Genomic DNA, 44,312 nt, shown 5'->3' on the forward strand with positions numbered 1-44,312 from the left:
TGGTTTTGAAACCATTACCTATATGATTGCCGGGCGCATGAAACACCGTGACAGCGCCGGAAACGAAGGCTTGCTGGAGAATGGCGGCGTTCAATGGATGGTAGCGGGCAAAGGCGTCATCCACTCTGAAATCCCTCAACAGGAAGAAGGTCTCATGGAAGGCTTTCAACTTTGGCTAAACCTGCCTGCCCGGGACAAGATGATCCAACCCTGGTACAAAGATATTAAAGCCGGAGAACTGCCCAAATTCAGGTCGCCGGAAGGTGTTGACGTAACCGTGATTTCCGGCAGCAGCCATGGTGTCGCCGGTGCGGTCACCCGTGAAGTAACCGAGCCGCTTTATCTTGACCTGAATATGCCGGCCGGCAGCCGTTTCGTGCAACCCCTGCCCGCCACTCACAATGCCTTTGTCTATGTTTACCGTGGTGAAGTGTCGATTGAAGGAAAAGCTGTGCCGGTACAGCGCATGGCAATCCTTGAAAATCAGGCTCAGGCCGATGGGGTAGTGATTCAAGCCAGTGCCGATGCCCGGGTACTGCTAATTTCAGGCCAGCCACTGAATGAACCCATTGCCCAGTATGGGCCTTTTGTCATGAATACCCAGGAAGAGCTTTATCAGGCCCTGCAGGATTTTCGTGACGGCAATTTTGGCGAAACGGTACCCTAAGACATAGGGCGAACCAGCGACTTTGCCATAACCGGATGGCAGACAACACATCGGCCTGACCATGGAAAGAAGTTACATTTTCAATGCTATGATAGGCAAAGTCGCAAATCCTTCGCCCTATAACAATTCCAGAGCAATCAAAGCACGATGAAAAACGGCAACAATTCTTCTTCAGGCAATTCATTTAACAATACGCCGGGCCGCCCCGGCACGCCCAGGCTGCCACAGCGTAAGTTCTGGCTCATCATCCTGCTGGTCCTGGCCGTCAATTATCTGGCAACGCAATGGTTTTTACCTGGTGCCGATCAGGCGGTTCCTGTCCCCTACACCACGTTCAAAGAACAGGTTACCAAGGGCAATGTCCAGTCCATTCACAGCCAGGGCCAACTCATACAGGGGCAATTCAACAGTCCGGTCAGTCTGCCTTCTGACGAAAGCACTACCCGGCAAACCACGGCAGAGCCGCCACGTAATGTCACTGCATTTTCCACCGTAGTGCCAGACTTCGCCGATCCGGGGCTTGAGTCCTTTCTGGCCAACCATAATGTCACCATCAGCGCGTCGCCAATCCAGACCGGCAGCTCCCTGACAAACCTGCTGTTTGGCTTTGGCCCGGTACTGCTTATTATCTTCTTTTACGTATGGCTTTACCGGCGTGCCTCAAAACAGGCCGGCGGCGCACTGGGCGGTGGCATGTTTGGCCTGGGTAAAAGCAAGGCCCGCCGCTATGACCACGAGCAAGATAAAAAAATCACGTTTGAGGATGTGGCCGGTATTGATGAGGCCGAAAACGAACTGGTTGAAATTGTTGATTTCCTGAAAAACCCCAAGAAATACACGGCGTTGGGTGCCACTGCCCCAAGGGGTATATTACTGGTGGGCGCACCGGGTACCGGTAAAACACTGCTGGCCAAAGCCGTTGCCGGCGAGGCCCAGGTTCCCTTTTTCTCCATGAGCGGTTCTGAATTTGTTGAAATGATTGTCGGTGTGGGCGCGGCCCGTGTACGGGATTTATTCAAACAGGCCCGCGAACATGCGCCCTCCATCATTTTCATTGACGAAATCGACTCTATCGGCCGTGCCCGGGGCCAGGCCGTGCTGGGTGGCGCCAGCGAACAGGAACAAACGCTTAACCAGATCCTGACAGAAATGGACGGGTTTTCCGGCAAGGAAGAAGTCATTGTACTTGCCGCCACCAACCAGCCGGAAATTCTGGACAAGGCCCTGTTAAGAGCCGGCCGCTTTGATCGCCGGGTGGTGGTGAACCTGCCCGATAAAATCGGCCGGGAAGCCATTTTGCAAGTGCATACCCGTAACAAACCCCTGGCGCAAGATGCAGATTTAATGGAAGTGGCCGCCACCACGCCAGGACTGTCAGGCGCCGATATTAAAAACCTGTGCAATGAAGCCGCCCTGCTGGCGGCCAAACGCGGGCAACAAGAAGTCCATCTGAAAGACTTTATTGACTCTCTTGAAAAAATCATTCTGGGCCCCGAGCGACCCATTGTCCTGAGCCCGGCCGACCGTGAACGGATTGCCTATCATGAAAGCGGACACGCCATTCTTGGCCTGGTCGTGCCCGGTGCCGATCCTGTCAACCGCGTAAGTATCGTGCCACGTGGCCAGGCCCTGGGCGTTACCTACCAGCGACCACCGGCAGACCGCTATAACTACCCCGAAGCCTACCTGCGGGCACGTATTATTGGCATGCTGGGCGGACGGGCTGCCGAAGAAATTGTTTACGGCACTAAAACCACCGGTGCTGAAAATGACATTGAACAGGCGACCGACCTGGCTCACAACATGGTGACCCGCTGGGGCATGAGCGAAAAACTGGGCATGGTAAAACTGGCTGCCCGCCAGAACCAATACCTGGGAATGGGCCAGCGACAGCTTGATGCCGTCAGCGAACAAACCGCCGCTTTGGTAGATGAAGAAGTCCATAAAATCATCAATGACAGCCACGAGCAGGCCAAACAATTGCTACGCGATCATCGCCAACAACTGGATGCCCTGGTCACTGCACTATTAGAGCGCGAAACCCTGGATGAGCATGAAATCCTGGATGTGACCGGCCTGCCCCCTGCACCTGCCCTGAAAGACCTGCCTAACCAGGCCAAGCTGTAGTTAACAAACAACGTCAAGTATGATATAATAGTGCACTGTCGTCGTTATGATGGCGTAATATTCAACGGGTATCATTAACCTAACCGTTTATTCAAAAATATTAATTGTTTAATATTTAAAGAATTCACCCCTGAACCTGGTTAACGCCAGGCAGCTATACGCTATACCTCTTTTCCCATTGCGGAAAAACGCTACATCCCGATATCCGCCAGCGCCACAGCGCCTATCTACGCATACCGCTTTTTTTTAAGCTTACGGCCAAGGCCGCATATGCATGTTATTTTCAATCACACAGGAGATTAATCTATGGCCAAAGAAGCATTAATAGAAATGAATGGCTTGGTAACCGAAGTACTACCTGACTCCCGTTTTCGCGTCACCCTGGAAAACGGCCACCCGCTAATTGCATACACCGGTGGAAAAATGCGCAAACACCATATCCGCATTCTGGCTGGTGACAAAGTATCCCTTGAAATGTCACCTTACGACATGAATAAAGGCCGTATTACCTTTAGACACTTGCCTGGCCGCCCTGCAAACGGTGCCGCTGCAACCCGCAATAACAACAAACCACGCAACCGTCGCTAAAACCCGCTCAACATGCCAAACCCACATGTCTTTAAACCGGTTTTTAAACCAACAACAAACCTCCGTTAAAAAACGGAGTTTGTTTGTTATTCAGGCTGTCTGACCAAATCGGTTTTGCGTACCATCTGGCATTAACAACCAAACACCAACACCCGGCAATTGGTTCACGACGGCTTTAATATTATCCAATGACATAACAGAAAATGCGGTTGACAAAGCATCTGCCGTTGTCGCATTGGGTGCCCGTACTGAAACACTGCGATATGCCGGCTGGCAGGCACCGCTTAGCGGATTGAACAGATGGGTAAATTTACCCGCTTCATCAAGCGTTGTGCCATAGCCCCCCGAGGTAGAAAGCGCCTCATTTTTCAGGGGGATGGTTGCCAGGATCCGCCCTGCCTGTTCAGGGTCACGAATACCGGCCTTCCAGTCTGGCCCACTCTCGTTCACATCCAGCCCACGTATTTCCCCCATGTCCACCAGCGCCCGATCCAGTCCGGCCTGGCGCAGCAGCTGCGTGACACGGTCGGTAATGTAACCCTGTGCAATGCCATTCAGGGTCAAGGCCATTCCCGGCATCAGGAATCCGGCACGCCGGTCTTCAATATAAATCTGGCGATGATTAACCAGGCCCAGCACACGCCTGATTTCTGCCGCATCGGGTTCATGGGTTGCACCCGGATTCCGGGTAAAATGCTCGGCATACAGCTTCCATAAAGACTGTACGCTAGGGTCAAACGCACCCGAAGTCAGTGTGCTGAAATATTTGCTGTCACTAAGCAAACGTATAAAATCGGCCGGTGGGTTATCAATAAACCCGTCCCGGTTAAGCTGGCTTAAAACGCTGTCTTCCTGATATAAACTGAATATATTTTCCAGCCGGCGCACCTCGGCCACCGCCAGCTCTATTAGCTGCCGGGCTTTTTTTGCACTGGCATGATAAATATGCAACTCGGCATCCGCACCCAATGCAATTCCACGCCAAACGGCCGGCTCAAGTGTTAGGGCCGATGCCTTGCGCACCATCCAGGGCATCATGCCCAAACCGGCTGAAGCGGCAAATATGCCAATAAAACGACGACGTGATGGTGTAAATGTTTTCATTTGTTTGCTCCATTTGGAAGAGGAGAACCGGTAACAGGCGCCCGAATCACTCCGTCGTAATTCAAAATATAATCTTCGGGCATAGTGGAAAATGTCACAATGCGGCCACCATGTTTTTCAACAAAATTCCGGGCTTTGGCTTCATCACTGAAAGGCATGGCATCTTCCACACCCATGCCCCCCACAAAGCGGCTTTCTATAACATAAAACGCCTTGCGGGCATCTATCCAATGCTCATTGGCTCCCGGCTGGTTCCAGTCGCTAACGGCCCCTGCATCATTCACATAAAGTGCACTCAGGCCTTTGGGCTCTTCTGGCAGCAGGGTATAGGCAAACACCTGCTGGATGGTTGAAAACCAAACAGGTTTGTCTGAACCCCTGACAAAAATCTGGCCTTTGGGCCCCGCATGCTCCAGCATGCCCATCGAACAATAATGCCCAATGGCGTCTGAAGTAACAGCTAACGGTGCAGGGGGATTCTCTGACTGGCCGCTATCGTTGCCACAACCGGCAAGCAAGGCCGAAACCAGCAATATTCCGGAAAAAAGCAATCGTTTCATATCTGTTTCTTCTTGAAAAAGAAAATGGCAAAACAAAATGGCACCACAATCCACAACAGCTGGGCCAGTATCAGAACCGGACGTCCCAAACTAACCTGGTCACTTAACCCGGCCATACCAGCATACATGGCAATATTTTCATACCCTGTCAAATTCAGCAAACGATAAACATCGGATGGGTTGAACAATAAAATGGTATTAACCATTGAAGCCGTAATATTCTGTTGAGTATCGGCCACCAGGGCCCCCAGCAGCGCCATATCAAAAATAACAACAAAAAACAGCCACACGCCAATCGCAATACCGGCTGCCGTGGCCCGCTCACGAACCAGGGTGCTAATCAAGTAACCCATTGACAAAAACGCGGCACCCAATAACACACTGGCAATAATCAAAAATAAAAACGGTTCCCATGCGCTGATATCTACCGTACCATGCGCCAATTGCAATGCAATGCCAGCCATGCCATAACCAACTGAAGTGGCCAGGGTCAAGATAAGCAGATGTCCGATAAACTTGCCGATTACAATCTGCCAGCGGCTTACCGGGTAACTCAGCAGCAAAGCCATAGTGCCACGGTCAACCTCTCCAACAATGGCATCATACGAAAGCAACATGGCAATAAGGGGGATCAGGAAAATAGACAGGCTTGATAAACTGACCACGGTAACCGTAAGCGGATCAACCTTAACGGCACCCGTGGGCGAGCTGCCCAGAAAACCCAGCGACAGGGCCAGCATGGCAAGCAACACCGTTGTAGCAAGCACCCAACGGTTGCGCATGCCATCACGGATTTCCTTACCGGTAATAATAAACACTGCATTCATACATCTTCCCTCCGCAGGAAGTGTGCATACATATCATCCAGGCTGGGTGTATGTATTTCAATATTATCAATTCCATCGATATGGCCCAAACTGCAAATTGCCTGAACCTTGTCCTCTTCAGTGCAATGCAGTTCAAAACTGGACTCATTATGCCTGTGCCATGCTTGTGGCAGTTGCCCGGCATGCTTGCTGTGTGCCGCCAACTGGATCCGGATCCGGATGGGCAGCCCGCTTTGCTGGCGTAACTCAGACATGGTACCATCGGCAATCTTTTGCCCGTTTTTCATTACCACAATACGGTCAGCCTGCCCATCCAGCTCAGCCAGGGCGTGAGTACTTAACAAAACGGTTGAGCCCTGGTTACGCAACTCGGTCACGATTTCATAAAACATTTGCCGTGATGCCGGGTCAAGACCGGTAGTGGGTTCATCAAACAGCAGCACTTTGGGTTTTCCAAGCAAAGCCTGAGCCAGGGCCAAGCGCTGGCGCATGCCTTTGGAATAAGTACCCACACGACGTTTGGCGGCCTGGGAAATGCCCACCCGTGACAGCAAGGCGTGATTGGCTGACAAAGGCTGTTTTTTCAGCCGGGCATAAAAGTCCAGTGTTTCAGTACCGGTAAGGGAAGGATGCAAGGCAACCGTTTCAGGCAAATAACCAACCTGGCTACGCACCTGTGAAGCCGCCCGGCTGGCCGCATCATGTCCCAACAGCTGGACCTGACCCTGGGTGGGATGAATTAGGCCTAAGATTAATTTGATCAGGGTACTTTTACCGGCCCCATTATGGCCTGCCAATGCCACGCATTCACCGGCCTTTAACTGCAGGTCAACATTATCCAGGGCCTTCTGTTTGCCATAGGCTTTAGTGACACCCGACAATGTAACGTGATACATGCTCATTGCATTTCCTTGTATTTCTTCAGTGAGGGTGTTTCGGGCATTTTCATGATGGGTGCACTGTCAATCACGCCACCGGGCAAAATAGCCGGAAACTGTGACTGTGCCCACCGCACAACGGAAACCGCCGGACTGTTTAATAACAATCGTGACACAGGTGCCCGCCAGATCACCTGGTCAATGACATCATTGGGTCGATAAGCCGTATCAGCAAGCCCGTCGCCATCAAGGTCAAAGGCGCTGTTATCACTCCAGTAATTTCCCCGACCATCCACCGACCATTCGTCATAACGGGTTCCCACGTACTTGACCTGGTTCTGATTGCCAATAAAGGCATTTTCACTAATCTTGTTTCCCTGCGCGGCACCCGTGTAATGGATACCTATATCGCAGCCTTCAAAATGATTTCCCTTGATAATATTATTGTTGGCGTTGTAAAAATAAACGCATTTTTCTGCGTTAACCATGGTATTTCCTGAGATTTCAGAGCCATTGGCATAGTTCATCATAAGCGCCTGGTCGCGGCTGTTAAAAGCAATATTATCTTTAACCTTCAACCTTTCTGAAAACATGATGGCATAGCCAATATCATTGTCAACTGAAATATTCCCGCTCACTTCGCTATCATTCGTATACATGTAATGAACACCGTAACGCAAATCGCTAAAGCGGTTACCCGAAAAAACATTTTTTGTGCTGGTATTCGAAAAAACACCATCGCGCCCCAGGGAAATATCATTGCCGATTATTTTAGAACCCGGTGCGTTCCACAAGGTAACACCATTACCCCGTTCCGAAACACGCAATTCGGTAGTACCTACGATACGGTTATTCTGTACCAGTGCATCATGAGGGCCCCAGACATAAACGCCCACAGAATTATTCAGTACATCATTATTTTCAATCAGGGCATTCGTGGCAGTTTTATCCAGAAAAATTCCCGCATCCATATCTGGCAGACTCAGTCCAGAATGGGTAACAGTAAGACTGCGGATCACAACATCAGGCGATTGCACCCATATCGTACGGCCTTTTCGCTCACCTTTTATAATGGCTGAGCGATCAGCAGGGCCTTCCAGAACCAGTGGTTTATCAATGACAACATTGCCCTCATACTCTCCTGGGACCAGACGCAAAACGTCCCCTGGTGCTGCCTGTGTGATAACCTGTTGCAAGCTATCATTGGGAGACACTGGAATAATGGCAGCTTGACTGCCCTGGAAAAGACCCATGCCGGCCAGCATGACACCAGCCGGCAATAGCCACATTCCTTTAAAGATTGCAGAATCAACCATAAAACATCAGGCAGACTTTTTAGGATGAACCATCATCTGGCCAGACATTTCCATGTGCAAGGCATGGCAGAACCACTGGCAATAATACCAATGAACACCAGGTATGCCTGCCACAAACGTAACGGAAGACGTTGCCTGAGGGCCAATTTCCATGGCAACACCATGACCTTCCAGCGTAAAGCCATGAGTCAAGTCTTCGATGGTTTCCATATTGGTAACTACGACCGTCACTTCATCGCCCTGGTTAACCTCAAACTGTGGCACACTAAACATGGGAGCAACTGCAACCATGTAAACGCGTACCTTGTTACCATCACGGATAACCTTGGCAGCCGATTCCAGTTGCACACCGTCTTTTTCAGCCATTTTACGAGCGTCTTCCCACATCGGGTCGTTACGGTCCCAGATGTGTTTGGGGTGTACTTTGGAGCGGTGGACCAGACACATGTCATGAGGCTCGGCAAAACTTGGACCATCATGAACCAACTTCATCTCATCACCTGAAATATCAATCAACTGATCATTTTCAGGTTTTAAAGGGCCGACGTTCAGGAAACGGTCTTTGGAAAATTTATTCAGGGAAACCAGCCATTTACCATCAGCTTCTTTGGTCTCACCCATGGTGGTGTGATTGTGGCCAGGTTGATAGTGAACATCCAGTTTCTGAATAATGGGGTCAACGTTTTCACCCGCGAAAGCACGTTTGGCCAGATCGATATTCCATTTAACCATCTGACTGTCAATAAACAGGGTGGTATACGCATTGCCACGACCGTCAAAAGCAGTATGCAACGGCCCAAGACCCAGCTGGGGCTCGGCTACCACGCAATCACGCGGTTTGATTTTATCGTCAAAAAGATCATCCAGCTTGGTGACATCCAGTACAGTAACCGTAGGTGAAAGCTTGCCGTTCAGGACAATATGAACACCATCAGGCGCGGCATTACATCCGTGTGGAGAGTTAGGAACGGGAATATAACGGGTATATTTGGAACCATGACGGCCATCAATCACAGGCACACCATTGATTTCCTTGAAGTCGCCATTTTTAACGGCTTCTTCAATACGCTTAATATTGAAAACAACGCACCAATCCTGCTCATTAGCAGAGGCATCCTGAACGTTCAGACCTTTTTCAGAGTTATAGCAGGTTGAGAAAGAGTATTTACCCTGGTAATCGGCATCACCATTATCCAGGTTACCGTCAACCATCACCTGCCAAGCCACTTTCATGGTATCGCCATCAATCCCGGAATAAACAGCCCAGAAATTTTTCTTGGGATCATCTAGGATGGTGCCATCATTCGGCACAGGAATAATATGCTCGCCGTTGGCAAACACATAGCCGGTACGTGGATAACGCTGAGGACGCAGACCGTGCACACCCGATACGTTCGGAACTTCCAGTATCTTGTCAGTCTTCATGACATCGCAGCGGATACGGGCTACGCGATTATTGGCTTTATCGTTAATGAAAACATAGCGACCATCATAGGTCTGGTCGGTAAATGACATATGCGGGTGGTGTGCATCACCATTCGGCAGCACCGGCATATTCGTACTTTCCAGATAAGCCCTGGTTTCCGGTGTCAGGTTTTCATTCAGGATTTTACGGCTTTCGTTGGTCCGCCCCCAGCCCGTAGCACTGCACATATTGAAAACAGGAATCCTCACCAGTTCGCGCATGGATGGCAGGCCCAGAACCCGGATTTCACCTGATTGACCACTGGAACTGAAAGCATAATATTCATCCAGTTCGCCCAGCCCTACCTCATATTTAAGACCTTTTTCAGACTTGTCATCTTTTGCAGCCAATGAAGGCAAGTGTGCGCCACCTACCAGACCTGTTGCGCCAGTCAGGGCAGCAGTTCCCAGAAAGGAACGGCGACTCAAACCTACTTTATCCGATTTTTTCTCAGACATAAAAACTCCTTAATAATATGACCCCAGAGTTAATCCCTCTCAGATATCTGTGTCATTGCACGTTACAACTACAAAACTGCTTGAAAACTGCTTGATAACTCTAATTAATCCGCTTATTGCTCGGTATTTGCCTTGCCTGCGCCAGGAATAAAACGAATGACGGTTTCAACAGGCAAAGATTGCGGAGGCGGTGCTTTGGTTCTTTTTCTTTTTGAATTTTTTTGTATCAGATGAGGACATTTTTCTTCGTGGTGATACAGCATTTGGCAATGCAGACACTGGATACACTCGTTAGGATCAATTTCTCCTTCAGGGTGAATCGCCTGAACCGGACATTCATTGGAACACCGCTGGCAAGGATTACCGCACGTTTTATAGCGTCGCAACCAGTCGAAAACCCGCATTTTGGCTGGAATGGCCAATGCGGCCCCTAGTGGGCACATATAACGACAATAGAAACGTTCAATAAACAGCCCGGCCAACAATAACAGCACGGCAAACAGCACAAATGGCCAGCTTCGGATAAACTTCAGGATAATCGCGGTTTTGAAGGGCTCCACTTCGGCCAGTTGCTCGGCAAGGGAAAGTTCATACAATGAAAAACCGAACAAAACCACAAAAATGACATATTTGATAGCAGCCATCCGGCTATGTATACCATGCGGCACATTGATCTGTTTAATGCCTATTTTCTTGGCAATCCTGTTTAGCAATTCCTGCAATGATCCAAACGGGCAGAGCCAGCCGCAGAATGCACCGCGATTCCAGAAAACCATGGAAATGGCCGTTGCACACCACAAGATGAATACAATCGGATCCATCAAGAAGTATTCCCAGCTGAAATCGGTGCGCAAGGAAGTGGTGAAGGTCAGAACATTAACGACTGACAGCTGTGCCTGCGCGTACCAACCGATATAAAACAGGCTGAATGTCAGGAAGACCAGACGAAAACGATCATAAAAAACAGGATGTTTTGCCAGGGTTTTCTGGAAAAAGAATACACCCACCAGAATGATCAGTGCAATAACTGTAATGGCAATCTGGACTATTTTGGATTTCCAGATTTGCTTCCATAATGGTTCGGACGCTTCGGCTTCTTCCATGGTTATGGATGTATCTGACTGAGTTGTATCGGTCGTGACCGTTAAGGAAGACACCCCTGTTTCTGATTCGGCCATTGCAGGTTTCGAAGCAGTTACAGCAGGAGCAGGCACAGGTGCGTCCGGATCAGGCATCGTATAGGCTTGTGGCAATTCGTAATCAAGATCGAAGGTCACAAAAGCCTTTTCTTTCACATTAAGAACGCGTTGCACCATTAACTGCAAACGCCAGGGCTCGGCAATCTTAAAAAAGCTTGCAGATTCAGGAACCGTGAACAAGGCTATTTCTTTAATGGAGGGCGCCCCGACTGCCATGAGATCGGCAATACGCTGATGATTCAGGTCAGTGAAACGGAAACTGTTTTCCTGTTGAATAACCTCGATACGATCAAAAATACCGCCACGCACATAACCGGACCCTTTGAAGGAATAGACACCTTTGCCAGCTACCAGAATAGCCTGTTGCCCGGGTTTCAGCCGGTCTCTCAAATAATTCCACTCAGCATCGCCCAGCAGGCTACGGCCTATTGAGGGAGAACTGACGACAGCAACATACAAATCAATGAAAGTGTCATCGGGTTCGCCTTTCTCGGGCTTGTTGATCGCCCCCTGACGACCTGACTGTTCGAATGTTTTATTAACTTCCCCAATTGTGACATGAAGATTTTTTACGGCCCCTTCCTGCAACAAGGCATCCCAGGACTTGATTTCATCTTTACTCATGTCAATCACCCGTGTCTGCACGGGCTCCTGCGCAGCAGTCTGCATTTCCTGCCGGGGCTTGCCAACATTGTAATGACGGGCAACCGCCATGACCGAACGGGTAATGCTGTCACCGATCACCATCAGAGTTACCGTTGCTCCACTGATAATATCAACCGGAGGAGGCGCACCTGGCCGACGTGGAGTGGTTATCATATTCAACCCGACATACCCCTGAATAAAGGCATCCACCTTTGACTGCGGTATCCCAATCAGGACAATGGGCTCATGATGCTTGACAAGCTTGGCACCCACAATGGTGCCCGAATTATCCAGACCAACCACAATATCAATCGGTTTACTTGAATAGCCTCTTGTATTGACGATATCGGTTGTCAGGTAGACATAGCCGATCTGTTGGTTATTGGCGTAAGCCCTGGCTACCATAGGTTTGCCTTCGGCCGGCCCGAAACGATCCGCCCCCGGGAAGACCTCCTCAGGCTGAAGGGTATCCAGAAAATCTGGCAAACGCTGGGCCATTGCAGTAGATACACCAAAAACCGATGCAAAAAGCACAAAAACCATGAGGATTTTTGTGCATAAAATATTAATAATTTGAGATCTGTTTTTTTTCGGGGTCATAAGAAGCCTTCGCACCTGTGACATCAAACATACATCATACTATGAAAGATACGTACTAGACAGGTTGATTTTTCGCAAACCACAGCCTTTCGTCTTGACGCATCAACGTTTTAGTTAACACACATCAAAAAAAACAAAAAATTAAACTTATGGTGTATTTTTTTATTAAAACTTATGATAAAGAAACTTATAGTTTTTAAATTTAAAAAATAAAATTTATAACCATAGACTTTACGAAAAATCTGAAAAATTTTGAAAATATGGATCAATGACTTATTTCAAAAAAACCATGATTTGAAAATATACATGATTAATCCAAATACCAGCGACAAAAAAATGTAAAAATTTAATTTAAGATTAAATAATTAAGAGTTTGTTGTTATTGTTTTTTTTCTTAATTTATATATTGTTATTTATTATTTAACACGTTTTGTGCCACAAATACTTTACTGGTTTCCCCTTATGGCACAAACCATAAAATTATTGTAACTCTGACACCAGCATTGCCACCAATTGCGCTGCCGGCATTTCCCGGGCCAGGTAAGCCGCCTGCCCGGCCCATTGCGCAGCAAATTCAAAGTCGCCCTTTGCATTGGCGGCAGCGATCAACGCTTTGCCTGCATCATAAGTCATGGGATAGCCCGGTGTAACCGGTGCGCCAGCCATTTCAATCTCGGTCATCATGCGGTTAACAATGCCTCTGGCGGCACGCCCTGAAATAACGCTGGTAACGGCCGTGTGCAAGGCTCGCTCGCTTTTCAGGTTGGCACGGTAAGCCGCATTGGCTGATGACTCTGGGCAAAGCACAAAAGCGGTTCCCATTTGGGCAGCACAGGCACCTAGCTTCAGCACAGCCTTAATACCGCTACCATCCATAATTCCCCCTGCCGCAATAACCGGCACACGACAATTTTTAACCAGCAGGCGCACCAGCGCCAGTGTTCCCATGCAAGCATCACCCTGCTCTGGGTTAAACACCCCCCGATGCCCACCCGCTTCATACCCCTGGGCCACAATAAAATCAATCCCGGCCGCCTCTATTTGCCGGGCTTCGGCAAGCGTCGTGGCGCTGGCCAGCAAAGTAATGCCAGCCGCTTTCAGCGCTTGTATATAGCCCGCGGAAGGCAGGCCAAAATGAAAACTGACAAAGGCGGGCTTAAGCGCCAGCAGCATGTCAAGCATGGGCCGGTTATCAATAAAGGTGTCATAAATTTCATTCAGTTGCGCAGGCGGAGTTGCCCCAAATTCCTCAAACAGGGGCTTCAGGTGAGCCAACCAGGCCTGTTCCTTCTGTGGATTTTGCGGGGTTCGCCGGTGACAAAACACATTCACGTTAAACGGTTTATTGGTTAAGGCAAGGGTTTGCTCAATCATTTGGCGGGCACCTGCCGTATTGACCGCAGCCACGCCCAATGAACCCAAAGCACCGGCATTGGATACCGTCGCAGCCAGGGCAGGTGTGGAAACCCCCGCCATGGGTGCCTGAATAATGGGATATTGGATACCGGGCAATAAAACAGTATTATCTTCCATGTTGTGGCTATTCCTGAAAACGGTTTGCTGGTTTGTTTGATTATTTAAAATACCATAACGGCTTCAAAAGAGAATTAATCCAATCCCCGCAATATGGTTTTTACCGTATTTGAAAAGTAGCCAATCCGCACTATACTTGCAAGAAAAGAATCATCACCCTGTCAGGAATATTCATGAATACGCCTGCCAGCACACCAAGTAGCGGGACCAAGGAGCCAATTCATGAATGCAGCAAGCAACACTAACCAGCTTTTTTCCCTAAAAGACCAGGTTGCCCTGGTTACCGGTGCCTGTAGGGGCCTGGGTTACCAGATAGCCCATGGTCTGGCCAATGCCGGAGCCCACATTATTGTGCACGCGCGTGATGAACAACGTGCCAAAGACACGGCAAGTGCCTTTTCCAATATGGGATTATCGGCCAGCTGGCTGTCTTTTGACATTAATGATTACCATGCCCGCCGCGAGGCTTTTTCCCAAATAGAAGAGCGACACGAGCGCCTGGACATCCTGGTCAACAATGCCAGCATCCGCATTCGCAAAACCCTGCACGACCTGACCCCGGTTGAAATCGAACATATCGTTCATACCAATATTCTGGCCAATATCGGTGTCTCCCGCTCGGCGATAGATCTCATGCGCAAAAACCGTCATGGCCGCATCGTGACCATCAGCTCCATTGCCGGCCATGTCATCCGCCATGGCGATTTCATTTATCCCATTACCAAGCAGGCCCTGAATACCATGACCCGCTCCATTGCTGTTGAATATGGTCATGAAGGTATTTTATGCAATGCGGTTGCCCCGGGCATTTTTGATACCGAACACAATGAATCCCTGGTTAAAGAACCGGAAACCATGCGTAAAATCCAGGAACGCAATCCCCTTCAACGTCTGGGCAAACCCGAGGAAATCATCGGCCCTGTGCTTTTTCTGACTTCCCCTGCCGCCTCCTATATCAACGGCCAGGTCCTGACTGTTGATGGCGGGCTTTCCGTGGCTTTTTAATCGTCATTATCCGCCCCAGCCAGCGCGAAGGTTTCGATGTTGATGATATTTTCGGACAGGCGTTTGTGCTGGCTTAGGATTTTTCAGGTTCGGGTGGTGTAACCGCTTCTGGTGTGGTGCCTGTGCCATCTGGAACAGGCGAACCAGCTTCTGGATCTGGATTCGGGTTTTCAGGGGCAGACAAGTCGGCATCGGGGGCCAGGCTTTCACCAGCGGCTGCTACAGGCATTTGCAAACGCGCCTCTTCCAATTGCAACCTGGCCGTTTCCAGTCGCGCCTGGGCCTCTTCAGCCAACAAGCGGGCTTCATCCGCACGGGCTTTTGCCTCGTCGGCACGGGTCTTGGCTTCTTCGGTTTTCAGGCGCGCTTCTTCCGTTTTGAGTTTGGCCAGTTCCACGTTGGCCTGCGCTTCGATGGCATTGTTTTTGGCAGCCTCGGCATTCAGGCGGGCGGCCTCTTCTTCAGACTTGGCCTTGGCGGCCAATGATTTTGCTTCTGTTTCCTTGCTTAAGGCTTCTTTTTGGCGCCAGCGGGCTTCATCGGCAATGGCTTTGGCTTCGTCTTTGCGAGCCTTGGCTTCGGCAGCCCTAGCCTGTGCTTCGGCCTGTTTGGCACGGGCAAGCTCCACTTCGGAATGGTCTACCTCACCATGTACAACAGGTGGCCCCTCATTAACAGCATTACCCTGATCGCAACCGGCTAAAATACCGGCAACCAGAAACAGCGACACCATTAATGCTTTGCCCGACCCTTTCATTGAACCCTGCCGTATGAGTGAAAAAACAAACAATAACAGCTTATATCGCTGGAAACAAGATGGGAATGCGGCTGTCAACCCGTAAACAAGAATACACCTGAAAGATATTTCAATAATATCTTTCAGGATCACCTTGTTGAATAATATTAATCTGGATTTTCGTTTCTGTAGGTTTGCTCTGGTTTGCCAACATATTGTTTTGTCAGCGCGTCAAGCTCGGGGCCATGATACAAGTCAACCATGAATTTCATGATTGCTGCGCATTTTTTCTCGCTCATTATTTTTTCCTTTCAGGCCATTACCTGAACACAACCGTCAGGGCGCCAGCAGTAATATTTTCAATTGGCTGGGCACTATCCGCATACCGGCCATATTGAAAAGGTTTTGCAACGACAGGCTGGTCAGGCGGGTAGCGGGCATACCCTTAAGCAAATACGTGAATGCACCGGTAATATGGCGTGATGGCCCCATTACCGTATTAGATACCATACCCAATACAATCCCCGGGTTATCGCCATTGGTAATGGGCGCAAAAGTGGCCAGGTTATGGGCGGGTGTGCACATGTACAGGATATTGAAGGCATTGGGGATATAGGTGGGCCCCAGTGCCACATTGGGATAAGGTACCGGGATGACGGGTGGCGTACGACAAACATCGGGAAACGCCAGATCCATTCCCATTAATTGTGCATTTGCAAACATAAGTGCTCCTTAAAATATTCAATAAGTATTGTTCGCGGCATCAAAATATTCAGCCTTGAGCAATGCCTCGTCAGCGGCAAGACAGCCCGGCCCCGATTTGATGCTTTCACTATCGGTCAGGGCCCGGTGAAACCGGGTTCGCTCAAAATTCGCCTGCCCAAACCTCGCCCCACGCAAATCAGCGTAAGAAAAATCGGCATAAGTCAGGTCGGCGCCCGAAAAGTCCGACCGTTCTGCACTGGCAAAATGAAAAATGGCTTGCCATGCATTGGTACCGGCAAATACCGTCCGGGTCAACACGGCTTCATTGAAAATCGCGTTTTTCAGGGAAGTCCCCGCCAGACTGGCCGCCTCCAGGTCGGCCTCCAGAAACAGGACCTGATCGGCACAGGCCTTGTTCATGCGCGCCCGTTTCAGGCTGGCTCCTTTAAAATTGGCCTGACTCAGGTTGGAACCTGAAAAATCAGCCTCATCCAGTACGCTGTCGGTAAACTGGCAAAGCGTTAACGGCACATTTGTGAATTTCTGCCTGGCAAGCTGGCATTTCATCAGGACACAACGATTCATGGCCGTTTGCGTAAAATCCACCGTTTCCAGATTGGCCTGCATGAAAACACAGGCATCCATGCTATTTCCCGCATAACTGCATTGATCCAACTGGCAATTGATGAAAAACGTTTTTTCAAACAAATGCATTTGCCGGAATACGGTTCCCGACAAATCGGATTCATTAAATGTCACCACACTGAAAACCGATGCCTCGAACAGGCACTGCCGCAACGAAGACTCCACCACCATGATTTCTTTGCAATCAGCCTGTACAAACCGGCATTCATCCAGCAGGGCACCCTGAAAGGTCGTCTTGTAAAGATTGCTGCCATTGAAGACCGCCCGTTCAAAATTACATTGAATGAAAACCGCTTCCTGCAAATTGGCCTGATTGAAAACAACCCCGGAAAAATCCACTTTCTCGAACATGCCCCCTGAAAGATCCTGTCCGGAAAAATCCATACTGGCAAAAGACACCTCCCTGAAAGCCTCTCCCTGCCGGATATCCTGCGCCACCTGTTGTGAATTAAAACTCATGTTCATGCTCCTTTCGCTTCAGGGAAACGCTTGACCTGTTCGGCATAAATGCCGTCAAAAACCGTTTCCCGATCGGCCACAAGTCCGGAAACATCAGCCCTGAACAGGTTGGCACGATACAGATTGACTTCTTTCATGACCGACTTTTGCAGATTGGCGCCAATCAAGCTGCTGTATTGCAAAGATACTTTCTCAATAAAAGTTCTGACGAACAGGGTTTGCGGAAAGCGGGCATGCTCCATCATGCAAAGGGAAATTTCCGCCTCGGAAAAATCACAATTCTCGGCCAGAGCCTGTTTAAAATCACACTGTTCCATATGCGTCTGGCGAAAATTGCACGTCCTGATCTGGCTTTGCCTGAATGTGCAACAGTTCAGCTTTACCCCTTGGGTAAACACAATATTCTTGAGCCAGGCTTCATCAAAAGAAAGCTGCTCAAGACCGCACTGGTAAAAAACGCCCCCCTCCACCTCACTGCGTTCAAAACTGACATGGGAAAGCGGGCAATCGGAAAATGCCAACTGCTTTAATTGCGCCTCAATAAAACCAACCCTGTCCAGCACAACTTCATGAAAAGCCGCCTGTTCAAAACTGGCCCCGGTCAGGTCAACCTGTTGCAGTTTGCCCTGATAAAACTGGCAAGTCTTGAAACGCGCCCCCGTCATCTGTACCTGTTCAGCTTCAAGCCCAAACAAAATGGCGTGATCAAAGCAGGCCTGTTCAAATGTGCTGTGTTCAATCCGGGCCTGCGATAAATTACTGTTAGCCAGATTGGCGTGTTTGAAAGAGCTACCTGAGATTTTTGCCCGGGCCAGCACGGCATGCGTCAAATTGGCATGATCCAGCCTGACATTGTGCAATATTGCCCCTTCCAGCATGGCTCCCTGCAAATTAGCACCCTGCAGGTCCATATCAGACAGGTCAATACCCGTCAGGTCCAGGCCCGCCAGGTTTTTATTTTCCCGGTACGCCTTGCGCACGGCCTCTTTCATTTGCTCCATCCTGTGCGGACCCGCTACCGGTGCCGCCCCCAGGAACTGCACCGAATACAGATAGAGTTTGTCCATTTGTTTTTGAGCATGCTGCATGAAATCAGGATCCAGCAGGGGTGCCCCGGTAGATTTGCTTTCCGGCTTGCCACCCTCACGTAAAACTTTGCGTTCCTGGTGCAGTTTTTCAAGTGCCTGCGCCAGTTTTCCATCCCGATCGATCTTCAAAGGGCCATGATTTTCGGCTGTTATTGGCATGCCACCAATTTTCAGGGAATCCTCAAAATCAAGCGGACCTCCTGCCTGAATACGCCCTTCTTTTTTCAGTTTTGCCAGACTGGAAAGCGCCTCACCCCGAACCTGCTTTTCAATGGTTTCACGATCAGGGACATGCTGTTGCAAACGCTCAAATATTTCAGGCAATTCAGAAAAAGACAAAGGCTTGTTCGGTCCCACAAATTCCGGTGCCACAAAAACAGCAGGGTCATGGCCCAATTCATGCAAACGCTGGCGCGCCTTTTCCCTTTCAGCCACAGCCCGGTTCTGCTGGTTGCGTGAATCACTGACCCGGTTACGCAAGCCTTCAATATTGGGCAAACGCTGTACCAGGGTGCCATTAAACGGCTCTGGTGCCGCTCCCTTGCCCTCGGGATTACGCTCAAAAGACGGGCCGCCAAACGCATTGGCCCAGTTGATACGCATGGACTCGAAGGGCTGGGGACGGCTTATTTCATTGTTAACCCAGAACCGGTCCCCAAACACCAGCAAGTCTTTTTCAAGCTCACCGACTCGTGCCTTGACAGCGCATTGCCGCTTTTCTTCCTGAAACGCGGTATACGCCTGCCCAGAAACCAGAAACTCGGGTTCCGGCTTGGGCATGGCCAGGTCAAGCACACCCCCTGCATCCAGCTCTTCCTGCACCAGTTTCCATAGATTTTGCTCGCTATCCAGCCGGACACTGCCCTGGCTGTAATCAAGCAGGGCATAAACACCCAGCCCCAAACGGGTTTGCCCGCGCCAGGCATAAGGTCTGGGCATTACACTTAGCCGAATGGGTTTAATGATTTTCATGAAAACACGATACTTTAATTAAAAAAAAGATGCAATTGGCAGCACTCACTTCACTTGCCCTGCCATTTTCTTGTCAAGCTTTGCTTTTTTAATTTCCCGAAGTTTCCGGTGCAATTCCTGTGTTTTTTCAAAGTCCGGGTCTTTCAAAACAACTTGATACCGGTCTTGCCGGTCTCGTACTACTTCAATTTGCTTGCCTGGTTGATAGGCAGGTATATCAACCAATTTAACAGTGCCCCGGACTGTTGCCTGATAAGAAGAACCGTTCACTTCCTGCACCCTGATTGCCATAATCACTTCAGGATCTTCGCCGTTGTAAATATTGGTCTGTTTAATGGAAAGCACGGTAGCATGGACCAATTCACCTGTTTCATTCAGACGAATCGTTTTCATATCACTTTTAAAAGAATCCTTGAAGCCAAAATAAAAAATACTACCCATGAGAATAAGAAAGCTTATAACAGCAACAACTAACCAATCGATTTCAAAGATAACGACACAAGCGAATGCAAGAAGTGCAAAAATAACAATAAAAATAAAAATTTTCATAAATATTCAACACTTACATATAAAGACGAATCATAGCAGTCAAAGCAATGGCTGCCCCTGCTGTCCGAATTTTTGTACCTGCCTGGGTAAATGTTAATGCCTTGTTTTTCTTCTCGATTCCTACAAAATCAAGCTTAATACCCGTAGCCTCTGCCTTCACTCCATATGCTGCCGTCTGTACGCCTATTGCCCCCATCTTTATCCCATCCAAAAAGAAATTTGCCCCAGTCCCCTTAAAATTTACTCCTGCCCATACCGATGCTTTACTGGCATCTGTTTGGGTAAAATTGGGACTGTCAATCACCACCTCAGGTGCCGTCATGGTAATTTTGGTGCCCGATTTGAAATTCATGTCTGTAGAAGAGTTCCGGTCTATCTGTCCCGTAATGTCCTCAGTCACATTGGCCTTATAAGTGTGCGTGGAAACGCCCCCTGCCTCATAAGTGACAGTGCCGGATACGGTTTCTTGTTTGGTGGCGTTGTAGGTTTGCGTGACGGCACCGTCCACGGTGTCATCCAGGGTGCCCGTGATGTAACGCTTCATCGTGCTGTTAACGGTCTGGTCATAAGCACTGTTATAGGTTTCACTTAACGTACCATCCACGGTCATGTTCCGGCTACCGGTCACATGCTCGGTTTCCGGGCCATCTACCGTAACCTTGTTATCGCCCGTTAAATGGTAGGTATTGCCACCTGTCACGGTTGTATTCACCCCGTCGGCAATCGTATCTTTCAGACCGGTTGAGGTAATGTTGCGGGTCACGCCGGTATTGAAGGTTTCATCTTCGGCACCATCAATAATAACGGTGCGGGTACTTAATACATGATGCTTTTCGGTATTGTCCACCCTTGTATCCAGGTTATTGCCCACCCTTACCGTCAGGTTGCGGTTGGCCTCTATCAGCATGTCCAGCTGGGCCTTCATGTGCAACAATTCCTGTCCCAGCTTGTCTTCAAAGATCAACATATTCGCCATATCGGGGTCACCGTACACCGAATGGCTCCTGAAACCGCTTTGGGTCGCCATGGCGGGCAGCTCTACGGGTGGCATGTTGGATGCGTTATAAACCCGCCCCAGCACCACTGGCCGGTCCGGGTTGCCTCCAATAAAATCCACCACTACTTCATCATTGATGCGTGGCAATTGCAGGCCGCCAAAACCGGTTCCCGCCCAAGGACTGGACACCCGTACCCAGCTGGAACTGTTTTCATTATGCTGGCCGTAACGGTCCCAATGAAATTGAACCTTGATACGCCCATATTGATCAGTCCAGATTTCCTGCCCGGCAGGGCCCACCACTTTGGCCGTTTGCGGACCATGCGTGCGCGGTACGGGCGTCAGCCTGCGGGCACGAAACGGGATGTTATCGGGCAAGGCACTAAAAACCACTTCAAAGCTGTCTTCCCGGTTTGTACCCGAGGTATAACCGGCAATACTCATCCGGTAATGGGCGGAAACAATCATGTAAGCACGGTTTTCTGCCATGCGCGGATGGTTTTTCAGGGTAAACAGATAACCGGGAGCCATCCCCCTTACATTGGTCACCCCCTGGATCTGTTCACGGCTGGCTTGCAATTCCTCAAGACGAATCCGTGAGTAACTTTCTCCGTGATCAATTTCCTGATAACCGCCCTGCCACTCATAGACTTCCAGTCCCATCGGCTGGCCACTGGATTCTCCCCTGGACATCGCGTCAAGACTGACCCTGGGTTTGCGAAAATCGTAATCAACGGTTGCATAACTGTCCGGTGTAATCTGGGCCTGTACATTCCAGTCAGACACATATTCACGGTTTGCGCCCAAATGGCGATTACCGTCAATATAAGGAATCGCACCATAGCCAGGCATATCGGAATGGGCTGAAACATCATCGCAAATAACCAGGGTATGCTGGCCGTTTTCATGACGGAACCAGTAATAAATGCCTTCATGCTCCATCAGACGACTGACAAAATCAAAATCGCTTTCCTGGTACTGGACGCAATACTCCCAGTTTCGGTAAGTATTCAATAATTTATACTCCACCGGAAAACCATACTCCCCAAGCACTTCCCGCAATACATCCGGAACGGTTTTATCCTGGAAAATCCTGTTGTCGGTCGTTTGGGTCAAATACCACATTGAAGGGCGCACCGTAGCCCGATAAACGAAATAATCGGAAGAGTGGTTTTCCCGGCCCACCAGCACGCATTTAACAATCTGGCCATTCAAAAACCGCGGAGCGCCAGAGGTTTCAATCTCCAGCGTCAGGGGCTGGCCCAGCAATACTTTAAGGTCAAGAGAGATTGTAGTGGCAATCAATTCTACTTCAAACTCAAATAAATGTGATAACTGCTCATGCCCCGTCATACTGGCAAAACCGAGAATACCCGGCAAGGGTGTATGGGCAACAATGGGACGTTCGTCAATCAGATCCAGCAAGTTCATTTCTCATCCTTTGGGTTCAAAGTAGAACACTTGTCGTCATTATCCAAAACGGATATATCAATAAAATTACACTTCATAAAGTGAGTAAATAAAATACTCCTTCCCTTTTACCTGCCCAATTACCCCATGTGGATCTGTTTGCCATCAACCTTGATCAGGTCCTCAGCCGTTACCACGGTATATTTGGAATGCACGCGGGCGGTTTTTTCCGCTTCATAATCAATCATGCCGGCCCGTACCTGCTCAACCCCTTCGGTTACCTTGAAAGAAGAGCGGGACATTTGGGAGAGCCGGTCAACAATGGATTCGTACACATTGCCAATGAAATGAAAAAAGCCAACAGTGGATTTCACTTGTTTACCTACGTATTCCATCTCATTGACCAGGCACATGCCTTTGTCAGACTGCACCCTCAGGTTTGCGCTGTTCAGGTCAAGCGCCTGCGCACTTGTCAGGCGGGTATTCTCACGGCTTTCAATGGCCACATTGGCTGCGGTTACGCGCAAATTGCCGGGCACCGCCAGCAAAGAAGCGGCCGGGTTGGCCTGTTCAATAACCGCCAGCAAGTAAACCCGCTGATGATCGGGGCCGCTAAGCAATACCGTATCCCCCACCGCCGGCATAAGCATGCAGCTTGCCGCCCGCCGGCATGGCCAGACGAAACCGTCGCAACACACACTGTAACTGCCGTCATCATGAATGGTTTCCACAGTGCCAAGCAGGTGAACCGGATCATACACGGGGCTGTTTTGCATTCTTGAAGCCAAAGACATGGTTAAATTCCTTTAATATTCAAATACTATACAGAAGGCCGGGATCCCATCCTGGGTTTCCAGCGGGCAATTTCCCCACGCTGCAGGGAAGACAGCACCAACTCCGACATCATGTTGATGGAGACATGTCGCGCAAAAAACTGTTCAATCACGGCACCAAACAAATACGGACTGGCACCTGAAAATGCGGTTTCATCCACCTCCAGATGGATTCTGGCCCCCCGGCCAAACACAATCGGGCCGGGTACAGGCAGCCGGTGGTGCACCGGTTCAACATGCACATGGCGAACGCCGTCAATTTGCCGGGCAATGGCCGGGTCGGCAATATTGGCATATATACGCAGCATTTCCCGCAAGGTTTGGGCACCCTTTTCCTGGTCAAGGTCCGTTAAGCCAAGGTAGTTCAGACCTAAATGACTGATCAGGTGCCAGGCCTGGGCATCTTTGGCCAAGGCCGGGCGAGGCCGGCTGGGGCCGCGCAGTATGCGGATACCGGCGACCGGTGCAGACACTTTCATGGCGAAGTCATGGCTGCTGCCAAAGGGGATTAGCATGGGCAAATCCCGGTTGGTGCACATGACTTCCGCCCCCAGGTGGCGGATATTTTCTGAATAAGGCGCCTGATGCTGGTCTACCAGTGACATGAACACTTCGCTGCCACCATAAGCAGTGCGGGTGCCATTCAGGCGCGCCACTTCAGACACAACCCGGGGTTCGCGGCGCAGGGAATAGTAGGCGCCATAATCGCCCTGGTCATGGCCCAGAGAGGCATAAAATGACCTAAACTCCTGTTCGCGGTGCTTTACCGAGTCCGAATAGGCCAGCAGCCGGGTAATGCTGAATACTTCGTAATCCATTGGCCGGGTACGGTCGACCACCAAGTGGTATTCATGCGTATTGGGCTGTACGGCAATGCGGTCCGCCGTTTTACGGAACAGGTTAATGGCAGGCACGCAATGCAGGGCCAGGTTCTCGCGAGTAATATTGCCTTCCAGCTCGGGGATGAGTTTGTCAAATAGAAAAGTCAGCTCAAACGATTGAACGGTTTTATTCTCTTCCTTGCCTTTTTCGACTGATGCTTTTTCTACCGTTCCTTTTGCTCCCCCATCTTTTGCTCCCGATAATGCCGCTGGCAATTTCAGGCCTTTTTTCAGGTTGTTCAGGCTGAAAAACAGGAACCGTGCCGGAAAGGCAAAGTATTCCTGAATAATGCGGTGCCCGTGGAACACGCGGGAATCGGCCGGCAGCAGGGCCTGTTCACTGTCAAAACCCTCATGGCGCAAACTGTCCGCATTCAGGCGGTTCAGCCAGCGCATGGGTTTTTGGGTGTCATGGCACAGTACGGCAACCGTATGCGCCATTAACAGTTCCAGCAAACGGTACATGTGGATATCCTGCCCGTTCAGGTAAAACATGAGCTGGTCCAGGTCCAGTTCATCCAGCGTTTGGCCGGCACGCACCTGAATTTTTACCCGCAAGGCGCTTTGCACAGGGCGTTGCGCCGTGTTCAGGTTAAGGCGTTTCAAGGGCAAATCGGGTGGAATACCGGTTAATTCTGCCGATGCCACTTCCAGCGGGTAAAGCGTTAGCGACTGGCCGGTCACAAATTCACACGAGGTCTGTTCACCCTTGGGCACACGGCTGCGCAAGCCGGTTCCTTTGGGCAACACGTAGCCGTTCACCAGCCGCCCTTCGCTAAAGTTGGGGGTAAATTGCACTACGGTCATGGCAGGGGTCGGTGCCACATAATTGGGGTACACCACTTCCAGCAAACGCTGGGTAAACTGGGGAAACTCGGCATCCATTTTCATGTGGATGCGGGCGGTCAGGAAACTGAAGCCTTCAAGCAGCCGCTCTACATAGGGGTCAGCCACATCTATCCCGTTCATGCCCAGGCGTCCGGCTATTTTCGGATACTGGGCTGAAAACTCTTTGCCCATTTCACGGATATAAACCAGTTCACGGTTGTAATAATCCAAAAACCGCGCTTGCATTATTGCCCCCCTGCCTGTTCCAACAAATCAATATGGCCACTTTCAAGGTCAATATCGGTACGAAACAAAAATTCGCGCGGATAGGGATTGCACCATAATTTGCCGCGGATCAGCAGGCTCAGCACGTTGTGGTGCATCAGCATATCCATTGCCGTAATACTGCTTACTTCCAGGCTATCTGCCAGTATCCGGGGTTCAAAGTTCACAATCGCCCGGGTAACAGAGGCTTCGACATCTTCCCAGTCCACTTCGGACATGCGCTTGCCTGCCAGCGCGCCCACGCCAAAATTCAGGGTAGAGTTCCTGACTTGCGGCCATGCCTGTAAATCGTGATCGGCTTCCAGGCTCGTGGTGTTCAACACCCAGCGCAAATCACGCAATACGGCTTTGCGCAAAGACTCATAATCCATCATGCCGTGATCTTGCGACTCTTGCCTTTTGTCGGGCTCGTTATCGGTAAGCCGGTCTAGCAACGCGGGTTGCAAACGGTCTTTCTCACCCTTGCGGATAGCCCTTTCAGATGGCGGTTTCATGTGCATGTTCACAGTGCGATCCCGGCATTAACCGTTTTTTGCTTCATGATTGAAAACCACCCTCCGCACATCAAGAATGGCCTGTTCAGAATTGGCGGTCATCCACATTTTCTGGCCAATGCCAAGGTAAACCTGTTCAGAACAATACTGCCACTCGGTCCGGCGGCTTAAATTGGCGGCGTCATCAAGCCGGGCATAAGACGAACCCGCCGGTGCAGGGTAACGTACCGGCATCAAGCCGGTATATTGGCGCTTGTCTTGCATGTCTACTTCCACTTGTGCCCAGACCAGGTCGGTTAAGCCCTGGGGGGCAATAAAACGGATGCTGGCAATGGATTCGAACGGAACCCAGCCATAGCGTCCGTTAACAATCAATTCGCACACTGGCCCGATTCGGCCATCACCATCGCAGATCCATTCAAAAGACAAGGCATTGTCTTGCCCGTCAATGTCAAGCTGGCCAATACTGCCAGGGGCCTTTTCCATGGCAACCGCCCGAAGACCCGCGGCCTGTTCTTCATCGGGTGTTTTAAGGGCCTCAATCAACATGGCCATCCAGGCCGGTGGCTGGGCCAGCACGGCCGGTATTGTTTCACCGCGAAACACGGCTTCCCTTTCCTGTTCGGCTCTTATTGCTCCACCATAGGCAACGGCCAGTGGTTGGGCCTGCGCATTCATTTCAGCACTTAGCGTTAACTGGTCAAACGCCTTGTCCCAGTCTCCTGTGATCACCAATAACTGAAACAGTTGCGCACGCAAATCGGCATCACCCGGATTTTTACGGATACTTGCCTTTACACGGTTTAGCAGCTCGCTAACAGGCTGTCCACCCAGTGCGCGCATGATTGATAAATAAGACATTAAAACCATCCCCCTGTAAAAAATAAGATGGGCCAACAGTCATCCTGACTCTGTTGACCCATAGGGAAATCAACCCCTACACTGCTTGCCAGATGTTAAGCAACGATTTTGTTTTGCTTGATATCGTAGGCAACAACAGACTCAGCACCTTTGCCGCCTTGTTCTGTTTGCTCCCAGTACTGCTGCTTGACTTTGGCTGCCTGGAAGGAGTAGCTAACCATCATGGCGTCGCCGTCCTGTGAGCCTGTGTACTGGACTGAAGTCACCAATACGTCTTCCAGCGTGATGCGTGAGTATTCAATTTGGCTGCCGCCCGCCTTGCACACAGACACTTCCACCTTGCCCAGGTGTTTGCCGGTTGCGCAATGTTTCATGACGGCAGGTGCGGCACGGTCAATGCGTGCAACTACGTTCAGGTCATTGAAACTGGCTTTGCCGGTACCGCCACCACCACCGGTAGACATGGAACCGGGTTGGGTTGCACCCCATGCAAATGACTGGATATCGGTCCAGTCTTTGTGGTTTGAATCTTTGGATTCACCGTTTGCACCTTCAATTTTCATAAACATATCAACAGCCACAACTATCTCCCTTCAAGATAAAAATGAACAACAAAATACGGGGACCTACCCCGGTAAATGAGTGCTTAGCCATCATTCTGTTTTAATGATGGCAGCTTCGATACCAGCCGCAGGGATACGGTCAAGCCCTCTAGCTGATAATGCGGACGCAAGAAAAAACGGGCCGAATAATAGCCGGGGTTATCTTCAATTTCCTGCACCTGGACTTCGGCCGCAGCCAGCGGCTTGCGAGCCTTGGTTTCCTGGGATGAATTAACCGGATCACCGTCCACATAGTTCATAACCCAATCGTTAAGCCAGCGCTCCATATCATCCCGCTCGTTGAATGAGCCGATTTTGTCGCGCACAATACACTTGAGATAATGGGCAAAACGGCAGCAGGCGAACAGGTAAGGAAGTCGGGCCGACAATCGGGCATTGGCAGTGGCATCGGGGTCGTTGTATTCGGCCGGTTTTTGTAGCGACTGGGCCCCAATAAACGCGGCAAAATCCGAGTTCTTGCGATGCACCAGTGGCATAAAACCGTTTTTGGCCAATTCAGCCTCCCGACGGTCACTAATGGCAATTTCCGTCGGACACTTCATGTCCACGCCACCATCATCGGTAGGGAAGGTATGGCAAGGCAGGTTGGCTACCGCACCACCCGACTCAACCCCGCGAATGGAAGTGCACCAGCCATACTCCTTGAATGAACGGTTGATATTGGCCGCCATGGCATAGGCCGAGTTGGCCCAGGCATAACGCTCGTGGTTGGCACCGTCGGTTTCCTCTTCAAAATCAAATTCATCAACCGGGTTGGTGCGTGAGCCGTAAGGCAGACGGGCCAGAAACCGGGGCATTGCCAGGCCAATATAGCGGGCGTCTTCAGACTCGCGCAGACTGCGCCAGGCAGCATATTCGGTATTGGTGAAGATCTTGGTCAGGTCGCGCGGATTCGACAATTCCTGCCATGACTCCATCTGCATGACGGCAGGATCGGCACCGGCAATGAACGGACAATGCGCGGCAGCACTAATACGGGCAATCTCACCCAGCATTTCCACATCGGGAGGACTATGATCAAAATAATAGTCTCCTACCAGGCAGCCAATGGGTTCACCGCCAAACTGACCATATTCTTCTTCGTACACCCGCTTGAAGATCGGGCTTTGGTCCCAGCCCACCCCTTTGTATCTTTTCAGGGTACGGCCCAACTCTTTCTTGCTGATACACATGACGCGGATCTTCAGCAATTCATCGGTTTCGGTGTTATTAACCAGATAGTGCAACCCGCGCCACGCGCCCTCAAGCTGCTGGAACTCGGCATGATGCATGATCTGGTTGATTTGTTCGGTCAGCTTGCCATCAATTTCGGCAATAATGGCCTGAATGGTTGAATAGGCATCGGCAGAAATCGTCACCGCATTTTCAAGTGCCTGGCGAGCCAGCGTCTTGACGGCATTTTCAACCGCCTCACGGGCCTGATCTGTTTTAGGCTTGAACTCTTTTTGCAGAAGTGATGTCAATTCATCACCAGCCAGTGTTTCCTGCAAATCCACCTGTTGATTGGTACTGGTTGTATACATGAATAATCCCGTTAACGGTTACTGTTCGGTGTGGTCGGCATTGGCAGACTCACCCGCCTGCTCTTGCGGTTTGGGTGCCGTTGCCAGGGCTGACAGCAATGCCGGGTTTTGCAGAACCTGGTTAATCAGCTCTTCGGCACCGGTCTTGCCATCCATATAAGTCAACAGGTTGGCCAATTGGGTACGGGCCTCCAGCAAAGCGTTCAGGGGTTCAACCTTGCGGGCAATATTGGCCGGGGTGAAGTCATCCATGCTGTCAAAGGTCAAGTCCACGCTCAATACACCGTCCCCGCCCAGGGTATTGGGCACATGAAAAGCAACACGGGGTTTAATGCCTTTCATGCGTTCATCAAAGTTGTCAATATCAATATCCAGGAACTTGCGCTCGGCAACATCGGCCTGCGGCTCGATGGACTTACCGGCCAGATCCGCCATGACACCCATCACAAAGGGCAACTGGATCGTACGTTCTGCACCGTAAATTTCCACGTCGTATTCAATCTGCACACGTGGCGCACGATTGCGGGCAATAAATTTTTGTCCGCTGTTATATTTTGTTGTGCTCATTATTTCTCCTGTGAGCTGATACAGGCATGGCCTGGCGTCAGCCGTTTAATATGATTAATCATCTTTGGGCATCCATGCCTCAAACTGCTCTGCACCGGATGGCATCAGGTTTTGCAAAATCTCATGGAAATTCATCGGGATGGTTTGCTGCACCCGCCTGAGAAGAAAAGGTGCTGGATGGCTTGGCTCATTGACAGTGAAGTAACTGCATACTTTTTCCAGCGCCAGAATGGCTTCATCGCGGGTTTTGATCTGCACCTGCTTCCAGGAAACCGCACGCTCCCCGGATGACAGACCGGTTTCCTGAAGCGCAGCCGGCGCTTTTTCACCAGCCATCGTCTCTTGCGAGTCGTGGTCTTGAGTATCGTCATCAGCAGCCACTTCTTGCATGGCCTGAATAACCTGCTCCAGACTACGCAGCAACGCTGAAAAATCAGGTGTCCACTCATTCCCCAGATGGGAAGCAACCACATCACGTATACCCTGCAAGCTGTTGCGGACACTTAGCAATGCCAGTATTTCAGGCGCTTCATTCATCCGGGCCTGGTTAAGGACTTCCTGCAAGCGCAAACGCCCACCAGGGTACAAATCGGGCTTGGAACCATCCAGTACTGCTTCCACATCCCTAAGTGTCATCTGTCCGTGTGGTCCCGTCAGCAGCAAAGAAGATCGCAAGCTTCTGGCCATGCCCTGCATGTCTGCCAGGGCCACCAGTGCATTCATCCGGGGCAAGGGGTCTTCATAGCCGTCTTCCACCAGCAAGGGAAATACGCCTTCCCAATGCGCTTGCAGGACCGCTTCTACCAGCCCTACACCCTGTGCGTAACCAACAATTCCCCGTCGCTCTGTCCATGCCCAGGCAAGGGCCGCCAGCACACGGAGATCGCAGGTTCGCTCGCAAAGTCCAGCGGCTTTTTTTTCAACCTGCGTCCAATCAGGGGTCTGGGCCTGAATAATGGTGTCACCAAACTGCTGCTCGGGTTTTTCAATAACGGACTGCTGTAAATCCAGAAAGTCTGCGTCATACTCCAGATTGCTTCCGCACTGGTGCTGACTGAATAAATTAATAAACGACTGTTTCATAATGCCGTTTATCGTATACATCAAGTATTAAAGATTCATGACGTTTCAATGAAAAAAATACGACAAACCTCAACAATTAAACATTGAAAACCATTTATTCACCCAATCAGCATTTTTTACCTGAAACATTTATACATTTTTTATGAACCCGTTGTTTTCAATAGTTTTAATTTCAATTAAAACTGATGACTGACTGTTGTGTTTTGCTGACTTTTCAGCTCTACAGTCACAACATGTGAAGGCAAATTACCATTACGGATTTCAATTGTATGGGTTCCGGGAGAGAGCCTGAGTGAACGCAATGGAGGGCTGGCACCACGCCTGCGCCCATCAACATACACATCTCCCCATGGCTGGATAGACAAGTTGACGACCGCCATACTGGCCGCCCGTTCCTGCTCTTTCCTGCGTTCCTCTTGTGCAAGCCTTTCTGCTTCAAGACGTTTTTGTTCCTGAAGCGCCAGCTGTTCCTGATTAATCCGCTCCTGCTCCTGACGTTCCTGTTCCTGGCGTTCAATTGTTTCAGTGGCAGGGGCAGGCTGTTCTGCAAGAGTAACAGGGGCTTCCTGTGTGCGACCGGATGGTTGCCAGGTAATGCCTGCTATTTCCTGACTGTTATTTGATACTTCACTGATAATACCTGATGTATCCCCAGCAGGCATCTGCGCCTGTTGGCCTGCCTCAGAAACCGGCTCAGGCAATGTATTGTCAGTAGCCGTTATCATTGCCGCCACTTCGTCCACGTTATTTTCAGCCATGGGACGGGCACTGCTCACTGCGTCATTGACAGACTGGTTGACCACCTCGTTGACTGCCTTATCCAGCGTCTCGCTTGCCGTTCCGGCAATGGTGTTGGCCATCGTTTCGGCTTGAGTCAGGGCTTTGATCACAGCTTCCTCTTGCGTTTTCCACAGCGGTTGCGGTGGCCTGTTTCCTTCACCAGGGTCTTTGGGCTGCACCATATTGGCAGAGGCTGTGCGGGTTTGCTCTGATTCTTTTCCGGTTTCCATACCCGCTATTGCAGACTGTTCAGCTTCCTGACCGGTATAAAGATAAACACCTGCTGCCGCAGCTGCCAACACCAGTGCAATAAGGCCCCACGCCGGCCCGCGCTTATGTTCTTGCAAGACGATCTTTCTTGCAGGCGGACCCTGGTTTTCCTGTTCTGTTGCTGCGACAAAAGATGGTACAGGTGCCGGTTCCGGGTTTTTCGGCCCGGCAACTGCTTGCGTTGGCGATACGCTAACGGGCGGTGCCACAGGCATAACCTTTTCAAGGGTAGCGGCACGTATTTCAGAAACATCCGCCAAACCCATGGCCACCACCAGCTCATTCATAGACCGGGTGCGAACCTCGGGTTCCAGTATGGTGGCGCAATCAATGGCCCGTAGAAAACGCCGGCTAAAAACGCCACCATGCACATGGCCAGACAAGGGCGGCAAATCATCCTTGACCATCCGCTTTATGGCAGACTCCGGGGCCTGCTTCAATATCATGCTTCTAAGCACCATGCCCAGTCCATAGACATCAGTCCAGGGGCCAATTGGCCAGCCCGGATCAGCGGCGTGCTGTTCAAAAGCGGCATAACCGGCAATAAACTCATTCTTGGCCTGCAATTGCTGCAATTGCCCTTCGGAAAGAGGCAGCAAATGGGCACGTCCTGCTCGATCCAGCAAAATGGCTTCCAGTGAAAAAAGACCATACACCCGGTTTTGATCATGCAACCCCTGTAATACAGGCCATATGTCCAGCAACAGGTTTTCAAGATCAACCTGGGTAACCTCACCCTGCCACCACCCTGATTGCGCCAGGGTTTGGTAATCAGGACTAATTTTTTCGATCAATTCAGAAAGGGACGTCATATAAATTACCTGTTACAGACTGGCGTCTGCCGATGAACGTTTAATATTGGAAGGATTCGCAAACAAGGTGTTGAACAGGGTATTATTCAGGCTGCCCCCATGAACCAGGGTACGCTGGCCCGAGCCGCCTGCCTGATTGGCCCACCAATAACTGTTGTGTGAATACGGATTGAAATAATCGCTTAAGCCGGGCCATGAACACACCTCGTCATCCATTTTTTCAAGTGGTGGTACCTCATGACCGGCATTCAGGATAGCCAGGATATCCCCGCCCCGGCTGGCCGGTCCGGTTTGCCTGCCCGCCCCACGCTGCAGCATAGGTGTCAGGCAAACCCTGGCATGCTGGATATCCTGCTCAAACTGTGCAATAGAAAGCCCCTGGCTGACCGCCCTGAAGAGTTGCCTGCCCAGATACTCATAAAACCGTGCCGAACCCTCTATCATTTGCCGGTTGAAACTGGCAACCGGTATTTGCAAAACGGCTACCAGGGGATATTCGCGGCCCACCCTGTCACGGCTGGGCGCAATACTGCCCATTTGTATGACGCCCCCATCCTGCCAGGCGGGCAATAAAAAATTCCAGACTGGGGCTTGCCGGTATTCCCGTACCGCTTCAGGCAAGGTTGAACCATGCATGCAAACCAGCCCCTGACTTAACCAGCGATGCCAGCCGTTAATTAATGATGGCTCGCAACGCCGATGCACAAAGTCACCCGAGGAAGGCATTTTTCCATACCATCCCAGCAATGAAGCCAACTGGTCAATACCCATTTCCATCATCGTTAGCTACCCTTTTCCCGGGCACGCAAAACCCCGCATTTCAGGTAACCTGAATGGGCTTTTGGCCGAATAAGCGGTGAACTCCAGCGTAACGCTGCGCCCGCCAATATTAAAAGTGGCTATCGTCACTTCAGGCGACTTGCCCCGCCGTATGCTGGCTTGATCCAGCATGCGGTTCAGGGCCCATGGACCCGTTGATGACAGCCCCGAAGTGCCCGTCTGGGGCATCAGACTGATGCTGACCTGATTGCTCCCTCTTTTACCGGGCCACTCTACGGTTGTTCCTATTTGCGGACCATGTGAATAAGTCACCAGCTGGCCGTCCACATCCATCATGAACTGCGTGATCTCAGGGTCCATTTCCAAAGGCCGTATGGCCACCCTGAAAGAGGGATCGGCCCTGCCAGCCGCAAAATAAACGTCACGAATAACCGCGCCATTTTCAAAAGCGCCCAAATAGCGGGCCACATCGCCTTTGCTTCCATCTATCCCGGGTTTGAAACGTAACCGGGTTCCCGATACATCAACAAGGTGCTGTAAATTCTGCTGAAAAAACTGTTCCAGCATCTGCTGGGGGCCAAAAAACCGGGCGAAGTCATTGGGTGCCACATCTTTGGCCGAATTGGCAAAAGGATAACGCCCCGCAATGGCACGACGGCAAAAATTACCCAGGGTAGCATTCACGTCCTCTCCCATTTTTTCTTGCCGGAGACTGTTCAACTCGCTGGCCGACTGCACCGACAGGGCGCTCAGCATGGCTCCCACCTCTTCCGGCAAGCGCCCTGATTCTGCCTGCAGCTTGGACAGGACATCTGCCGGGGGCAAGGGACTTTGGCTACGCAAGGCTGCATCTGCCGCTGTCAGGTAAGTATAAAGTTCGTTCAGCAAGGCAACCGTGCCTTCAATGGGTGCAGGCTCACCCTGGCCAAGGCTGGTAGCCAGTTCCCTGTATTTAACAAAATGGCGATCCACCATTTCTTCCAGCCGCTCGGGGGTGGCGTCCTGCCGGATGGCATTTTCCAGCCCCACCGGACCAAACATTTGTTCCAGTGACTGGGTGGAACTGCTCACCCGTTCCCTGGCCTTGTCAATCAAAGAACGCTGGTTACGCTCATCTTCACGCAACAATGTGGTTTCATAAGCAACCGCTTTCACATATTTAACCAGCGGTGAATTGCTGGAAGAAAGGCTGCGCGCCAACTCTATGCCTTCAATGAGCGAAGATGGTTTGCGCAAGGCGACATCGGCCAGATAATGATCCCATTGGCTGACATAATCACTGAAATACAGCCGCTTGACGTCCTCAATCACCTTGTTGCGCCGGTCATCCTCACGGCCCGCCGCAATCTCAAGCACCCACTCATCATCCTGGCGCAGTTTCATGGCCACTTCATCAAGACGCTTGCTGAAAATATTCCAGTATCCATTGTAGGAATACAGGCCCGGAATACCCTCGTTCAATGGCTTGCCGCTGGCGCGTACAAAAACAGAGGTCGCTTCGGCCCCGCCCAGTGAAACCAGCGTACCGGGTTTGAGCTCTGCATTGGCAAACAAACGCTGCATCCGGCTATATACCCTGACCGGCAGGGAATGACGGTCCAGATTGGCCCTGACACGCTCTACCAGGGCTTCATTTTTGGGAAACGGTGAGGTCACTACGCCCTGATCAAGCAGGTTCCCCACATGACTGGACAAACGCTCATATTCCGCACGGGTGTAATTAACGGGCAAAGCGTCTTGCATCAGGCCCAGCACCCAGGTTTTCAGGAAAACCGGATCATAACGCGCCGTGTCATACAGCATCAGGTAGGCCCGCAAGGCTTCATACGAACGCTCAAGATCATTCGGGTCGGCCTGTTCCAGCGCCCATTCTATTTTTTGTGAAATTTGCGGCAGCAGCACTTGTTTCAGGGTGTCATCATAAACACTGCCCGCCGCTGCCTGGATTTTATAACCCTGGTAAAGTCCAAAACCATAGCCTAGCGGGGCATCGTCTGGCTTGAAACCGGGACCGTCAGGCAAATCAACCGCTGCATTCATGAAAGGCATCAGGCCCAATACATCGCCGGCACGGGTGATTTTTATATCCTGGCTTAGCTGGCGGAAATCAGGCAGTTTATTGTTAACATACGCCAGATAGCCACTGTTGTTGCGATAACTCATCAACCAGACCAGCAGGCACACCACTGTCACGGTGGCCATCACGCCATAGCCTGTCCATTGCAGGGCACGGTAGCGTTTTTCCCATTTCAGGTTCAGCCCGGCAAGCCCCGATTCACGAAAAACCACGTCTTTAAGCAGCTTATGCAGGAAATAACTCTTGCCCGCTTCTTTTGGCAGACCAGACTGCGGGGCCTGGCCACCCTCTATTTTCAGGTGTTTTTTAAGCGGATCGCTCACCTGGTCAAACGTCTGTCCGCCCTGGGTGCCACTGGTAAAATACACGCCCCGTGGTAATACCCGGGATTCAAAACGTGCGGTAGAAAACACATCACTTAAGAAATAACCCAGTATTGACTGCAGACTGGCAAATTGCTGCGGCAGCAGATAGGCCTTGGCTCGTGCCTGTTCATCAGGCTCATTGCCCATAATCGTTGGCATGGCATCAAACAGGCGTTTTTTCAGCCATTCATATTCAGTGTTATAGGCATCCAGCAGCGTGAAACCAGCCTCTTGGGATTTTTCATAAGAAAAAGTAAAACCCCATACCTGCTCAAGTTCCTGACGGCTGCAGCTATTGAAATACGCCTCAAAACCAGACAACAAGTCCATCTTGGTAACCATGACATACACGGGAAACTGGATACCAAGCTGCTCACGCAGGTCTTGCAGGCGCCGGCGCAAAACGGCGGCATGCTGTGCCCGGTCGGTGTCATTGCTACTTAGCAAATCAGCAATGCTAATGGTCATCATAACGCCATTAATAGGCTGACGGCCCCGGTATTTAACCAGCAAATCCAGAAACCCGTTCCATTCTTCCTCGTCATTAACGGGATCACTTTCATGGGTTGTGTAGCGCCCGGCCGTATCCAGCAAAACCGCATCATCGGTAAACCACCAGTCACAATTGCGGGTTCCGCCCACCCCTTTCAGGGCGACCTTGCCAAACTTGTCTGCCAGCGGGAAATTCAGGCCCGAATTAACCAATGCGGTGGTTTTTCCCGAACCGGGTGCGCCAATAAAAACATACCAGGGCAATTGATACAAATGCGACTTTGAAAACAGCGCCAGTGATGACGGGTTTTTCGTTCCTTCAAAACGGATGTTTTTTAATAAATCGATGGCTTCATCAAACCGTTCAGTCAACACCCGCAACTCGGCCGTTTCTTTTTCAGGCAGGTTTTCTGACTGCCTGTTTTTGGACGGTTTGCGCAATTGCCCCAGCAACTGGGCATTCAAACGGCCTTCACGCCATTTTCTCCATAAAATGCGCAGCAGCCAAATGGCGAAAATGGCCACAATCACATAAACACGCACATCCGGGTCTTCCAGCGGATACCACTGGTTAATGGACAGCGAAGAACCCAAAACCCAGATCAAATAACACAGCACAACCAGACCCAGAAACGTCCACAGGGCTGTACTGAATAAAAAACTGAAAAAACGGCTAAACATTATTCATTCTCCTGCCTGGCAGGTACGATCGGTGAAACCAGCAAGGTAATTTCAACCCGGCGGTTACGGGCCCGGTTGGCAGGTGTATCATTGGGAGCAACCGGATCGGCTTCCGCTTTGCCTTCAGCACGAACCCTGAGTTTGTTATCAAGCCGGGCATCCAGTATTTTCTTGACGGCATCCGCCCGTGCCTGTGACAGCTCCCAGTTGGACGGAAAACGCACCGTCTTGATGGGCACATTGTCGCTATAACCACTGACCAGAATATTGCCCTGGGTCTGATTCAGGGCATCAGCCACCCGGGACAAGACCGGCAGATACCGGGATCGCACCGCATCCGAACCTGACTCGAACAGGCCATCGCCCCGCAACACCACCACGCTGCGGTCTGCCTCGTCACGCACGGTCAAGAGGTCTTCCCTTATTTCAGGTGCCAAAAACCTGGCCAGACGTGCCGGTGTATCCAGCTGAACCGGCATGGCCGTTTCGGGACGGATGGGAGCAACAATCTGCAAGACAGGAGGCTTCACGCCAATGATGCCGGCAAACAAACGGTCTGACTGGTCGCCCAGCGTCCAGGCAAAACCCAAATATGAAAACAGCCCCAAGGCGACCGCCAACACGGCCACCACCCAAAGGGGAACCGGAAGACGCTTGAGCTGATTCTGTACTGGCGTATCCTGCCAGTGTTCCGAAAGGGCCTGCGGATACTCGCCACGTGCCTTGTGCAAGATAAGCAGCAGGCGCTGGCGCAGTGTTTCCAGTTGCGAACGGCCGTTATCGGCCACCCGGTAACGCCCCTCAAAACCCAAAGCCAAACAGTAATACAGCAGCTCAAGCAAATCGATATAGGGGGCAGGATTTTGCGACAGCTTGGCCAGCAACTGGAAAAACTTCTCTCCACCCCAGGTTTCATTGTGAAAAGTCACCAGCAGGCTGTTGGCCGACCAGGCACCACCACCTCCCCATGGGGTAAGCGCAGCCGCTTCATCCAGGGCGGTACACAGGCAATAGCGGGCACCCAGAATGGTTTCATTGCTTATTCCTGCCTGTTGGGCACGCAATTCGAACAGTCGGATTTCATCAATCAGCCTGAGCCGCAACTCAGACGGTGAGGCATGTGAACGGGCATTGCGTATTTGAGGTATGAGCACCAGCAAGGGGTTTGCGGCCGCCACCAAAGGGTTTGAACCGCTAATAACATAATCTCCGGGACTCAGGCTTTCCGGCACGGCTTCCAGCCCTGGCTGCCACCCCCACTGTCCCGTTACTCCATCGGTATAATTTCCGGCTTGCATGCTGAATTACCTTTTATCTTGCCTGATGGCCCAGAACTCCATGGTCAGACCCGGGAACTCACCCGCCAGATGCAAAGCAAGCGCACCGGTTTTTTCCAATTGCTTCCACATCTCGCCATTTTTTTCCAGTGAAAAGTAAAGATGGCCGGCACTATAGGGCAACTGTCGCGGTACATTGGGTAACTGCCTGATGGAAATACCTGGCAATTGCAAATGAACCAGGTCACGTATCCGCTCAACCGGCCCCAGCTTGGCCTGTGTGGGAAAATGCATACGCACGGTTTCTGCAGGCATATCGGCATGCACGGCCAGAATCAGATCGGCCGTCTGCATCAGGTGCAAATCGGGAATCTGCCCAAGCACCAGACCTTGCCCCTTGTCCTGTAAAGGAATACGAATGGCCTGTTCATCAAGAATTGCCGTCAGGGCACTGTGCAAGACTTCCATAAGAGGGGCAAAACTTAGCAAAAGATTGTCATGCACATAAGCCGGAAAACTGCTCATGCGTTTGCCAGGCTGGGTAAACGTGGCCAAGTCGCTGGCCAGCATCAGGAAATCATGAAAAATCCGCTCGGGGTGCAAATATTCCAGCGACAGCATGTGCCAAAACGCACCCCTATAGCGATTAATGGTTTCCAGGGTCATGAACTCGGCCACTTCGGCCACGCCGCTGCGGCCAGGCTGCTGCAGGCGGTTCACCAGCAACTCACTGCGGGTTTCAAGCAACCCTGCAATCTCCTTGACGAAATTGCCCAGCACCGGGCTGGTGGAATAGGAAACGACCGGTGGTATATATTTATCATCAAGAATAATTTTACGGTCTTCACTCTTTTCCTTGATAACCGCCAGTGGCATGCCGATCCACTCATCCCCAAAATCCTTTTCAAGCATCAGGCGCAAACGTAATTTACCGGTTTGTATAACCGCTGTCCCCATGGAAACATCGCAGGAATCAAAGACCTCCTCTTCCACCACGCTATAACGCGCCAACGAGTTTTCTTGCTCATCAAATATGACTTCTTCAGACTCTTCACGGTAACGTGGCAAGGCCAGGTAAACCCGCTGCCCGAAAGTACCCGCAGGCACTTGCAGGGCGGCAGGACCGGCAGAGCCATGAAAGCTGAAGGCGGTGCCATCAGGCAGGATCCCCTTGGCTGCGGCAATCACAACCTTTCCCAAGGCCAGCGAATCCGTATCCAGCGCCAGTTCACGAAATCCCCAAAACAATCCATTGCTGCTTTCCTGGCGAATCCGGGCATTGCTGTCCAGAAAATGTTCAAACTGCTGAAAATGATGCGGCCGAAGAAACATGCCTTCGGACCAGACTATTTTATTTTTACTGTTCATGAAAATGTCTGCAATTAATTATTATCCGCCTGACGGTTCAAGCGGATGGACTGTCCGTCTACATCAATAATGACGCGTGCCTCGTCGGGAGAGAATTGCCAGAATTTGTATAGATTGGTGGTTTTGGCTGCGGGCAGTGGAACCAGCAAGCGCCATTGGCTATTGTTCAGGTCACGGAAAGCGGCCACGACCCCCAGGAATTTTGCATGGATATTACCCATGGCCGTCATGACCTCCTTCTGGCCGGGTTGAAGCATGACCGAGCTGATTTCCAGCATCTGGTCGCCCAGGGCCTGCTGCGGGTTTTGCTGCAGGCTGAAAAAATCCGAGGTTTCAAAGGCTGTGCTGGATTTAAGTTCGTAAACCGTTATTTTGACCGGGGCCGATCTGCCTTCAGGGTTAGGGTTAATGACATCTGCCCCCCTTAATTCAACCGCATACGGCACGGCCATTTTATTTTCGCTGGCCGCACACCCCGCCAAGGCCATTACCATTGCCAGAACGCCAATTTTCAATAGCCCTGACCGCAGCAATCGAAAAGCAAACATAAAACCCTCTTGTTTTAACTATAACTGATTCAGGCTTGACTTAAAATATTTCAATAATGAACAAACAAAGCCAATTTAATAAAACAACATATTTCTGTCATGTTTCACATGTACCATGCTTGGTGATGGCGCATGAAATAAGGCATGAAGCATGTCCGCCCCTGATAATTTTTTTAATTATCAAACATATTTATTACATCAACATTTCTTAACATGAAATACTCAAGCAAAAAATCATTTTCCCTCCTGAGCGGCTCCATTTTGATCAGTCTGGCATTAAGTGCGTGCACCACTGCCCCCAAAGAACCGCCCAGCCCCTACTCTCCTGAAGAAGAAGTGGTACTGGAAACCATCAAGACCGAATTTGCCAATGGCAACTACAAAACCCTGATTACACAGATCAAGGCTGAACCCTTGATGCTTACCGGTTCCCTGGCTTTCAGGACCGAAGCCCTTAAATTCCAGGCTTTTAGCGAATGTGTTTCCAAAAGAAGAACCGCCTGCGGAAAAACCTTCAATAAAATGCTATCGGGTAACCCCGACTACACGCTAGATCCGGCAGAAAGCACCCACCCCACCTGGGGACCGGTCTTTGAGCGGGAAAACAAAAAAGTCCAGGCTTCACGCCTGCGTGTTGAAAAACAGCTTTCCAGCCAAAAATAAAGCGCTGCGCCCATCACCCTGAGTCAAGACCAAACGCCATTTATGTTGAAACTGTCTATTATCAATACCGCAGATCCTGCCAAACTTATTACTAGCCAACTGCAAGTACCGGGGGGAACCATTGGCAGCGGCCCTGAAAATGATATTGTGCTTGCCGATGAAAAACACACCATTGGCAAAGTACAGGCGGCATTACGCATGAACGCACAGGGTGATGCCGTGCTTGTCAATCTTTGCAGCACCAGCCCCATTTACCTTAACGGGCTTATCCTGGCTTTCAAACAACAGGCCGCTTTTGGAGAAAAGGACCGGATAACGCTGGGGTCTTATGTTTTGCAGGCACTAACAGAAACAGCAACAGCCAGCAAGACCACTGCGGCCACGGTGAGCACCGCAACCACCGTTTCAGCCATGCCAGCATCAACGCCAGCCCAAGTCCTGCAAACCGTACTGGTACCCGCCTTTACAGAGCCGGCCGCTCCGGTTTCTGTTGAAGAACCCGCTCCGGCAGCACCACCCCCTCCTCCCCCTGCGGAAGATATTTTCGCCGATCTGCTTAATAGCCCAGGCACGCTTCCTGTTGGCGCCCCCATCCAGACAGAGGCCCATCCATTTGAAATACCCAGTGCCAGCGATCGCAATCATGCCGACCCAGTGTCTCTTCTATCGCCACAGGGCGTGCGTCAGCCCCTGCACCACCATGACCCTTTGTTGATGTTAAGCCGCGATGGCACCGAACAGCACCGGGCCACCATCTTTACAGACAACAGCCCAGGCACCCTCAGGCAAACACGGGAACTGGCTGAACACCAGGAGGACAGAATCCTGCAAACCCTGCAGCAAGCGGCTTATAACAACAATCATGAAAACCGCTAAGACCAGGAATAAACAAATTCGCCCTCGGCACACCCCAGCTCCAGCCTGGTAAGGGTTTCTGCCTGAAGCGTTGCGGCCAATACCTTGCGGCTGACTTCAGGCAATACCGTATTGGTCAAAATGGCATCCACCATGCGACCGCCCGATTCCACCTCGGTACAACGCTCAATAATCAGCTTCACCGCATCATCCCCAACGCTGAAATCAATGCCATGATTTTCGTTAATCCGTTTACCAATCCGGCCAAGCTGCAAACGCACGATATTACCCAGCATGTCGTCTGACAAGGGATAATATGGCACCACCACCAACCGCCCCAGCAAGGCGGGCGGGAATATGTTCAGCAAAGGATCACGCATGGCTGTGGCCAGTGCCTCAGGTTCGGGCATCAGGTCAGGGTCTTTGCATAAATCCATCATCAAGTCCGTTCCCGTATTAGAGGTCAGGATAATGACGGTATTACGGAAATCAATTTGCCGGCCCTCACCGTCTTCCATCCAGCCCTTGTCAAAGACCTGGAAAAAGATCTCATGCACATCAGGGTGTGCTTTTTCCACTTCATCAAGCAAAATGACACTGTAAGGACAACGCCGCACCGCCTCGGTCAGGCGTCCCCCTTCACCATAACCAACGTACCCCGGTGGCGCACCTTTAAGGGTGGACACGGTATGCGCTTCCTGAAACTCGCTCATATTGATGGTGATCAGGTTTTGCTCACCCCCATACAGGGACTCGGCCAGTGCCAGCGCGGTTTCCGTCTTTCCCACGCCACTGGGGCCGCACAGCATGAACACACCTACCGGCTTGTTGGGATCCGTCAGGCGCGCACGGGAAGTCAGCACCCGGCGGGCAATCATGTCCAGCCCGTGGCGCTGGCCAATGACCCGTTTTTCAAGCGTATCGGCCAAGCCCAGCACTGACACCAACTGGTCTTTTACCATGCGACCCACCGGGATTCCAGTCCAGTCGGCTACTACGGCCGCCACCGCACTGGCATCCACCGAAGGGAAGATCAGGGGGTTTTCACCCTGGCACGCCATCAATTCGGCCTGGACTTCCTGCAATTGGGTACGAATCCGTTCGATTTCAGCCTCTTCGATGCCATCCTGTTCAATCTTAAACGATCCACGCTCCAGCTCTTCCTGCAATTGCGCCCGAAACGCCAGCAAACGCGTAACCAGTGACTGCTCCAGCTGCCAGGCCGCTTCGAGTTTTTCCAGGCGTTCACGGGCAACAGCCAAGGATTCATCAATTTTTTCCAGACGCCCGGGTTTCTCAATGCCAAGCTGGCGCTCACGAATGGCAATGCCCCGCTCAATACCCAGATGCTCAATTTCACGGCGGACATTTTCAAGTGCACCAGGCTGCGCATGCTGGCTAATCGCCACGCGGGCGCAAGCCGTATCCAGCAGGGCCACGGCCTTGTCAGGCAACTGGCGGGCAGGAATATAGCGATGGGAAAGGCGCACGGCGGCATCTATCGCCTCATCCAACAACAAGACCTGATGATGGGCCTCAAGATTGCCTGCCAGGCCACGCAGCATGACCAGCGCTTTTGCCTCATCGGGCTCATGAACCTGCACTACCTGAAAACGACGGGTCAGGGCCGGATCTTTTTCAATATACTTTTTATACTCTGCCCACGTGGTGGCGCCAATCGTCCGCAGCTGCCCGCGTGCCAGTGCAGGCTTAAGCAGGTTGGCGGCATCACCGGTGCCCGCCGCCCCGCCAGCCCCAATCAGGGTATGGATTTCATCAATAAACAAAACAATTGGCTTTTCGCTGGCCTGTACTTCATCGATGACCTGGCGCAAGCGCGACTCAAACTCCCCTTTCATGCTGGCACCTGCCTGCAGCAGGCCAATATCCAGCAAATACAACTGAACCTGCCGCAACGCCGGTGGCACATCACCCTTGGCCAGGCGAATGGCCAACCCTTCGACCACGGCCGTTTTACCCACACCGGCCTCACCGGTTAGCAGGGGGTTATTCTGACGCCGGCGCATCAGGATATCCACAATCTGGCGGATTTCCTCATCACGCCCGGAGACCGGATCTATTTCATTATTGCGGGCACGGGCGGTCATGTCCACCGCATACTGTGCCAGTGCCGATTTGCCCTTGCCACCGGCACCTGCCATGGAATCGGAGTTGCCACCGGAGGCAAAAAGCGTCTCGTTCCTGTCTTCTGCTGACCCCTTAACGATGGCAGAAAATTGTCCGGCCAGCACATCGGGCACGATTTTACGAAACTCGGGAGAAATGCCATACAGCACGTTGCGCAGCGAATGTGTCTTCAAAATACCCAGCAACAAATGCCCGCTACGGATTTTGGCAGCTCCGTATTTAAGGGAACCGTAAATCCAGGCCCGTTCTGTTGCGCTGTCCAGGTGCTCGGACAAATCGGAAATTGAAGAAGCACCACCGGGGAGTTCGGCCAAGGCCGCCACAATCCCCCTTTCGAGGTCATCTGCTTTCAGCTCAAAATATTTAATGATTTTCTGGAAATCACTGTCGTGCTCATGCATGATTTGATGCAGCCAGTGCACCAGTTCTACATAGGGATGGCCCCTTAATTTACAAAAAGCCGTAGCGCCTTCCAAAGAACGGTAAAGCAGTGAATTCAGTTTTCCGAACAGTTCTGTCCGATTGATTTCCGACATATTATTGATACTAAAATTGATGGGCGTTCCCACGCAGGAGTGAAGTGACCCCCAAATGTTGGACGGTTAAAAACTAGGCAGCTAAAACCTGAGTCCGGTATTGTACTGGACTCAGGCCATTTAATTTGAGCTTGATACGCTTGTGATTA

At 51.0% G+C, this 44,312-nt stretch carries 37 protein-coding genes (1 of these 37 only partly in view); 6 read left to right on the top strand and 31 right to left on the bottom strand.

All coding sequences use genetic code 11. The annotated features are described in order from the left end of the window. From IE074_RS05585 to infA, 3 genes are all read left to right on the top strand, one after another. Positions 1-667, top strand: the 3' portion of a protein-coding gene (locus tag IE074_RS05585) for a pirin family protein (protein WP_189384447.1). The gene continues 209 nt to the left of window position 1, outside the view; 667 of the gene's 876 nt are visible here — the last part of the coding sequence; its start codon lies off the left edge, out of view; its stop codon occupies positions 665-667. Positions 668-814: 147 nt separating this feature from the next. Continuing rightward, positions 815-2,794 (top strand): ATP-dependent zinc metalloprotease FtsH, encoded by a 1,980-nt coding sequence (ftsH, locus tag IE074_RS05590; protein ID WP_189384448.1) that lies wholly within the window; start codon positions 815-817, stop codon positions 2,792-2,794. Between the two features lie 306 nt (positions 2,795-3,100). Then, a complete protein-coding gene (gene infA, locus IE074_RS05595) occupies positions 3,101-3,382 on the top strand; it encodes a translation initiation factor IF-1 (protein WP_189384449.1) in 282 nt (93 codons plus the stop codon). 90 nt (positions 3,383-3,472) lie between these two features. Here the strand turns inward: infA and IE074_RS05600 are convergent, their stop codons facing one another. From IE074_RS05600 to IE074_RS05635, 8 genes are all read right to left on the bottom strand, one after another. Continuing rightward, positions 3,473-4,486: an FAD:protein FMN transferase gene (locus tag IE074_RS05600; RefSeq protein ID WP_189384450.1), complete on the bottom strand. Its 1,014-nt coding sequence runs from the start codon at positions 4,484-4,486 to the stop codon at positions 3,473-3,475. Next, positions 4,483-5,046 (bottom strand): nitrous oxide reductase accessory protein NosL, encoded by a 564-nt coding sequence (locus tag IE074_RS05605; RefSeq protein WP_189384451.1) that lies wholly within the window; start codon positions 5,044-5,046, stop codon positions 4,483-4,485. The genes IE074_RS05600 and IE074_RS05605 overlap by 4 nt, the downstream gene beginning before the upstream one ends. Beyond that, positions 5,043-5,873: an ABC transporter permease gene (locus IE074_RS05610; protein ID WP_189384452.1), complete on the bottom strand. Its 831-nt coding sequence runs from the start codon at positions 5,871-5,873 to the stop codon at positions 5,043-5,045. The genes IE074_RS05605 and IE074_RS05610 overlap by 4 nt, the downstream gene beginning before the upstream one ends. Then, positions 5,870-6,775 (bottom strand): ABC transporter ATP-binding protein, encoded by a 906-nt coding sequence (locus IE074_RS05615; RefSeq protein WP_189384453.1) that lies wholly within the window; start codon positions 6,773-6,775, stop codon positions 5,870-5,872. Before IE074_RS05615 ends, IE074_RS05610 begins: the two co-directional genes overlap by 4 nt. Beyond that, positions 6,772-8,067, bottom strand: a complete 1,296-nt coding sequence (locus IE074_RS05620) for a nitrous oxide reductase family maturation protein NosD (protein WP_189384454.1) — start codon at positions 8,065-8,067, stop codon at positions 6,772-6,774. The genes IE074_RS05615 and IE074_RS05620 overlap by 4 nt, the downstream gene beginning before the upstream one ends. A gap of 6 nt (positions 8,068-8,073) precedes the next feature. Next, the gene (nosZ, locus tag IE074_RS05625) at positions 8,074-9,990 is read right to left on the bottom strand and encodes a TAT-dependent nitrous-oxide reductase (RefSeq protein ID WP_189384455.1); all 1,917 of its coding nucleotides are present in this window, start codon (positions 9,988-9,990) and stop codon (positions 8,074-8,076) included. A 113-nt stretch (positions 9,991-10,103) separates the two neighbouring features. Beyond that, a complete protein-coding gene (locus tag IE074_RS05630) occupies positions 10,104-12,377 on the bottom strand; it encodes a NosR/NirI family protein (RefSeq protein WP_189384456.1) in 2,274 nt (757 codons plus the stop codon). Between the two features lie 537 nt (positions 12,378-12,914). Further along, entirely contained in the window at positions 12,915-13,967 is a 1,053-nt protein-coding gene (locus IE074_RS05635) for an NAD(P)H-dependent flavin oxidoreductase (RefSeq protein ID WP_189384457.1), read from the bottom strand. A gap of 222 nt (positions 13,968-14,189) precedes the next feature. Between IE074_RS05635 and IE074_RS05640 the strand changes: the two genes are divergently transcribed. Then, positions 14,190-14,972, top strand: coding sequence for an SDR family oxidoreductase (locus IE074_RS05640; protein WP_189384458.1), 783 nt, complete (start codon positions 14,190-14,192; stop codon positions 14,970-14,972). Positions 14,973-15,045: 73 nt separating this feature from the next. Here the strand turns inward: IE074_RS05640 and IE074_RS05645 are convergent, their stop codons facing one another. From IE074_RS05645 to tssJ, 21 genes are all read right to left on the bottom strand, one after another. Next, positions 15,046-15,729 carry a hypothetical protein gene (locus IE074_RS05645; protein ID WP_189384459.1) on the bottom strand — a complete coding sequence of 228 codons (684 nt, stop codon included), beginning with the start codon at positions 15,727-15,729 and terminating at the stop codon, positions 15,046-15,048. A gap of 146 nt (positions 15,730-15,875) precedes the next feature. Next, positions 15,876-16,007, bottom strand: a complete 132-nt coding sequence (locus IE074_RS14965; RefSeq protein ID WP_268247305.1) for a hypothetical protein — start codon at positions 16,005-16,007, stop codon at positions 15,876-15,878. A 37-nt stretch (positions 16,008-16,044) separates the two neighbouring features. Further along, positions 16,045-16,431 carry a DUF4150 domain-containing protein gene (locus tag IE074_RS05650; RefSeq protein WP_189384460.1) on the bottom strand — a complete coding sequence of 129 codons (387 nt, stop codon included), beginning with the start codon at positions 16,429-16,431 and terminating at the stop codon, positions 16,045-16,047. Between the two features lie 18 nt (positions 16,432-16,449). Beyond that, positions 16,450-17,517 (bottom strand): pentapeptide repeat-containing protein, encoded by a 1,068-nt coding sequence (locus IE074_RS05655; RefSeq protein ID WP_189384461.1) that lies wholly within the window; start codon positions 17,515-17,517, stop codon positions 16,450-16,452. A 2-nt stretch (positions 17,518-17,519) separates the two neighbouring features. Next, positions 17,520-19,577, bottom strand: coding sequence for a DUF2169 family type VI secretion system accessory protein (locus IE074_RS05660; RefSeq protein ID WP_189384462.1), 2,058 nt, complete (start codon positions 19,575-19,577; stop codon positions 17,520-17,522). 45 nt (positions 19,578-19,622) lie between these two features. Continuing rightward, complete coding sequence (locus tag IE074_RS05665; protein WP_189384463.1) at positions 19,623-20,126, bottom strand: hypothetical protein; 504 nt, start codon at positions 20,124-20,126, stop codon at positions 19,623-19,625. 13 nt (positions 20,127-20,139) lie between these two features. Further along, the gene (locus IE074_RS05670; protein ID WP_189384464.1) at positions 20,140-22,554 is read right to left on the bottom strand and encodes a type VI secretion system Vgr family protein; all 2,415 of its coding nucleotides are present in this window, start codon (positions 22,552-22,554) and stop codon (positions 20,140-20,142) included. A gap of 119 nt (positions 22,555-22,673) precedes the next feature. Next, a complete protein-coding gene (locus IE074_RS05675) occupies positions 22,674-23,327 on the bottom strand; it encodes a DUF3540 domain-containing protein (protein WP_189384465.1) in 654 nt (217 codons plus the stop codon). A 26-nt stretch (positions 23,328-23,353) separates the two neighbouring features. Beyond that, the gene (gene tssF, locus IE074_RS05680) at positions 23,354-25,321 is read right to left on the bottom strand and encodes a type VI secretion system baseplate subunit TssF (protein WP_189384466.1); all 1,968 of its coding nucleotides are present in this window, start codon (positions 25,319-25,321) and stop codon (positions 23,354-23,356) included. Next, entirely contained in the window at positions 25,321-25,854 is a 534-nt protein-coding gene (gene tssE / locus IE074_RS05685) for a type VI secretion system baseplate subunit TssE (RefSeq protein WP_189384467.1), read from the bottom strand. Before tssE ends, tssF begins: the two co-directional genes overlap by 1 nt. A 27-nt stretch (positions 25,855-25,881) precedes the next feature. Further along, the gene (locus IE074_RS05690) at positions 25,882-26,715 is read right to left on the bottom strand and encodes a type VI secretion system accessory protein TagJ (RefSeq protein ID WP_189384468.1); all 834 of its coding nucleotides are present in this window, start codon (positions 26,713-26,715) and stop codon (positions 25,882-25,884) included. A 95-nt stretch (positions 26,716-26,810) separates the two neighbouring features. Beyond that, complete coding sequence (locus IE074_RS05695) at positions 26,811-27,296, bottom strand: Hcp family type VI secretion system effector (RefSeq protein ID WP_169293096.1); 486 nt, start codon at positions 27,294-27,296, stop codon at positions 26,811-26,813. A 65-nt stretch (positions 27,297-27,361) separates the two neighbouring features. Next, positions 27,362-28,861, bottom strand: coding sequence for a type VI secretion system contractile sheath large subunit (tssC, locus tag IE074_RS05700; RefSeq protein ID WP_169293095.1), 1,500 nt, complete (start codon positions 28,859-28,861; stop codon positions 27,362-27,364). Positions 28,862-28,879: 18 nt separating this feature from the next. Next, positions 28,880-29,428: a type VI secretion system contractile sheath small subunit gene (gene tssB / locus IE074_RS05705; RefSeq protein WP_169293094.1), complete on the bottom strand. Its 549-nt coding sequence runs from the start codon at positions 29,426-29,428 to the stop codon at positions 28,880-28,882. A gap of 54 nt (positions 29,429-29,482) precedes the next feature. Then, on the bottom strand, positions 29,483-30,511 hold the full coding sequence (gene tssA, locus IE074_RS05710; RefSeq protein ID WP_189384469.1) for a type VI secretion system protein TssA: 1,029 nt from the start codon (positions 30,509-30,511) through the stop codon (positions 29,483-29,485). A gap of 176 nt (positions 30,512-30,687) precedes the next feature. Continuing rightward, on the bottom strand, positions 30,688-32,373 hold the full coding sequence (locus IE074_RS05715; protein WP_189384470.1) for a serine/threonine-protein kinase: 1,686 nt from the start codon (positions 32,371-32,373) through the stop codon (positions 30,688-30,690). A gap of 12 nt (positions 32,374-32,385) precedes the next feature. Next, a complete protein-coding gene (tagF, locus tag IE074_RS05720) occupies positions 32,386-33,153 on the bottom strand; it encodes a type VI secretion system-associated protein TagF (RefSeq protein WP_169293091.1) in 768 nt (255 codons plus the stop codon). A gap of 6 nt (positions 33,154-33,159) precedes the next feature. After that, a complete protein-coding gene (tssM, locus tag IE074_RS05725; RefSeq protein ID WP_189384471.1) occupies positions 33,160-36,768 on the bottom strand; it encodes a type VI secretion system membrane subunit TssM in 3,609 nt (1,202 codons plus the stop codon). After that, a complete protein-coding gene (locus IE074_RS05730) occupies positions 36,768-38,066 on the bottom strand; it encodes a DotU family type VI secretion system protein (protein WP_189384472.1) in 1,299 nt (432 codons plus the stop codon). The genes tssM and IE074_RS05730 overlap by 1 nt, the downstream gene beginning before the upstream one ends. A 6-nt stretch (positions 38,067-38,072) precedes the next feature. Further along, positions 38,073-39,413, bottom strand: coding sequence for a type VI secretion system baseplate subunit TssK (gene tssK / locus IE074_RS05735; RefSeq protein ID WP_189384473.1), 1,341 nt, complete (start codon positions 39,411-39,413; stop codon positions 38,073-38,075). Positions 39,414-39,427: 14 nt separating this feature from the next. Next, positions 39,428-39,961 (bottom strand): type VI secretion system lipoprotein TssJ, encoded by a 534-nt coding sequence (gene tssJ, locus IE074_RS05740; RefSeq protein WP_189384474.1) that lies wholly within the window; start codon positions 39,959-39,961, stop codon positions 39,428-39,430. 213 nt (positions 39,962-40,174) lie between these two features. Here tssJ and IE074_RS05745 point away from each other — a divergent pair, with 213 nt between their 5' ends. Together IE074_RS05745 and IE074_RS05750 are read left to right on the top strand one after the other, a co-directional pair. Beyond that, positions 40,175-40,624, top strand: a complete 450-nt coding sequence (locus IE074_RS05745; RefSeq protein WP_169293086.1) for a TssQ family T6SS-associated lipoprotein — start codon at positions 40,175-40,177, stop codon at positions 40,622-40,624. A gap of 42 nt (positions 40,625-40,666) precedes the next feature. After that, a complete protein-coding gene (locus IE074_RS05750) occupies positions 40,667-41,500 on the top strand; it encodes an FHA domain-containing protein (RefSeq protein ID WP_189384475.1) in 834 nt (277 codons plus the stop codon). Here the strand turns inward: IE074_RS05750 and tssH are convergent. Both tssH and IE074_RS05760 read right to left on the bottom strand, forming a co-directional pair. Beyond that, positions 41,497-44,163, bottom strand: a complete 2,667-nt coding sequence (gene tssH, locus IE074_RS05755; protein WP_189384476.1) for a type VI secretion system ATPase TssH — start codon at positions 44,161-44,163, stop codon at positions 41,497-41,499. The genes IE074_RS05750 and tssH overlap by 4 nt on opposite strands. Before the next feature lie 73 nt (positions 44,164-44,236). Next, positions 44,237-44,312 (bottom strand): IS3 family transposase (locus IE074_RS05760; RefSeq protein ID WP_189384488.1); only part of this gene is annotated, 76 nt, incomplete at its 5' end.

This window comes from Advenella faeciporci (assembly GCF_014652395.1).
Taxonomy (GTDB): Bacteria; Pseudomonadota; Gammaproteobacteria; order Burkholderiales; family Burkholderiaceae_B; genus Advenella; species Advenella faeciporci.

Bases quoted from the DNA above. Each gene is read 5' to 3' on its own strand.
- tssM (WP_189384471.1), bottom strand. From the start codon at position 36,768: ATGTTTAGCCGTTTTTTCAGTTTTTTATTCAGTACAGCCCTGTGGACG.
- IE074_RS05675 (WP_189384465.1), bottom strand. From the start codon at position 23,327: ATGTCTTTGGCTTCAAGAATGCAAAACAGCCCCGTGTATGATCCGGTT.
- IE074_RS05665 (WP_189384463.1), bottom strand. From the start codon at position 20,126: ATGAAAATTTTTATTTTTATTGTTATTTTTGCACTTCTTGCATTCGCT.
- IE074_RS05650 (WP_189384460.1), bottom strand. From the start codon at position 16,431: ATGTTTGCAAATGCACAATTAATGGGAATGGATCTGGCGTTTCCCGAT.
- IE074_RS05645 (WP_189384459.1), bottom strand. From the start codon at position 15,729: ATGAAAGGGTCGGGCAAAGCATTAATGGTGTCGCTGTTTCTGGTTGCC.
- IE074_RS05750 (WP_189384475.1), top strand. From the start codon at position 40,667: ATGTTGAAACTGTCTATTATCAATACCGCAGATCCTGCCAAACTTATT.
- IE074_RS14965 (WP_268247305.1), bottom strand. From the start codon at position 16,007: ATGAGCGAGAAAAAATGCGCAGCAATCATGAAATTCATGGTTGACTTG.
- ftsH (WP_189384448.1), top strand. From the start codon at position 815: ATGAAAAACGGCAACAATTCTTCTTCAGGCAATTCATTTAACAATACG.
- IE074_RS05605 (WP_189384451.1), bottom strand. From the start codon at position 5,046: ATGAAACGATTGCTTTTTTCCGGAATATTGCTGGTTTCGGCCTTGCTT.
- tssC (WP_169293095.1), bottom strand. From the start codon at position 28,861: ATGTATACAACCAGTACCAATCAACAGGTGGATTTGCAGGAAACACTG.
- IE074_RS05620 (WP_189384454.1), bottom strand. From the start codon at position 8,067: ATGGTTGATTCTGCAATCTTTAAAGGAATGTGGCTATTGCCGGCTGGT.
- tssK (WP_189384473.1), bottom strand. From the start codon at position 39,413: ATGAACAGTAAAAATAAAATAGTCTGGTCCGAAGGCATGTTTCTTCGG.
- IE074_RS05630 (WP_189384456.1), bottom strand. From the start codon at position 12,377: ATGGTTTTTGTGCTTTTTGCATCGGTTTTTGGTGTATCTACTGCAATG.
- IE074_RS05730 (WP_189384472.1), bottom strand. From the start codon at position 38,066: ATGCAAGCCGGAAATTATACCGATGGAGTAACGGGACAGTGGGGGTGG.
- IE074_RS05615 (WP_189384453.1), bottom strand. From the start codon at position 6,775: ATGAGCATGTATCACGTTACATTGTCGGGTGTCACTAAAGCCTATGGC.
- IE074_RS05655 (WP_189384461.1), bottom strand. From the start codon at position 17,517: ATGAGTTTTAATTCACAACAGGTGGCGCAGGATATCCGGCAGGGAGAG.
- IE074_RS05610 (WP_189384452.1), bottom strand. From the start codon at position 5,873: ATGAATGCAGTGTTTATTATTACCGGTAAGGAAATCCGTGATGGCATG.
- tagF (WP_169293091.1), bottom strand. From the start codon at position 33,153: ATGATGGAAATGGGTATTGACCAGTTGGCTTCATTGCTGGGATGGTAT.
- tssJ (WP_189384474.1), bottom strand. From the start codon at position 39,961: ATGTTTGCTTTTCGATTGCTGCGGTCAGGGCTATTGAAAATTGGCGTT.
- IE074_RS05640 (WP_189384458.1), top strand. From the start codon at position 14,190: ATGAATGCAGCAAGCAACACTAACCAGCTTTTTTCCCTAAAAGACCAG.
- IE074_RS05660 (WP_189384462.1), bottom strand. From the start codon at position 19,577: ATGAAAATCATTAAACCCATTCGGCTAAGTGTAATGCCCAGACCTTAT.
- IE074_RS05600 (WP_189384450.1), bottom strand. From the start codon at position 4,486: ATGAAAACATTTACACCATCACGTCGTCGTTTTATTGGCATATTTGCC.
- tssA (WP_189384469.1), bottom strand. From the start codon at position 30,511: ATGAAACAGTCGTTTATTAATTTATTCAGTCAGCACCAGTGCGGAAGC.
- IE074_RS05670 (WP_189384464.1), bottom strand. From the start codon at position 22,554: ATGAACTTGCTGGATCTGATTGACGAACGTCCCATTGTTGCCCATACA.
- tssE (WP_189384467.1), bottom strand. From the start codon at position 25,854: ATGAAACCGCCATCTGAAAGGGCTATCCGCAAGGGTGAGAAAGACCGT.
- IE074_RS05745 (WP_169293086.1), top strand. From the start codon at position 40,175: ATGAAATACTCAAGCAAAAAATCATTTTCCCTCCTGAGCGGCTCCATT.
- IE074_RS05715 (WP_189384470.1), bottom strand. From the start codon at position 32,373: ATGACGTCCCTTTCTGAATTGATCGAAAAAATTAGTCCTGATTACCAA.
- tssH (WP_189384476.1), bottom strand. From the start codon at position 44,163: ATGTCGGAAATCAATCGGACAGAACTGTTCGGAAAACTGAATTCACTG.
- tssB (WP_169293094.1), bottom strand. From the start codon at position 29,428: ATGAGCACAACAAAATATAACAGCGGACAAAAATTTATTGCCCGCAAT.
- nosZ (WP_189384455.1), bottom strand. From the start codon at position 9,990: ATGTCTGAGAAAAAATCGGATAAAGTAGGTTTGAGTCGCCGTTCCTTT.
- infA (WP_189384449.1), top strand. From the start codon at position 3,101: ATGGCCAAAGAAGCATTAATAGAAATGAATGGCTTGGTAACCGAAGTA.
- IE074_RS05690 (WP_189384468.1), bottom strand. From the start codon at position 26,715: ATGTCTTATTTATCAATCATGCGCGCACTGGGTGGACAGCCTGTTAGC.
- IE074_RS05635 (WP_189384457.1), bottom strand. From the start codon at position 13,967: ATGGAAGATAATACTGTTTTATTGCCCGGTATCCAATATCCCATTATT.
- tssF (WP_189384466.1), bottom strand. From the start codon at position 25,321: ATGCAAGCGCGGTTTTTGGATTATTACAACCGTGAACTGGTTTATATC.